General features: G+C 71.0%; 51 protein-coding genes (1 of these 51 cut by a window edge). 25 read left to right on the top strand and 26 right to left on the bottom strand.

Translation table 11 applies throughout. The annotated features are described in order from the left end of the window. The 3 genes from ACZ69M_RS45440 to ACZ69M_RS45450 form a co-directional block, all read right to left on the bottom strand. Window positions 1–91 carry the beginning of a carbonic anhydrase gene (locus ACZ69M_RS45440; protein WP_470059549.1) on the bottom strand. 575 nt of this gene lie to the left of the window's left edge, so only the first 91 of its 666 coding nucleotides appear in the window; the start codon lies at window positions 89–91; its stop codon lies beyond the left edge, outside the window. A 131-nt stretch (window positions 92–222) separates the two neighbouring features. Next, complete coding sequence (locus ACZ69M_RS45445) at window positions 223–759, bottom strand: cysteine dioxygenase (RefSeq protein WP_470059550.1); 537 nt, start codon at window positions 757–759, stop codon at window positions 223–225. Then, complete coding sequence (locus ACZ69M_RS45450; RefSeq protein WP_470059552.1) at window positions 756–1,655, bottom strand: amidohydrolase family protein; 900 nt, start codon at window positions 1,653–1,655, stop codon at window positions 756–758. The genes ACZ69M_RS45445 and ACZ69M_RS45450 overlap by 4 nt, the downstream gene beginning before the upstream one ends. 236 nt (window positions 1,656–1,891) lie before the next feature. On the opposite strand from ACZ69M_RS45450, the gene ACZ69M_RS45455 reads away from it, so the two are divergent. After that, complete coding sequence (locus ACZ69M_RS45455; protein ID WP_054231407.1) at window positions 1,892–2,896, top strand: LacI family DNA-binding transcriptional regulator; 1,005 nt, start codon at window positions 1,892–1,894, stop codon at window positions 2,894–2,896. 404 nt (window positions 2,897–3,300) lie between these two features. Here ACZ69M_RS45455 and ACZ69M_RS45460 read toward each other — a convergent pair whose 3' ends face one another. Genes ACZ69M_RS45460 through ACZ69M_RS45475 form a run of 4 tightly spaced genes read right to left on the bottom strand, consistent with a single transcriptional unit; the run spans window position 3,301 to window position 6,608 of the window. Next, window positions 3,301–4,233 (bottom strand): ABC transporter substrate-binding protein, encoded by a 933-nt coding sequence (locus tag ACZ69M_RS45460; RefSeq protein WP_470059553.1) that lies wholly within the window; start codon window positions 4,231–4,233, stop codon window positions 3,301–3,303. 14 nt (window positions 4,234–4,247) lie between these two features. Next, window positions 4,248–4,919: an ABC transporter permease gene (locus ACZ69M_RS45465; RefSeq protein ID WP_075027332.1), complete on the bottom strand. Its 672-nt coding sequence runs from the start codon at window positions 4,917–4,919 to the stop codon at window positions 4,248–4,250. A 1-nt stretch (window position 4,920) separates the two neighbouring features. After that, window positions 4,921–5,562: an ABC transporter permease gene (locus ACZ69M_RS45470; protein WP_099922288.1), complete on the bottom strand. Its 642-nt coding sequence runs from the start codon at window positions 5,560–5,562 to the stop codon at window positions 4,921–4,923. After that, complete coding sequence (locus tag ACZ69M_RS45475) at window positions 5,559–6,608, bottom strand: ABC transporter ATP-binding protein (RefSeq protein ID WP_470059556.1); 1,050 nt, start codon at window positions 6,606–6,608, stop codon at window positions 5,559–5,561. The genes ACZ69M_RS45470 and ACZ69M_RS45475 overlap by 4 nt, the downstream gene beginning before the upstream one ends. Window positions 6,609–6,750: 142 nt before the next feature. Here ACZ69M_RS45475 and ACZ69M_RS45480 point away from each other — a divergent pair, with 142 nt between their 5' ends. From ACZ69M_RS45480 to ACZ69M_RS45490, 3 genes are all read left to right on the top strand, one after another. Beyond that, on the top strand, window positions 6,751–8,391 hold the full coding sequence (locus tag ACZ69M_RS45480) for an aromatic amino acid ammonia-lyase (RefSeq protein ID WP_470059558.1): 1,641 nt from the start codon (window positions 6,751–6,753) through the stop codon (window positions 8,389–8,391). 92 nt (window positions 8,392–8,483) lie between these two features. After that, window positions 8,484–9,350 (top strand): MurR/RpiR family transcriptional regulator, encoded by an 867-nt coding sequence (locus ACZ69M_RS45485; protein WP_470059640.1) that lies wholly within the window; start codon window positions 8,484–8,486, stop codon window positions 9,348–9,350. A 105-nt stretch (window positions 9,351–9,455) separates the two neighbouring features. After that, window positions 9,456–10,025, top strand: a complete 570-nt coding sequence (locus ACZ69M_RS45490; RefSeq protein WP_470059560.1) for a hypothetical protein — start codon at window positions 9,456–9,458, stop codon at window positions 10,023–10,025. A 23-nt stretch (window positions 10,026–10,048) separates the two neighbouring features. Here ACZ69M_RS45490 and ACZ69M_RS45495 read toward each other — a convergent pair whose 3' ends face one another. The 5 genes from ACZ69M_RS45495 to ACZ69M_RS45515 form a co-directional block, all read right to left on the bottom strand. Next, window positions 10,049–10,423 carry a roadblock/LC7 domain-containing protein gene (locus ACZ69M_RS45495; protein WP_054231414.1) on the bottom strand — a complete coding sequence of 125 codons (375 nt, stop codon included), beginning with the start codon at window positions 10,421–10,423 and terminating at the stop codon, window positions 10,049–10,051. Between the two features lie 79 nt (window positions 10,424–10,502). Next, on the bottom strand, window positions 10,503–11,006 hold the full coding sequence (locus ACZ69M_RS45500; protein ID WP_470059562.1) for a roadblock/LC7 domain-containing protein: 504 nt from the start codon (window positions 11,004–11,006) through the stop codon (window positions 10,503–10,505). A 38-nt stretch (window positions 11,007–11,044) separates the two neighbouring features. Further along, window positions 11,045–11,776, bottom strand: coding sequence for a transcriptional regulator (locus ACZ69M_RS45505; RefSeq protein WP_470059642.1), 732 nt, complete (start codon window positions 11,774–11,776; stop codon window positions 11,045–11,047). A 134-nt stretch (window positions 11,777–11,910) separates the two neighbouring features. Next, a complete protein-coding gene (locus ACZ69M_RS45510; RefSeq protein WP_054236907.1) occupies window positions 11,911–12,309 on the bottom strand; it encodes a hypothetical protein in 399 nt (132 codons plus the stop codon). Between the two features lie 263 nt (window positions 12,310–12,572). Continuing rightward, the gene (locus ACZ69M_RS45515) at window positions 12,573–14,057 is read right to left on the bottom strand and encodes a type III PLP-dependent enzyme domain-containing protein (protein ID WP_470059564.1); all 1,485 of its coding nucleotides are present in this window, start codon (window positions 14,055–14,057) and stop codon (window positions 12,573–12,575) included. 206 nt (window positions 14,058–14,263) lie between these two features. On the opposite strand from ACZ69M_RS45515, the gene hutU reads away from it, so the two are divergent. From hutU to hutI, 4 genes are read left to right on the top strand one after another with little or no spacing between them, the layout of a single operon-like run. Beyond that, window positions 14,264–15,937: a urocanate hydratase gene (hutU, locus tag ACZ69M_RS45520; RefSeq protein WP_470059566.1), complete on the top strand. Its 1,674-nt coding sequence runs from the start codon at window positions 14,264–14,266 to the stop codon at window positions 15,935–15,937. After that, window positions 15,934–17,163: an allantoate amidohydrolase gene (locus tag ACZ69M_RS45525; RefSeq protein WP_470059568.1), complete on the top strand. Its 1,230-nt coding sequence runs from the start codon at window positions 15,934–15,936 to the stop codon at window positions 17,161–17,163. Before hutU ends, ACZ69M_RS45525 begins: the two co-directional genes overlap by 4 nt. Beyond that, window positions 17,154–18,494, top strand: coding sequence for a formimidoylglutamate deiminase (locus ACZ69M_RS45530; protein WP_470059643.1), 1,341 nt, complete (start codon window positions 17,154–17,156; stop codon window positions 18,492–18,494). Before ACZ69M_RS45525 ends, ACZ69M_RS45530 begins: the two co-directional genes overlap by 10 nt. A gap of 35 nt (window positions 18,495–18,529) precedes the next feature. Next, window positions 18,530–19,717 carry an imidazolonepropionase gene (gene hutI, locus ACZ69M_RS45535; RefSeq protein ID WP_470059570.1) on the top strand — a complete coding sequence of 396 codons (1,188 nt, stop codon included), beginning with the start codon at window positions 18,530–18,532 and terminating at the stop codon, window positions 19,715–19,717. 59 nt (window positions 19,718–19,776) lie between these two features. Here the strand turns inward: hutI and ACZ69M_RS45540 are convergent, their stop codons facing one another. Beyond that, window positions 19,777–21,300 (bottom strand): RICIN domain-containing protein, encoded by a 1,524-nt coding sequence (locus tag ACZ69M_RS45540; RefSeq protein ID WP_470059572.1) that lies wholly within the window; start codon window positions 21,298–21,300, stop codon window positions 19,777–19,779. 216 nt (window positions 21,301–21,516) lie between these two features. Further along, window positions 21,517–22,437, bottom strand: coding sequence for an RNA polymerase sigma factor SigF (locus ACZ69M_RS45545; RefSeq protein ID WP_388399119.1), 921 nt, complete (start codon window positions 22,435–22,437; stop codon window positions 21,517–21,519). 238 nt (window positions 22,438–22,675) lie between these two features. On the opposite strand from ACZ69M_RS45545, the gene ACZ69M_RS45550 reads away from it, so the two are divergent. From ACZ69M_RS45550 to ACZ69M_RS45575, 6 genes are all read left to right on the top strand, one after another. Further along, a complete protein-coding gene (locus tag ACZ69M_RS45550) occupies window positions 22,676–23,044 on the top strand; it encodes an STAS domain-containing protein (RefSeq protein ID WP_054236877.1) in 369 nt (122 codons plus the stop codon). A 283-nt stretch (window positions 23,045–23,327) separates the two neighbouring features. Further along, window positions 23,328–23,843, top strand: a complete 516-nt coding sequence (locus ACZ69M_RS45555; RefSeq protein ID WP_470059574.1) for an ATP-binding protein — start codon at window positions 23,328–23,330, stop codon at window positions 23,841–23,843. A 180-nt stretch (window positions 23,844–24,023) separates the two neighbouring features. After that, complete coding sequence (locus ACZ69M_RS45560; RefSeq protein ID WP_470059576.1) at window positions 24,024–24,725, top strand: LPXTG cell wall anchor domain-containing protein; 702 nt, start codon at window positions 24,024–24,026, stop codon at window positions 24,723–24,725. Window positions 24,726–24,770: 45 nt separating this feature from the next. Next, window positions 24,771–25,721 (top strand): COG1470 family protein, encoded by a 951-nt coding sequence (locus ACZ69M_RS45565; RefSeq protein ID WP_470059577.1) that lies wholly within the window; start codon window positions 24,771–24,773, stop codon window positions 25,719–25,721. Window positions 25,722–25,747: 26 nt separating this feature from the next. After that, the gene (locus ACZ69M_RS45570) at window positions 25,748–26,872 is read left to right on the top strand and encodes a hypothetical protein (protein ID WP_470059645.1); all 1,125 of its coding nucleotides are present in this window, start codon (window positions 25,748–25,750) and stop codon (window positions 26,870–26,872) included. A 17-nt stretch (window positions 26,873–26,889) separates the two neighbouring features. Further along, complete coding sequence (locus ACZ69M_RS45575) at window positions 26,890–28,320, top strand: hypothetical protein (RefSeq protein WP_470059579.1); 1,431 nt, start codon at window positions 26,890–26,892, stop codon at window positions 28,318–28,320. A 106-nt stretch (window positions 28,321–28,426) separates the two neighbouring features. Here ACZ69M_RS45575 and ACZ69M_RS45580 read toward each other — a convergent pair whose 3' ends face one another. Then, window positions 28,427–29,923, bottom strand: a complete 1,497-nt coding sequence (locus tag ACZ69M_RS45580; protein ID WP_352044418.1) for an oligopeptide:H+ symporter — start codon at window positions 29,921–29,923, stop codon at window positions 28,427–28,429. Window positions 29,924–30,413: 490 nt separating this feature from the next. Here ACZ69M_RS45580 and ACZ69M_RS45585 point away from each other — a divergent pair, with 490 nt between their 5' ends. Both ACZ69M_RS45585 and ACZ69M_RS45590 read left to right on the top strand, forming a co-directional pair. Next, window positions 30,414–31,091, top strand: coding sequence for a response regulator transcription factor (locus ACZ69M_RS45585; RefSeq protein ID WP_018566970.1), 678 nt, complete (start codon window positions 30,414–30,416; stop codon window positions 31,089–31,091). A 207-nt stretch (window positions 31,092–31,298) separates the two neighbouring features. Continuing rightward, entirely contained in the window at window positions 31,299–32,579 is a 1,281-nt protein-coding gene (locus ACZ69M_RS45590) for an ATP-binding protein (protein ID WP_470059581.1), read from the top strand. Between the two features lie 24 nt (window positions 32,580–32,603). Here the strand turns inward: ACZ69M_RS45590 and ACZ69M_RS45595 are convergent, their stop codons facing one another. After that, entirely contained in the window at window positions 32,604–33,155 is a 552-nt protein-coding gene (locus ACZ69M_RS45595) for a GtrA family protein (RefSeq protein WP_403688740.1), read from the bottom strand. A 243-nt stretch (window positions 33,156–33,398) separates the two neighbouring features. Between ACZ69M_RS45595 and ACZ69M_RS45600 the strand changes: the two genes are divergently transcribed. The 3 genes from ACZ69M_RS45600 to ACZ69M_RS45610 are packed head-to-tail and all read left to right on the top strand — an operon-like array spanning window position 33,399 to window position 36,309. Next, a complete protein-coding gene (locus tag ACZ69M_RS45600) occupies window positions 33,399–34,559 on the top strand; it encodes a 5-(carboxyamino)imidazole ribonucleotide synthase (RefSeq protein WP_217573413.1) in 1,161 nt (386 codons plus the stop codon). Beyond that, on the top strand, window positions 34,556–35,086 hold the full coding sequence (purE, locus tag ACZ69M_RS45605) for a 5-(carboxyamino)imidazole ribonucleotide mutase (protein WP_075027355.1): 531 nt from the start codon (window positions 34,556–34,558) through the stop codon (window positions 35,084–35,086). The genes ACZ69M_RS45600 and purE overlap by 4 nt, the downstream gene beginning before the upstream one ends. A gap of 5 nt (window positions 35,087–35,091) precedes the next feature. Continuing rightward, window positions 35,092–36,309: a dipeptidase gene (locus tag ACZ69M_RS45610; protein ID WP_470059583.1), complete on the top strand. Its 1,218-nt coding sequence runs from the start codon at window positions 35,092–35,094 to the stop codon at window positions 36,307–36,309. 169 nt (window positions 36,310–36,478) lie between these two features. On the opposite strand, the gene ACZ69M_RS45615 is transcribed toward ACZ69M_RS45610, so the two are convergent. Then, window positions 36,479–36,847, bottom strand: coding sequence for a VOC family protein (locus ACZ69M_RS45615; protein ID WP_470059585.1), 369 nt, complete (start codon window positions 36,845–36,847; stop codon window positions 36,479–36,481). A gap of 104 nt (window positions 36,848–36,951) precedes the next feature. Here ACZ69M_RS45615 and ACZ69M_RS45620 point away from each other — a divergent pair, with 104 nt between their 5' ends. Beyond that, a complete protein-coding gene (locus tag ACZ69M_RS45620; protein ID WP_470059587.1) occupies window positions 36,952–37,449 on the top strand; it encodes a CGNR zinc finger domain-containing protein in 498 nt (165 codons plus the stop codon). A 167-nt stretch (window positions 37,450–37,616) separates the two neighbouring features. Here the strand turns inward: ACZ69M_RS45620 and ACZ69M_RS45625 are convergent, their stop codons facing one another. Then, window positions 37,617–38,960, bottom strand: a complete 1,344-nt coding sequence (locus tag ACZ69M_RS45625) for a UDP-glucose dehydrogenase family protein (RefSeq protein WP_470059589.1) — start codon at window positions 38,958–38,960, stop codon at window positions 37,617–37,619. 175 nt (window positions 38,961–39,135) lie between these two features. Between ACZ69M_RS45625 and ACZ69M_RS45630 the strand changes: the two genes are divergently transcribed. After that, complete coding sequence (locus ACZ69M_RS45630) at window positions 39,136–40,293, top strand: acyl-CoA dehydrogenase (RefSeq protein ID WP_470059591.1); 1,158 nt, start codon at window positions 39,136–39,138, stop codon at window positions 40,291–40,293. Window positions 40,294–40,396: 103 nt separating this feature from the next. On the opposite strand, the gene ACZ69M_RS45635 is transcribed toward ACZ69M_RS45630, so the two are convergent. After that, window positions 40,397–41,044 (bottom strand): HAD family hydrolase, encoded by a 648-nt coding sequence (locus ACZ69M_RS45635; RefSeq protein ID WP_470059592.1) that lies wholly within the window; start codon window positions 41,042–41,044, stop codon window positions 40,397–40,399. 103 nt (window positions 41,045–41,147) lie between these two features. Beyond that, entirely contained in the window at window positions 41,148–41,693 is a 546-nt protein-coding gene (locus ACZ69M_RS45640; RefSeq protein WP_470059594.1) for an acyl-CoA thioesterase, read from the bottom strand. A 119-nt stretch (window positions 41,694–41,812) separates the two neighbouring features. Here ACZ69M_RS45640 and ACZ69M_RS45645 point away from each other — a divergent pair, with 119 nt between their 5' ends. Then, window positions 41,813–43,099 (top strand): LCP family protein, encoded by a 1,287-nt coding sequence (locus ACZ69M_RS45645; protein WP_470059596.1) that lies wholly within the window; start codon window positions 41,813–41,815, stop codon window positions 43,097–43,099. A 74-nt stretch (window positions 43,100–43,173) separates the two neighbouring features. Here ACZ69M_RS45645 and ACZ69M_RS45650 read toward each other — a convergent pair whose 3' ends face one another. Next, window positions 43,174–44,676, bottom strand: a complete 1,503-nt coding sequence (locus ACZ69M_RS45650) for an LCP family protein (protein WP_470059598.1) — start codon at window positions 44,674–44,676, stop codon at window positions 43,174–43,176. Between the two features lie 126 nt (window positions 44,677–44,802). On the opposite strand from ACZ69M_RS45650, the gene ACZ69M_RS45655 reads away from it, so the two are divergent. Further along, window positions 44,803–45,843: a glycosyltransferase family 2 protein gene (locus tag ACZ69M_RS45655; protein ID WP_470059600.1), complete on the top strand. Its 1,041-nt coding sequence runs from the start codon at window positions 44,803–44,805 to the stop codon at window positions 45,841–45,843. An 88-nt stretch (window positions 45,844–45,931) separates the two neighbouring features. Here ACZ69M_RS45655 and ACZ69M_RS45660 read toward each other — a convergent pair whose 3' ends face one another. The 4 genes from ACZ69M_RS45660 to ACZ69M_RS45675 form a co-directional block, all read right to left on the bottom strand. Further along, window positions 45,932–47,797, bottom strand: a complete 1,866-nt coding sequence (locus ACZ69M_RS45660; RefSeq protein ID WP_470059602.1) for an LCP family protein — start codon at window positions 47,795–47,797, stop codon at window positions 45,932–45,934. 141 nt (window positions 47,798–47,938) lie between these two features. After that, window positions 47,939–49,681 carry an LCP family protein gene (locus ACZ69M_RS45665; protein ID WP_470059604.1) on the bottom strand — a complete coding sequence of 581 codons (1,743 nt, stop codon included), beginning with the start codon at window positions 49,679–49,681 and terminating at the stop codon, window positions 47,939–47,941. Window positions 49,682–49,924: 243 nt separating this feature from the next. After that, a complete protein-coding gene (locus tag ACZ69M_RS45670) occupies window positions 49,925–51,259 on the bottom strand; it encodes an LCP family glycopolymer transferase (RefSeq protein WP_470059606.1) in 1,335 nt (444 codons plus the stop codon). Between the two features lie 736 nt (window positions 51,260–51,995). Further along, window positions 51,996–52,751, bottom strand: coding sequence for a TIGR03089 family protein (locus ACZ69M_RS45675; protein WP_470059608.1), 756 nt, complete (start codon window positions 52,749–52,751; stop codon window positions 51,996–51,998). A 129-nt stretch (window positions 52,752–52,880) separates the two neighbouring features. Between ACZ69M_RS45675 and ACZ69M_RS45680 the strand changes: the two genes are divergently transcribed. Both ACZ69M_RS45680 and manB read left to right on the top strand, forming a co-directional pair. Continuing rightward, window positions 52,881–54,215: a peptidoglycan recognition protein family protein gene (locus tag ACZ69M_RS45680; protein ID WP_470059610.1), complete on the top strand. Its 1,335-nt coding sequence runs from the start codon at window positions 52,881–52,883 to the stop codon at window positions 54,213–54,215. 119 nt (window positions 54,216–54,334) lie between these two features. Next, window positions 54,335–55,417 carry a mannose-1-phosphate guanylyltransferase gene (gene manB, locus ACZ69M_RS45685; protein WP_470059612.1) on the top strand — a complete coding sequence of 361 codons (1,083 nt, stop codon included), beginning with the start codon at window positions 54,335–54,337 and terminating at the stop codon, window positions 55,415–55,417. A gap of 306 nt (window positions 55,418–55,723) precedes the next feature. On the opposite strand, the gene ACZ69M_RS45690 is transcribed toward manB, so the two are convergent. After that, window positions 55,724–56,737 carry a DNA-3-methyladenine glycosylase family protein gene (locus ACZ69M_RS45690; protein ID WP_470059614.1) on the bottom strand — a complete coding sequence of 338 codons (1,014 nt, stop codon included), beginning with the start codon at window positions 56,735–56,737 and terminating at the stop codon, window positions 55,724–55,726. Window positions 56,738–56,831 lie beyond the last annotated feature (94 nt).

Genomic DNA, 56,831 nt, shown 5'->3' on the forward strand with positions numbered 1-56,831 from the left:
ATCGGGGCGCGGCGACGGCTGGAACCGACGCGGTGGCGGAGAGTAGGGAGGCGGTGGTCGCCGCCAGAAAGGCCCTGCGGTTCGAGGGCATGACGCTCCCTCAGGAGTTGTGCCTGTAGCGCTCAATCACCGTACGCACGTAAGCATTCACCCTGAGTGTCGATTTAATGATCCTTGGTTGAACCGTCGTCGGATCATCGCTGCCGGGATACCGCCCCTTGATCAGGCGGCGGAGCTGTCCGCGGGAAGGCCCACGGGAAGGTCCAGGGGAAGGTCCAGGGGTCGCAGCTCGTCCGCGTACGAGACGGAGATCCGGCGCATCAGGCCGTCCTCGGTGATGTCGTACTGGCCCAGGCGCCACAGCGGCGGCGAGTACGCGTGGATCGACACGGCGTCGTCGGTGGCGCCGGTCAGACGGTGGATGTGTTCGGGGCCGAAGCAGAAGGACTCACCCTCGCCGACGGTGACGGACAGATGACTGCCGCCGATGCGCGGGTTGGACTCGGTCAGCGCGCCCTGCACGACGCCGACCGCGCCGGAGGAGATGTCGTGGTCGTGCCAGCCGGTGTCGTTGCGCCGGGTCCAGCACAGCAGCCAGACATCGACGTACTCGTCGCGGTACAGCGACGCGTAGTGCCGCTCCTCGTCGGAGAACGCGACCTGTTCGCGCCAGAGTTCGGGGCGGGTGGCGAGGTCGTCGACGAGGGCCTGGAGCTCGCGCTTGTCGAGCGTGCGGTCCGGCAGGGCCTCGTACGTCATGGGGTGGCTCCCTTCAGGAGGCGGGCGGGGTTGACGGTGCGCAGGGCGTGGACGGCGGCGGCCGCGCCGAGGTCGGGGACGGTGGGCGAGGCGTAGGGGCGGTCGCTGCCGCTGACGACCACGTCGATGCCGACGGTCCGCACGAGCGCGTCCACGGCGCGCGTCCCGTACGACGAGGTCTCGTAGAAGGCGTCGAAGTCGACCTCGCCGCGCCCGCCGCCGCGCGCCGCGAACCGCTCGCCGTGCAGTGGGGCGAGTCCCGCGAGGGCGGCGAAGCAGACGCGCAGGCGGGGGTGGCGGGCGCGGCCGAAGGCGCGGAAGGCGAACCAGGACGCGTGCATCTGGTGGACGTACGGGACCAGCGCGGGCCACCAGGGCGGGGTGCCGGGGGTGGGCGGGGCCGTGCCAGGGTGGACGAACAGCGGCTTGTCGTGGCGGGTGAGGACGTCGAGGAGGGGTGCGCAGAAGTCCCAGCCGGCCGCGTCCAGCAGGGCGGTGGCGGGGAGTTGGAGGCCTGCGCAGCCCCGGCGGAGTTCGCGCTCGACCGCGTCCGGGGCCGTTTCCGGCTCCGACAGGCAGGGCGAGGCCCAGACGCCGAAGGGGGCCGGGAGCGCGAGGGCGCCGTCGTGGAAGGCGGCGAGCAGCGGGGCGGCCTCTGCGGGCGGCAGGTGTTCGATGCCGAGCGGGCTGGAGAGGGAGACCAGGGCCAGGTCCAGGCCGTCGGCGTGGGCGAGTGCGGTGCGGGCCGCGATGTCGTGGGCGGCCGGGTCGACCTCGTACGGCGGCTCGCCCGCCAGGTGCAGGGTCCAGCCGTCGAGGTACGGCGGTGCGGTGCGGGCGCGCAGTAGCTCGACGAAGGCGGGCGGCCAGATGTGCTGGTGGACGTCGGTGGGCACGCGGCGGTCCTCGCTGGGTGGACTGAGGTTAAGCGCTTCAGTGATGCGATTAACTTAAGCGGTTAACAAGGGGGCGTCAAGCGGGCGGGCGGGCCGGACGGGAGCGGGGTGCGGAAGGGGTGGGGGCGGGGTGCGGGTGGGGGTGGGGGGTCGGCCGGAGGATCGGCTGGAGATCGGCCAGGGGTCGGCCGGGCCTTGCGCTCACAATGTGGACGTGTCCCGGTAGGCTTCCCGGCATGGCCAGGCCCAATAAGCGCACCACCCTCCGGGAGGTGGCCGAGGCCACTGGTCTCTCCACCGCCGCCGTCTCCTACGCCCTGCGTGGCAAGCACGTCTCGAAGGAGACCGAGGAACGGGTGCGCAAGGCCGCCGCCGAGCTCGGCTACGAGGCCGATCCCATCGCCCGCGCCCTCGCCAGCGGGCGCACCAGCATGGTCGGTGTCCTCGCGGGCGACCTTCAGGACCTCTGGCAGCAGCAGCTGATGGCCGCCATCGGCCGGGAGCTGCTTGCCGGCGACCGCTACGCGCTGATCCTCGACGCGGGCGGTGACCCCGACCGTGAGCTGAAGCTCGCCAAGCAGCTGCGCGACCAGCGTGTCGACGCGTTGCTGGTGTCGCCGGTGAACCCCTCGGCCGAGGAGTGGGCGGCGATCGCCGACGCGTTGCCGGTGGTGGCCGTCGGGGACTCGCTCAGTACGGCCCGTACCGCCGGGCAGGTCATCTTCGACAACCGGGCCGGCATCGACTCCGTCCTGGAATATCTGTATGGGCTCGGCCACCGCCGGGTGACCGTGCTGACGCCGACCCGGCCGAGCACGCCCGACCGGCCCGCCGACGTGTACGTCCGCGAGGCCGCCGAGCGGCTCGGGCTGCGTGCCGAACTGGTTCCGTGTCCGCAGGAGTTGGGCGAGGCCACGGTTGTCGCCCGCCGTCTTCTGGACGGGCCCCGGCCCGCGACCGCCGTCTTCTGCTTCTCCGACTCGCTGGCGTACGGGGTGTACGCCGCCGCGGCCGAGGCGTCGCTGTCCGTCGGCCGGGACGTCTCGGTGGTCGGCTTCGACGACCACCCCGTGTCCCGGGTTCTCACCCCGCCGCTGACCACGGTGGACTGGGGGCTGCCGGAGATCGCCGCGGAGGCCGCACGCTTGACGGTCGCGGCGATCGAGGGGAAGCGGGTCCGTAAGAAGCGGATCCTTTGTGCGCCGAGGATGAGTGAGCGGGGCTCAGCGGTCCGGGTGTAGCCCACGGCTTCCTCGCCCCCGCCGCCCCTACCCGTCCCATCCCCAGGGGCTCCGCCCCTTCGACCCCACCGGGGGCTCCGCGCGCCGACCCTCGCGGGGCTGTCGCCCCTGCACTCCACCGGGGGCTCCGCGCGCCGTCCCTCGCGGGGCTGTCGCCCCTGCACCTCACCGGGGGCTCCGCGCGCCGACCCCCGCGGGGCTCCGCCCCCTGGACCCCCATGGGGCTCCGCCCCCTGACCCCCCGCATCGGCCTGAACGGCCTCGTCCTCCAACGTCGGACGGGCTGAAAGATGCGCGCCAGCGCCCTCAAGGGGCGCGGGGAACTGCGCGCCCAGCCCCCACCCGCCCGCAGCCGAACCAAACGGGCAGACGGGCGATGCGGGGCGCCGCCCCGAGGGAGGGGTTCAGGTCAGTTTCTGGGCTTTCAGCCAGGCGTTGGCGACCGCGTCCGGGTCCTTCTTCTCCTTGTCCACCAGGCGGTTGAGCTTGGTCAGCTCCTCGGAGGTGAGGACGTTGCCGAGGGTGGCCAGCGCCTTGCGGACCTTCGCGTCGGCCTTGCGGGAGGCGATGAGGGGGACGATGTGCTGGGAAGGGATCAGGTTGAGGGGGTCGGTGAGGACGACCCAGCCGTTCTCGATGACGTCCACGTCCGTGGTGAAGACGTTGGCGACGTCGATGTCGCCCTTCTTCAGGGCGCCCTTGACCAACGGGCCCGAGGAGTCGAGGGACTTGAACTCCTTGAACTCCACCCCGTAGCGGTCCTTGAGGCCCACGACACCGACGACCCGCTTCTTCATCTCGGCGGCGGCACCCAGGACCAGTCTGCCGTTGGCCTTGCGCAGGTCGGCGAGGGAGGTCAGACCGTACTTGGCCGCCGTCTCCTTGGTGACGGCGAAGCTGTCGCGGTCCTCGGCCGCCGCGTAGGGGAGGACCTCGAGGCCGCCGGGGAGCACCGTCGTCAGCGTGTTCTGCATCGCGCCGGCCTCGGTGTCCGTGGCCTTGTCGTCCAGGTACAGGAGCAGGCTGCCCTGGTATTCGGGGAGGAGGTCGATGTCGCCGCCCTCCAGCGCGGGCACGACGATCTCGCGTGAGCCGAGGTTGGGGCGGACCTTCGTCTTGATGCCCGCGGCGTCCAGCACACCCGCGTACAGGTAGCCGAGGATCTGGTTCTCGGTGAAGTTGGCGGTGCCGATGGTCACACCGCCGGCGCTGGATCCGGAGCCGCCGCCGCTGCCGCCGCCGGAACTGTCCAGGGAGGTGATGCCGCTGCTGCAGGCGGCCAGGGCGGGGACGGTGGCCGCGGCGAAGAGGCCGCCGAGCAGAGTCCTACGGTTCATGGTTCTTCGGCTCCTCAGTGGGCGGCGGTACGGCGGTGACGGAACAGGTAGCGCTGGAGTCCGGCCAGCGCGAGGTCGAGCACGACGGCGACGATCGCGACCAGCGCCGCCCCGCCGAGAACCTGGACGAGATCGCGCTGCGCCAGGCCGTCGAAGACGTACCGGCCGAGGCCGCCGAAGCTGACGTACGCGGCGATCGTGGCGGTGGACACCACCTGGATGAGGGAGAGGCGCAGGCCCGTCATGATCAGGGGGAGGGCCAGCGGGATCTCGACCTGGAACAGGACCTGGTGGCCGCGCATGCCCTGGCCCCGCGCCGCGTCCTTCACCTCCGGGTCGACGGCGCTCATGCCGGCGTAGGTGTTGGTGACGATGGCAGGTACCGCGAGGACGACGAGGGCCACGTACACCGACCACAGCGACAGTCCGCTGACGAGGAAGACCAGGACGACCAGGCCCACGGTCGGCAGCGCCCGGCCGAAGGAGGACAGGTTGATGGCGAGGAAGGCGCCCTTGCCGGTGTGCCCGATCAGCAGGCCGAGCGGGAGCGCGATCGCGGCCGCGATGAGGGTGGCGAAGAGCGAGTACTCCAGGTGCTCGGCGATCCGGTGCGCGATGCCGTCGGTGCCGGCCCACTGATCGCCGCTGACCAGCCACTTGGCGAGGTTCTTGAAGAGTTCGTACATGTCAGGCTCGCCGCCTCGTCCACGGAGTGAGTACGTACTGGATCGCGACCAGCAGCGCGTCCGCGACCAGCGCGAGCAGCAGGGTCAGGACCACGCCGACGATCACCGGCGTCGGGAAGTTGCGCTGGAAACCGTCCGTGAAGAGCTGGCCGAGTCCGCCGTCGCCGATGTAGGTGGCGACGGAGACCAGGGAGATCGACATGACCGTCGCGATCCGCACGCCCGCCATGATCACGGGGAGGGCGAGCGGGAGTTCGACGGTGAGCAGGGTCCGCAGCGGGCGGGTGCCCATCGCCTTGGCGGCTTCCTTGGTCTTCACGGGGACCGAGTCGAGGCCCTCGACCGTGTTCCGGAGCAGGACGACCAGGGTGTAGACCGTCAGGCCGATGACCGTGGTGGTGCGGGTCAGGCCGCTCACCGGGAGCAGGAGGACGAAGATCGCGATCGACGGGATCGTGAAGAGGACGTTCGAGAGGCCGAGGAGCACGCCGCGCAGGGCGCGCACCCGGTGGGCCACGACGGCCAGCGGGAGGGAGATCAGCAGGCCGAAGAAGACGGCCAGCAGCGCGGCCTGGAGGTGGGAGAGGGCGAGGGAGGTGAGGTCGTGGGTGTGGTCGCCTATCCAGGACCAGTCGACGGTCATATCGCCACGCTCGCGGTGTCGTGGGTGCCGTGCGCCTTGCTCGCGTGCTCGTGGATGTCGTCGCGGGAGGTGACGCCGGTGAGCACGCCGTCGGCGTCCACACGCGCCACCAGTCCGGTGGGCGAGGCGATGGACTCGTTGAGCGCCGCCAGCAGGGAGTCGGTGTCCCTGAGCGGTCGTACGGGGAGTTCGGCGCCGTCCGCCGTCGCCCGCCAGTGCCGCGGCTTGCGGGCCTCGTCGAGGACGAGGGTCCAGGCGCCGCCCTCGGGGGCCGGGCCCTGCGGTACGTCGGTGAGGTGCTGGAGCGAGAGGAGCTTGAGGCCCCGCTCGGCGCCGAGGAAGTCGGCGACGAAGTCGTCCGCGGGGCGGGCGAGCAGGTCGGCCGGGGTCGCGCACTGCACCAGATGGCCGCCGGTGCGGAAGATCGCGATCTGGTCGCCGAGCCGCACGGCCTCGTCGATGTCGTGGGTGACGAAGACGATGGTCTTGCTGAGCTCCTTCTGGAGGCGGAGCAGTTCGTCCTGGAGCTGGGTGCGGACGACCGGGTCGACCGCGCCGAAGGGCTCGTCCATGAGCAGGACGGGCGGGTCGGCGGCGAGCGCGCGGGCCACGCCGACGCGCTGCTGCTGGCCGCCGGAGAGCTGGTGCGGGTAGCGCTTGCCCGCGTCGGCGGCGAGGCCGACGGTCTCCAGGAGCTCGGCCGCCCGCGCCCTGGCCTTCTTGCGGCCCCAGCCCAGCAGCAGCGGCACGGTGGCGATGTTGTCGAGCACCGTGCGGTGCGGGAAGAGGCCGGCCTGCTGGATGACGTACCCGATGGAGCGGCGCAGTTCGGCCGCGTCCTGCTCGAGGACGTCCTTGCCGCCGACGCGGATGGTGCCGGAGGTCGGATCGACCATCCGGTTGATCATCCGGAGGGTGGTGGTCTTACCGCAACCGGAAGATCCGACGAGGACGGTCACGCCGCCTTCCGGCATCTCCAGAGAGAGGTCGTGGACTGCGGTGGTGCCGTTGGGGAAGCGCTTGTGGACCGTGTCGAACTGGATCATGAGGTGTCCCTTGCCCGGTCTGCATATCGTCATGCAGAGTTCTCTGTACCTGAATAGGTTGTCAACGGTCCGGTGTTAATCGCTGGTTACTTATGGCCACCAGGCAAGATCCAATGTCCGGATTGAGGGGAGTTTTTGCTCTATGTCGTCTCGGAATGCGGACACGTCGCGTGTGGTGGTGGCCGGTCTCACCGCCGGTCTCGTGGTGCTCGACGGGTGCAGCACCGGTGTCGCCGACATCGTGCGGCTCGCCGACGGGGCCGCGCGGCCCGTTCCCGGCACCGAGGCGATGAAGCGTGTCGAGCAGTCCTGGGACGCCGCCCGGCAGATCGCCGCCACCGGTCGCGTCTACGGCCGCTCCACCGGCGTCGGCGCCAACCGGAACGAGGACGTGCCGACCGAGGCCGCCGCCGAGCACGGGCTGCGGCTGCTGCGCAGCCATGCCGGTGCCATCGGCGAGGAGCTCCCCGCCCGCCAGGTCCGGGCCATGCTCGCCGTCCGCGCCAACCAGCTCCTGGCGGGCGGAGCGGGCCTGCGGCCCACCGTCGTCACGGCGCTGTGCGAGGCCCTGGAGACCGGCGCGTACCCGGTCGTGAACGAGTTCGGGTCGGTGGGTACGGGGGACATCGCGGCGCTGGCCCAGGTGGGGCTGGCGCTGGTGGGGGAGCATCCCTGGCGGGGGCCGGAGCAGGGCGCGCCGCCCCGGGTACAGGCTCCGTCGGTCCAGGCCCAGGGGCCGTCGCCGCTCGGTCTCGGGGAGAGGGTGACGTCCTTCGGGGAGGAGGTGTCGTCCGTCGGACAGGGCCGGCCTCCCGCACCCCAGCCCCTCGACAACAACGACGCCCTCGCCCTCATCAGCAGCAACGCCCTCACCCTCGGACAGTCCGCGCTCGCCCTGGACGAGCTGCGGAGGCTGATCGAGGCCACCCAGGTCGTCGCCGCGCTGTCCCTGCTGGCCGTCGACGGATCGCACGAGGCGTACGCGGCGCCCGTGCACGCCGCGCGACCGCACAAGGGCTCGGTCGAAGTCGCGCGCCGGATGCGGGAGTTGATCGGGGCGGCGGACCGGCCCACCCCGCCGCTCGGGCGGATCCAGGACCCGTACGGCTTCCGGTGCGTCCCGCAGATCCACGGGCCCGCGCAGGACGCCGCGGACGCCCTCGAAGAGGTCCTGGCCGTCGAGATCAACGCCGCCGCCGAGAACCCCCTCATCTCGCCCGAGGACATGGCCGCGTACCACCACGGCGGCTTCTACCAGGCCCAACTGGCCCTCGCCCTCGACCACTTCAGGCTCGCCGTCACACAGGTGGCGCGGCTGTCGACCTCCCGGCTCTCCACCCTCAACGAACCCGCCTACACCCGCCTGCGCCCCTTCCTCGCCGACCAGGAGCCCGCGTCCTCCGGCGTGATGATCCTGGAGTACGCCGCCGCGGCCGCCCTCGGCGACCTGCGCGCCTTCTCCGCGCCCGCCTCGCTCGGCCACGCTGTACTCTCCCGGGGCGTCGAGGAACAGGCGAGCTTCGCCTCGCTCGCCGCACGGCAGACACTGCGGGCGTGCGGTGCCTACCGTCTCGTCGTGGGCTGCGAACTGGTCTCCGCCGTACGGGCGCTGCGCCAGCGCGATCTGCGGCCCGACCCGGAGCTGCCGGTCGGACGGGCGATGGAACTGGCCGAGTCCGTGCTCGGCCTGGACCAGGCCGACCGGCCGCTGACGGACGACGTGACGGCCGCCGCCGCGCTGCTCGACCGGTTCACGGACATCTGGAGGGGGAGCGAGTCATGAGCGTGGACAGGAGCACGGACGTGAGCGCGAACGTGAGCGCGGAGGCGAAAGCCGGCGTGAAGGCCGGCATGAAGGCAGACGTGAATGCCGGCATGAAGGCCGGCCTGCATGCCGACAAGAGCGTGATGGACAGTCCCGCCGGGCGCCTGCAGGCGCTCTTCGAGGGGCACCGGCTGACGCCCACCCAACGGCGCATCGCGCACAGCATGGTGCGCAGCGCCGCCGACGTGCCGTTCCTCTCCAGCGTCGAACTCGCCGAACTCGCCGGGGTCAGCCAGCCCTCCGTCACCCGCTTCGCGGTCGCGCTCGGCTTCGACGGCTACCCGGCGCTGCGCAAGCACCTGCGCGAGGTCGCGCCCACCGAACAGACGACGGCCCCGGGCTCGTACAACGAGTACCAGCAGGCCGTCGAGGCCGAGATCGAGAACCTGAAGCACCTCGCCGAGGTGCTCGCCGACCCGCGCCCGGTGCAGCGCGCGGGACGGCTGCTCGCCGCCTCCCGTCCGCTCCCGGTGCTCGGACTGCGCGCCGCCGCCTCCCAGGCGTACGGCTTCGCGTACTTCGCCGCCAAGGTCCACCCGGACGTACGGCTGCTGCACGAGGGCGGCACCATGCTGCACGACCGCATCGACGCGGCCGTCCACGCCGGAGCCACCGCCCTGCTCTGCTTCGCGCTGCCCCGCCACCCGCGCGAGGTCGTGGACTCGCTCGCCTACGCCAAGGAGGCCGGGCTGACGGTGGTGACGGTCGCGGACTCCGCGTTCGCGCCGGTCGCCAAGGTCTCGGACCTCCTCCTGCCCGCCGCCGTCGGCACCGGGCTCGCCTTCGACACGGCCTGCTCCCCGATGCTCCTGGGGCGCGTCCTGCTGGAGGCGATGTGCGACGACATCCCGGACGCCCAGACGCGGCTGGAGGAGTTCGACGCGCGGGCGGCGGCCAGGGGCCTGTTCGTGGAGTAGTCACGGTTCGGTGGAGTGGCCCCGCTTCTCAGACTCGTCTCACCTTCGCTCGTTAGCGTGCGCGCCCAAAGACGCTGAAGACGCAGGGCACGGGAGGCGGAGAACGTGGCGCGCGGAGGGCAGGGGCGCGCTCGGGTGGCCGTCGTGGTGAGAGCCGGGGCGGCACCGCTGTGGTGGTTCGGGGTGTTCGCGGCCGGTATCGGGGTGCTGATGCCGGGGCTGACCGGACGCAGGATCGGGGTCATGGCCGGCGCCGCGCTGTTCATCCTCGCGGCCGTCGTGGTGGCGTACACCCGCAGGAAGCGGTACGCCGCGCTCGTCCGCTCGGCCGCACGCGCGAGCAAGCAGGACGTGCTCCAGGACCGGGCCGTGACGGTACGCAACTGGCGCCGGGGCCATCGCTGGTGGCTGCTGCTCGCCTTCGTGGCCGCGCTCGGCAGCTCCTTCGCGGTGCCGGCCGCGGGCGGCATGCTGCTCGCCGGTGCGGGCGCCGGGCTGTGGCTCAAGGCCGGCTGGCTCGGACGCCGGGAACGCGCCGAGGAGGCGCTGATCTGGGTGCGCGTCGACTGGCTCGGCCGACGCGCCGGGGCTCCCGCCGGAAAGCCGGTCAAGGCCTGCCGGGCCACCGGAGTGGCGGCCGGCGACGCCGCGCCCGGCGGAGCGCGACGCCGCTGACCCGAGGCGGCGACAGGGGGTCGCTACACCTCGAGGTCCGCCTCGATCCTCTTCAGCTGGTGCCGGGCCATCGCCAGGTTGGACCGCTTGGCGTCGAGCACCAGGTACAGGAAGAGCCCGTTGCCGCCGCGCCCCTTGATCAGCCGGATCAGGTGGTACTGGTCGGACAGTGTGATCAGGATGTCCTCGATCTCGCCCTTCAGTCCGAGGTGCTCCATGGTGCGGATCTTGGCGCGGACGACGTCGGTGTTGCCCGCCGCCGCCACGGTGAGGTCGAAGCCCTTGCTGCCACCGATCGTGCCCAGCGCCATTCCGCTGGTGTAGTCGACGAGGGCGGCTCCGGTCGCGCCCTCGATCGAGGCGAGTGCTTCCTTCAGCGCGGTTTCGGTGTTGGTCATCGTGTGGTTCTTCCTTTCGGCTTGTCGGTCCGACTTTTCGGCCCGACTCTTCGGCCCGTCCTTCGGTCCGACTTTTCGGTCAGCTTTCCGATGCGGTGGGGGTGTTGGGGGTGGGGGGCGTGCGGGGAGTGCCGCGCGCCGTACGGGTGCGCGTCGGCATGGAGGCGGCCCGCGTGGGAGCCCGCGCCGGGGCGACCGGTTCGCCGCGTGCCGTCGCGGCCTCCACGAGCTCGCCGATCCGGGTGCCGGAACGGCGCCCCTCCAGATGCAGCCGGCCGACGTTGACCCGGTCCTGGGCCAGCAGTGTCAGCACGGCGGAGCCGCCCGCCGCGTACGTCGCCACATAGCCGTCGACGCCGCGCACCAGCAGCTCGCGGAACTCGCCCTGCCCGGTGGCGTCCGCCATCCGCACGGCCACCCCCAGTGCGGCCGCGGTGAGCGCGGCCACGCCCTCGGGCTCCACTCCGGGTGTGTCGTGGGCGAGTACGAGTCCGTCGACGCTGGCCGCCAGAGCACCGGTCAGCTGGGGCACGCGGGCCCTCAACCGGTGCAGCTCGTCGAGGACTTCGGGTTCCGCCGCCATCAGCAGTCTCCTCTCGGCACGCTGTCGCAGCGCGCGGATCACAGGGCCTCCAGCGCGTCTCGGAGCCGGCGCAACAACGCGACGTCGGGATCGGCGGAAGACTGGGTGAGCACCTTGGGCAACGGCGCACGCTCCGGTGCGTTCGCCGCCGTGACGAGCCCGGCCGCGGCCAGCCGGCGGACGTCGACGAGGGTGTGGAACGCGGGCCGCCCCAGGGCGAGCGAGATGTCCGACGCCGTCCGCAGACCGTCCACCCGGCCGAGCACGGACCACTGGCGCAGGGGGACCGACGGCTCGGCGGCGCGCCGGGCGCGTGCCAACGGGGCGGTGTCCGTCGCCGGGTCGGGCCAGACCCGGTGCAGCAGCTGGCGACGGCGCAGCGTCTCACGCTCCACCGCGGCCACGGGCACGGGACGCACGGGACCGAGCCAGTGCGCGGCCCCGTACCGGAACCGGGCCGGAGTGCTGCTCGGCCCCAGCGCGAAGTACGCCGCGTCGTACAGCGCCCCGAGATGGCACAGCTCCAGCGCGCCCTCGGCGATCCGCCCGCGCTCGACCAGGAACCGCCCGACCCGCCGCCGCGCCCCGGCCTCGGCGACCGCCTCCCGCCAGGACTCGGCCGCCAGCACTCCGCGCGCGGTGAGCAGCACGTCGAGCGAGGGGGTGGCGGGGCTCTCGGCATGCACGACCTCTCCGTCACAGAGATAGAGCACCCCGCGCTCGCGCACCAGGACGCCGGTGGCCCGCTCGGCGGCGAGTCGGCTGAGCATGGGCGAGAGGCCGACGGGCACCGCCGCCCTGTCGTTGTTGTTGGTGTTGTTGTTCTTGTCGTTGTTGCGGTCGTGGTCCTGGCCGCTGTCCTTGTGCACGGCGAGTTCGAGTGCGGGCGGTGTTCTGACCGTCGTCATCCCAGTACCAGCCGTCCGGCCATCTCACCGAGCCGGATCCGGGCCAGCGCGAGATTGCCGTCCGCCCGGTCCAGCCACAGATGCAGGAACACGCTGCTGTCGAACGTGGTCCTGACGAACCGCAGCAGGTGGTAGCTGTCACGGTTGCTGACGATCAGGTCCTCGACCGGGGTCTCCTGCTCGGACCAGTCGGACCCGTCGGACGGGGCGAACGCCTTGTGCTCCGCGGCGAGCCGGGCGAGCTCGGCCGCCTCCGCCGCGGTCGTCTCGTGGTCACCGCCCGGGGCGTCCCCGACCGTGCCCAGGGCCAGCCCGCTGGTCCAGTCGACCACCGCGGCGCCCCGGGCACCGGGCAGTCGCATGGCTTCCAGTAGGCACTCGTCGATTCCGGGCACCACGTATCCCCTCCCGCCAAAGGGTTCGGCCGAGTGACGCCGAAGTTACGCAACGTGTGCGCGACGGGTGAGCGATCTGGCATTTTCCTGTGGAACATGCGCGCGGTGACTAAGGTGGGTCAACTGACCATATTTTCAGTCCTCTTGAGGCTGTTCGGATGCCGGTCAGCGCGTTGTGAAGGCGCGCCAGGGGGGCGCTCGCAGGTCCGCGGGGGTGCGCGGCGAGGCCATGCACGCCGTGTTCTCTTTCGGGGCGCCCGGGGCTACAGCGCCGTGAGTGCCGTCGGCCGCGCGCCGCCCGACTCCGCGACGATCTCCTCGACGCCCTGCGGTTCCCGTACGACCGCGAACCGCACGTCCCTACCCCCTTTGCCGTTGCCGCCCTCGACCGACGCGAAGCCGTAAACGCCCGGCCGGGCCAGGGAGTTGTACGCGTAATGGTGGGCGAAGTAGTAGGCGCCCGTGTCCAACGCCGCCGCGTAGTCGCCCTGTTCGAGCAGCGGGAGAGCGCGCCCCTCGGCGAGCAGGTCGCCCGCGAAACAGGCGGGCCCCGCGATGTCCTGGACGACGTCCGGCCCCGCCTTGGGGCGCCCCAACGCGTCGTACGCGGCGATCCGCAGCGGCCAGGACCCGGGCGCGTACACCGTGCGGGTCGCGATCTGCACCCCGGCGTGCGTCACCGCGACCGGCCGGCCTCCGGCGGACTTCGCGTACTCGACCCGCGCGACCACGGTCCCGTGCTTGGCCAGCAGCGACCGCCCGAACTCGGTGACCAGCCCGTACCGCCCGTCGAAGAGCCCAGGCACCGCCTCGGCGAGCAGCCGTGCGTACTGCGCGTACGTCGGCGTCGTGACGTCGGAGTCGAAGTTGACCGGCAGTCCGCCGCCGATGTCGAGCGTGTCGATCTGCTGCCGTCCGACACGCCGGTTGATCTCCTCGGCGAGTGCGTACGTCTCCGCGATCCCCCGCGCCATCAGCGAGAGCGGGATGCCCTGCGATCCGGTGTGCGCGTGCAGCCGGGTCAGCCACGGACGGTCGGCGTACGCCTGGACGATCCACTCCCGGGCACCCTCGTCGCGCAGCGCGACCCCGAACTTCGAGGTCGCCGTCGCCGTGGACAACGCCTCGATGGAACCCCCGCCGACCTGCGGGTTCACCCGGATTCCGATGGGGGAGCGGGGGTGCGGGGATCCCGTGGGACCGCCGTTTTGCCCGTGGGGCAGGTCCCTCACCAGGCCGTCGATGCGGTCCAGCTCCTGCGGATTGTCCGCGTTGACGGCGATGCCCAGCGCCAGCGCCTCGCGCAGCTCGGCGATCGTCTTGGCGGGTGAGTCGAGCACGGTCTCGGCGGGTGGCACTCCGGCCGCCCGTGCGAGGGCGAGCTCGCCGGGGCTCGCGACCTCCGCGCCGATGCCCTGCTCGTGCAGCAGCCGCAGTACGGGCACCAGCGGGGTCGCCTTCACCGCGAAGGCGTGCAGCGCGGGTGTGCCCGGCGCCGTCACCGCGTCGAAGGCGGCCCGCAGCTCCGCCACCGAGGCCTTGATGCCGGGAACGTCGAGGAGGGCGATGATGGGGGCCTCGGGCCCCAGCAGTCCATGCTCCACGGCGGCCCGGACGGCGTCGTCGCGCCGCGCCACGCGATCGGAGCCGGACTCGCCCCCGCCCGCCGAAGGCGCCTCACCCGAAGACGCCCCGTCCGCCGGAGCCTCACCCGAAGCCTCACTCGAAGGCGCCGCCGCTGAAGACATCCCGGTCGACGGCGTCCCCGCCGAAGACACCCTGGTTCCTGCCGCCCCATCGGTCACTGAATCCTCCGTCGTGTCCCTGTCTGTGCCCATACATCCCAGCCAAACACCCGCGCCACGCCCCCGCTGGCCCACTCATCTATTGACTAGCTCTATTCAAGAAGCCAGGATGTGAATATCTACTGCAACAGTCCGCTAGGAGGCAGACCATGTCAGGACCCCGCCCCGTCCGAGCGCCGCGCGGTACGGAACTGAGTGCCCTGGGATGGCAGCAGGAAGCCGCCCTGCGGATGCTGCAGAACAACCTCGACCCCGAGGTCGCCGAGCACCCCGACAAGCTCGTCGTCTACGGCGGCACCGGCAAGGCCGCCCGTGACTGGCGCTCCTTCGACGCCATGGTCCGCACGCTGCGGACCCTCAAGCAGGACGAGACGATGCTCGTCCAGTCCGGCCGCCCCGTCGGCGTCATGCAGACCCACGAGTGGGCCCCGCGCGTCCTCATCGCCAACTCCAACCTGGTCGGCGACTGGGCCAACTGGGAGGAGTTCCGCCGTCTGGAGGCCCTCGGCCTCACCATGTACGGCCAGATGACCGCCGGCTCCTGGATCTACATCGGCACCCAGGGCATCCTCCAGGGCACCTACGAGACCTTCGCCGCCGTCGCCGCCAAGAAGTTCAACGGCACGCTCGCGGGCACCATCACCCTGACCGCGGGCCTCGGCGGCATGGGCGGCGCCCAGCCGCTCGCCGTGACGATGAACGACGGCGTCGCGATCTGTATCGACGTCGACCCGCGCGCCATCGAGCGCCGCATCGAGCACCGCTACCTGGACGTGCGGGCCGACTCCCTGGAGCACGCCCTCCAGCTCGCCGTCGAGGCCCGCGACCAGCGCAAGCCGCTCTCCATCGGCCTCCTGGGCAACGCCGCCGAGCTGCTGCCCCGCATGCTCGCCGAGAGCGCCCCCATCGACATCGTGACCGACCAGACCTCGGCCCACGACCCGCTGGCCTACCTCCCCATCGGCATCGACTTCGACGACATGGCCGACGCGGCCGCCAAGGACCCGGCGGGCTTCACCACCCGCGCCCGTGAGTCCATGGCCAAGCACGTCGAGGCGATGGTCGGCTTCATGGACGCCGGCGCCGAGGTCTTCGACTACGGCAACTCGATCCGCGGCGAGGCCCAGCTCGCCGGGTACGACCGGGCGTTCGCCTTCCCCGGGTTTGTGCCCGCTTACATCCGCCCCCTCTTCTCCGAGGGCAAGGGGCCTTTCCGCTGGGCGGCCCTCTCCGGCGAGGCGTCCGACATCGCCAAGACCGACAAGGCGATCCTCGACCTCTTCCCGGAGAACGAGTCCCTGCACCGCTGGATCAAGCTGGCCGGCGAGCGCGTCCACTTCCAGGGCCTGCCCGCCCGTATCTGCTGGCTCGGCTACGGCGAGCGCGACAAGGCCGGCGAGCGCTTCAACGACATGGTGGCGTCCGGCGAGCTCGCCGCGCCCCTGGCCATCGGCCGCGACCACCTCGACTGCGGCTCCGTCGCCTCCCCGTACCGCGAGACCGAGGCCATGCTCGACGGCTCCGACGCGATCGCCGACTGGCCGCTGCTCAACGCCATGGTGAACGTCGCCTCCGGCGCCTCCTGGGTCTCCATCCACCACGGCGGCGGCGTCGGCATGGGCCGCTCCATCCACGCCGGACAGGTGTCCGTCGCCGACGGCACCAAGCTGGCCGGCGAGAAGATCCGCCGCGTGCTCACCAACGACCCCGGCATGGGCGTCATCCGCCACGTCGACGCCGGGTACGACATCGCCGAGTCCGTCGCCCAGGAGCGCGGCGTGCGCATCCCGATGCGCGAAGGCGACGAGGGCGGCGTCGCGTGACCTTCCACAGCATGTGGGCGGAGCTGCTGCCGATCGGCCGCAGCTCCGCCTCCGGCGGCTACCGCCGCTTCGCCTGGACCGGGGCCGACGCCGACTGCCGGGCCTGGTTCCGGGCCCAGGCCGAGTCCCGCGGGCTGCGCTACGAGCTGGACCGCAACGGCAACCAGTGGGCCTGGCTCGGCGACCCCGCCGAGGGTGACGCCGTCGTCACCGGGTCCCACCTGGACTCCGTGCCCGACGGCGGGGCCTTCGACGGGCCCCTCGGCGTCGTGTCGTCCTTCGCCGCGCTGGACGAACTGCGCGCGAGGAAGGCCGAGTTCACCCGTCCCCTCGCCATCGTCAACTTCGGCGACGAGGAGGGCGCCCGCTTCGGACTCGCCTGCGTCGGCTCCCGGCTGGCCGCCGGACAGCTCACCGTCGAGCAGGCGCACCGGCTGACCGACGGCGACGGCATCACGCTCCCGCAGGCCATGGAGCGCGCCGGATACGACCCCGACACCATCGGGCCCGACCCCGAGCGCCTCGCCCGCATCGGCGCCTTCGTCGAACTGCACGTCGAGCAGGGCCGGGCCCTCGACCTCAGCGGCGACCAGGTCGGCATCGCCAGCGCCATCTGGCCGCACGGCCGCTGGCGCTTCGACTTCCGGGGCGAGGCCAACCACGCGGGCACCACCCGGCTCGTCGACCGCCGCGACCCGATGCTGTCGTACGCCGAGACCGTGCTCGCCGCCCGCCGGGAGGCCCAGCTCGCCGGTGCCGTCGCCACCTTCGGCAAGATCTCCGTCGAGCCGAACGGAGTGAATGCCATCCCCTCCCTCGTGCGCGGCTGGCTCGACTCCCGCGCCGCCGACCAGGCGACCCTCGACACGGTCGTCACCGGCGTCGAGAAGGCCGCCCGCGAGTACGCGGAGGCCCACGGAGTCGAACTCGACGTCGTCCGCGAGTCGTTCACCCCCGTCGTCGAGTTCGAGCACGCCCTGCGCGACGAGCTCGCCCGCATCCTGGGCAAGGACGGGGAAGAGGCCGCGGGACTCACGGTTCCCGTCCTGGGCACGGGCGCCGGACACGACGCCGGAATTCTCTCCGGGACCGTCCCGACCGCCATGCTGTTCGTACGCAACCCCACGGGTGTCTCGCACTCCCCGGCCGAATACGCCGCCGAGGACGACTGCGTGGCCGGGGTGACCGCACTCGCCGACGTACTCGAAGGGCTGGCCTGCAGGTGACGCAGACGTACTGGCTTGAACACGCCTGGCTCGACACCCACGTCGAGCCGGGCGTGGCCCTGGACGTGACGGACGGGCGGATCACCGCCGTCCGCGAGAACACCGCCACCCCGCCCCCTGGCGCCGAGATCCTCCGCGGACTCACCCTCCCCGGCCTCGCCAACGCCCACTCGCACGCCTTCCACCGCGCCCTGCGCGGCACCGTCCAGGTCGGCTCCGGCACCTTCTGGACCTGGCGCGAGATCATGTACTCCTTCGCGGACAGGCTGACCCCGGACACCTACCACGCGCTCGCCCGCACCGTGTACGCGGAGATGGCGCTCGCGGGCGTCACGGCCGTCGGCGAGTTCCACTACGTGCACCACGCCCCCGGCGGCACCCCGTACGCCGACCCGAACGCGATGGGCGAGGCGCTCCTCGCGGCCGCGGACGAGGCCGGCATCCGGATCACCCTCCTCGACACGGCCTACGTGTCCTCCGGCTTCGGACAGCCGCCCAACCACCACCAGCTCCGCTTCTCCGACGGCAGCGCGGAGGCCTGGGCGGAACGCTCTTCACTTCTCAAGGACCGTGATCACGCACGGATCGGTGCCGCCATCCACTCCGTACGGGCCGTGCCCGCCGGACAGCTGGCGACGGTCGCGCGCTGGGCCGAGGAGCGGCAGGCCCCGCTGCACGTGCATCTGTCGGAGCAGACGGCGGAGAACGACGCCTGCCAGGCCGCCCACGGGTGCACCCCGACGCGGCTCCTCGCCGACCACGGCGTGCTCGGCCCCCGCACGACCGGCGTCCACAACACGCACCTCACGGACGAGGACATCGCGCTGCTGGGCGACTCCCGGACGGGCACGTGCATGTGCCCGACGACGGAACGGGACCTGGCGGACGGCATCGGCCCCGCCGTCGCCCTCCAGCGAGCCGGCTCGCCCCTCTCCCTCGGCTCCGACAGCCACGCCGTCATCGACCTCCTCGAAGAGGCCCGCGCGATGGAGCTGAACGAGCGCCTGCGCACCCGCACCCGCGGTCACTGGACGGCGGCCGCCCTGCTGCGCGCCGCCTCCGCCGACGGCCACGCGGCCCTCGGCTGGCAGGACGCGGGCAGCCTCGAGACGGGCGCGCTCGCCGACTTCACGACGATCGCCCTCGACTCGGTCAGAACAGCGGGACCGGTGCCGCGCCTGGGCGCCGAGACGGCCGTATTCGCGGCGACGGCGGCCGACGTACGGCACACGGTCGTGGGCGGCCGGCACGTCGTACGCGACGGGGCGCACACCCTTGTTCCCGATGTGCCGCAGGCCCTCGCGCAGGCAGTCGAAGCCCTGCGCGCCTAGAGACGACCGCCGAACTCCGCCCCCGCGAGGACGCCATGAGCAGCACCACCGGCACGACCACCGTCATCACCAACATCGCCAGTCTGGTCACCAACGATCCCTCCCTCGGCGACGGATCTCTCCTCGGTCTGATCCAGGACGCGGCCGTCGTCATCGAAGGCGACCGCATCGCGTGGACCGGTGATTCAAGAGAAGCACCCGCCACTGACAACCGGGTCGACGCCGGTGGCCGGGCCGTGATTCCGGGCTTCGTGGACTCCCACTCGCACCTCGTCTTCGCGGGCGACCGCACCCAGGAGTTCAACGCCCGCATGTCGGGCCGCGGCTACACGGCGGGCGGCATCCGCACCACCGTCGCCGCCACCCGCGCCGCCAGTGACGAGGACCTGGAGCGCAACCTCACGCACTACCTCCACGAGGCCCTGCGCCAGGGCACCACCACCTTCGAGACCAAGTCGGGCTACGGCCTCACCGTCGAGGACGAGGCCCGCGCGCTGCGCATCGCGGCGGCGCACACCGACGAGGTCACCTACCTCGGCGCGCACATCGTCTCCCCGGACTACGCCGACGACCCGGCCGCGTACGTGGCTCTGGTGACCGGCGAGATGCTCGACGCCTGTGCCCCGTACGCCCGTTGGATCGACGTCTTCTGCGAGAAGGGCGCCTTCGACGGCGACCAGGCCCGCGCGATCCTCACCGCAGGCAAGGCGAAGGGCCTGCACCCGCGGGTCCACGCCAACCAGCTCTCGTACGGCCCCGGCGTCCAGCTCGCCGTCGAACTCGACGCGGCGAGCGCCGACCACTGCACCCACCTCACGGACGCGGACGTCGAGGCCCTGGCGAACGGGCGCACGGTCGCGACCCTGCTCCCCGGCGCCGAGTTCTCCACCCGCGCCGAGTGGCCGGACGCCCGCCGCCTCCTGGACGCGGGCGTGACCGTCGCCCTCTCCACCGACTGCAACCCGGGCTCGTCCTTCACCTCCTCCGTCCCGTTCTGCATCGCGCTGGCGGTACGGGACATGGGGATGACCCCGGACGAGGCGGTCTGGTCGGCCACGGCGGGCGGCGCGGCGGCCCTGCGCCGCACGGACATCGGCCGTCTCACCGTCGGCGCCCGCGCCGACCTCACCCTCCTGGACGCGCCCAGCCACGTCCACCTCGCCTACCGGCCGGGTGTACCGCTGGTCACCGGCGTCTGGCGGCGCGGCGCACGCGAGGTCTGACACCGGGGTCACGAGTCCGAGACCGCGAGTCCGAGCGGCCGGGGGTCACGGCGCCTGGGTCATGAGGCCCCCGCCCGCCACCGCTGACCCGTGCCCCCGTCGAGCGGCAGCAGGGTCAGGCCGTCGCCGCCGCTCGGGGTGACCGCGGTCTCGACGGCGATGGACGGGCGGATCACGCCGTCGTCGTCCACGGTGAACCTCAGGTTCTGGCCGTGGCTTCCGTCGATCGAGCCGCAGTCCCAGATCCCGACGCCGTTGTCGACCGAGCCGCGGCTGTCCAGACAGAGGCCGGAGTCGGCGTACGACTGCAGGACCCCGCGGCCGGAGTCGACCCGCCACCGCTGGGTGCGGGCCGAGGTGCAGGGCGCCGTGACGACGTCCGTGCCCTGCGTCAGATCGCCGTCGCGGATGTCCAGGCACAGGCCCGAGGCGAGGTTCACGACCTGGGCGTAGCTGCTGCCCGGCGGGTAGTCCGGGGTGGGCGTGGGGGACGGCGTCGGACTGGCCGATCTCGAGGGGGAGGGGCTCGGGCTCCGCGTCGGGGAAGGGGACTTGCTGGTCGCGGAGGGCAGCGGGGCCGGGGGCGAGGGGGTCGCCGAGACGGTCGCCGTCACCGTCACCTGCGGCACGCTCGACGGGGTGGTGACCGAGCCCGCCGTGTTCTGGGACGGCGAGCCGCCCGACGACAGCACGACGAACAGCAGCGGCACCAGGGCGACGCCGAGGGCCGCCGCCGAGGTGAGGACGAAGCGGCGGGACGGCGGCCAGGGCCCCGACGAGGCGGGGACGCCGGGCCGGGGTTCGCCCGCCTCGCTCATGACGTACGCCGTGCCCGCCCACGGCAGCAGCCCCTCGGCCAGCGCGGTGCGCGGATGGTCGCGCAGGGCGGACAGCTCCTCGTACGCCGTCGTGCAGTGCGCGCAGTGCGCCATGTGGGCGTGCAGATCGGGGCTGGAACGGGGGTTGTCCGGCCGTAGCGACTCCTCGATCAGCCGCCGGAAGTCCCCGCAGCGCGGGTCGTCGGAGGCGGCGAGCCGGAACTTCAGACAGGCCTGGGCCAGGGCGTGCAGCGCGGGCTGCGCGCCGTACGTCACGTCCTCACGGGTGAGGCCGAGCAGGACGGCCGCCCGGTCGGCGGGTTCCTCTTCCACGACCCCGTACCAGAGCAGGCCCTGGGTGCGGGACGGGAGGGACTGGAACGGGGCGAGCATGGGCGGCACGGGGCCGCCGGGGCCGGCCGCGCTCAGCACGAGGAGCAGACCGGGGTCGAGGCCTGCGGCCCGTTCGTCCCTCGCCCACGAGGCGGCCACCTGCCCCGCCAGCAGCAGGAGCCGGTGGCGCCAGGGGACGCTCGGGTTCGAGCCGCGCGCCGTCTCCTGGGCCGCCAGGGTGAACGCCTGTGCCGCGAGCTGTCCCGCGGCCGACTCGCTGCGGGTGCACAGGCGGGCGTAGGCGAGGACGGACGGGCGGTGCCGCTCGCGGAGTTCCTGGAGGGCCGGATACGCGCTGGGGGTGTCGGCGCTCAGCAGTTCGGTGAGCCGCGTGTCGGACGCGCCCGCGTGGACCCCGCTGCCTTCGCTCATCACTCGTCCTCGTCCTGACGTACCAGCCAGTTTGGAGTGACCATCGTGACGAGAGTGGCCCTTTGAGGAAAGAGGTTTGAGGAAAGAGGGGGAGAGAGGGGAGAGGTTTCTTCGGGTAACAGTTCGATATGTCGACGGTCGACGGACCATGCGGCCCGGCGCCGATGGCGCCGGACCGCATTCAGTGGAGGGGGCGGGGAGCGTCGCTCCCCGTCGTCACTCCTCGACCGTCAGTCCCTTCCGCAGTCGCACCAGCGTCCGCGACAGCAGCCGCGACACATGCATCTGCGAGATCCCGAGCTCGTCACCGATCTCGGACTGGGTCATGTTGGCGACGAAGCGGAGCGAGAGGATCTGCCGGTCGCGCGAGGGGAGCTCGGCGATCAGGGGCTTGAGGGACTCCACGTACTCGATGCCCTCGAGGCCGTGGTCCTCGTAGCCGATGCGGTCCGCGAGCGCGCCTTCGGAGTCGTCCTCCTCGGGCTGGGCGTCCAGCGAACTGGCCGTGTAGGCGTTCGAGGCGGCCATGCCCTCGACGACCTCGTCGTTGGTGATGCCCAGGCGCTCCGCCAACTCGCCCACCGTGGGCGCCCGGTCGAGCTGCTGGGCGAGTTCGTCGCCCGCCTTGGCCAGGTCGAGACGGAGTTCCTGCAGTCGGCGCGGTACGCGCACGGACCAGGAGGTGTCGCGGAAGAAGCGCTTGATCTCGCCGATGATGGTCGGCATCGCGAACGTGGGGAACTCGACGCCGCGGCTCAGTTCGAAGCGGTCGATCGCCTTGATCAGGCCGATCGTGCCGACCTGGATGATGTCCTCCATCGGCTCGCTGCGGGAGCGGAAGCGGGAGGCGGCGAACTTGACCAGCGCGAGGTTGAGCTCGACCAGCGTGTTGCGCACGTACGAGTAGTCGTGGGTGCCTTCTTCGAGGGACTCCAGCCGCTCGAAGAGGGTCTTGGACAGGGCCCGTGCGTCCACCGGTCCCACCTCGTCGTACGGGGGGATCTCGGGAAGTCCGTCGAGTCCGTCGAGTCCGCTGGTTCCGGTTTCGTCGAGACGCTCCGGGCGTTCCAGAGAAGGTGTCGACGTCGCCGTCTGGGTCTGCGATGCGTCGAGCCGGGGTGACATGGTGTCCTCCATCGTTCTCGGCATATGGCCGCCGATGCCAATGCGTGCACTGCGGTGTGCGGCGCCTCCGAAGCCGGCCGTGTCGAATAGGTGTCGTTACTAGCCCTACCCGCTTTCGCGCGTCGCCCGCAAGTGCGTTGCACGATGAAATGTCCATTTTCAGGGGGTTGTTCGGGTGTCGGGGATCGTAAGGAAGGCGTAGTGTTCGAGTGCGTACATCAGCAGTCGCGACGCTCGGGAGAGAGACGGCATGGACCGCCAGACGGTCGGCAGCGCACAGTCGGGCCGGCTTCTAGTCGAGGTGCGGGAAGAGGGCTCAAGCGCCGTCGTGACCCCCGCGGGTGAGTTGGATCACCACACGGCTGAATTGTTGCGTGAGCCACTCGAGGACTGCCTCGACAAGGGGCACTCGCGCCTGGTCGTGGACTGCTCGCGACTGGAGTTCTGCGACTCCACCGGGCTGAACGTGCTGCTCGGCGCCCGGCTGAAGGCCGAGGCCGCGGGGGGTGGGGTCCACCTGGCGGGGATGTTGCCGGTGGTGGCCCGGGTCTTCGAGATCACCGGGGCCGAGGCCGTCTTCACCGTCCACGAGACGCTCGATGCGGCCCTGGCCGACTAGCCGGGGCGGTCGGGGCCCCGCCTCGGCATGCTCCGGAGCGCCCCCTGCGATCGCGGCATCGCCCGCGTCACACGATCCCCGTCGCACAAAGGGGGTGTTCCGACGGATCGGTCGGGCAGGAGACATCCTGACTATGTCGGCAACAATCGGTGGGAACGTCGTAGGTGATCGTCGTAGATATTCGTCCGGAACGCCCTGAGTGCGGAAGCACCCGCGGCGCGTACCACATGCTGAGTACTGAGTCTTGAATCGTGAACTGGTGAATCGGTGAGGTGAAGCGCTGATGAGCACCACCCGGCCTTACTCGCCGGGCGACCGCGGCCCGGAGTCGGGCGACGGCGGCGCTTCCGGGGCGCCTGGGGGCGGCGGCCTGGCCGTCCCGTCCGGGGGGCGTCAGGCCCGCAGACTGAGCTTCGAAGGCGAGAGCGGCGTCGTCCCGCTGGCCCGCGACTTCGCCCGCCAGGCGCTGCACGCGTGGGGCTGGCTGCCCGCCGCGAGCGCCGACCAGCGGGCCGCCGCCGAGGACGTCCTGCTGGTCGTCTCCGAACTCGTCACCAACGCCTGTTTGCATGCCGAGGGCCCGGACGAGCTCCGGATCGCCTGCGACAACAAGGTGCTGCGCGTCGAGGTCTCCGACCGTGGCGCGGGCCAGCCCGCCCCGCGCACCCCGCACCGCGCCGGCCGCCCCGGCGGTCACGGCATGTTCATCGTGCAGCGGCTGTGTCTGGACTGGGGAGTCGTACGCACTCCGGGGGTCACGGGCAAGACGGTGTGGGCGGAACTCGGGGCGCCCGCGTAGCCCGCCCGATCCCGGGTGCGACTCCCACCTTGGGTTACCCGCGGTTCGAACCCTTCTTCGTACGTTGGCGAACGCGCGCCGGATCTCCTCGGATCCGGCGCGCACTTTGTCTTCCCTCCACAAGGGACCGGGCGTACCTTGACGGCCGATCTGATGTTCCGTCAGGAATGAGGCCCCGAGGTGTCGTACCGGACGTACCAGAAACGAACCGCCGCGCTCGCGTTCGCCGCGGCCCTGGCCGGCTCGGCGGTGCTGATGGCCGCCCCCGTCGCCGAGGCCAGCGTGGTGAACGTCAACTACCAGTGCAAGACGCCGATCGGCGACAAAAGCGCCGTCTCACCCATCGACATCAAGAGCGTCAAGAGCGGCAGCGCCTACAAGCTCACCATGTCCTGGCAGAAGGGCGTCTCCTCCAGCCCGGTGGAGCTCGGCAAGGGCGCGATGAGCCCGAGCGCCGTGATCAAGGTGGGCGGCGCGGACAGCGGCACGGTGGCCGTGAGCGGCCCCGCCAACGCGGCCGCGATCCCCGCCAACACCCCCATCAAAATCAGTGACTTGTCGGGTACGTACACGCCGGAGAAGACCGGCAAGGTCACCTTCACCGCGGGCGTGCTCACGATCAAGGCGCTCGGCACGACGACCACCTGCACCCCCACGAACAACCCCGGGCCGTCGCTGACTCTCGACGTCACGGCGGCGGGCGGCGGTTCGGGAAGCGGCGGTTCGACCGGCTCGACCGGCACCGACTCCGGCGGCCAGCTCCCGCAGACCGGCCCCGCCGACTCGGCGATCGCCCTCGGCACGTTCGGCGGCACGGTGCTGCTCGCGGGCGCGGCGGGCACGCTGTGGCTGACCCGCAGGCACCAGACGACCCGCCGCTGAGGGCGCCGCGCCCCCGTACGACCGTACGACCAGCAGGAGCCGCCGATGCCGTACGCCCCCGTCCTCCGCTGTGCCGTCGCCCTGCTGCTGTCGGCCGCCGCCGCCCCGGTGGCCGCGGCCGACGACGGCTGGTCCCTCGCGCCGTCCGCGAGCGCGCCGGGCGGGCGGCCGTACGTCTACGCGGAGGGCGCGCCCGGCACGGTGCTGCAGGACTCCGTGTCCGTGCTCAACCCGGGCGCACGGCCCGTGACCGTGCGGCTGCGCGGCGCGGACGCCGACAACACCACGGAGGGCGACCTCACCGTGCGCGCCGCCGGGAAGTCCACGGACACGGGCGCGTGGATCGCCTTCGCGGGAGACCGGGGCGGCCGCCGGGTCCCGGTGCGCACGCTCTCGCTGCGGGTGCCCGCGCACACCCGGGCCGACGTGCCGTTCACCGTGAGCGTCCCGGCGGGCGCGACGCCCGGCGACCACCCCGGCGCGGTCGTGGCGGGCGCCGGCGGCCGGTCCTCGGCGGTCCGGGTCCAGCTGCGGGTCGGCGGTCCCGCGGTGTCGGCGCTCACCGTCGAGCACGTCACCGTGCACGGCGGGCGCATCTCGTACGAGCTGGTCAACCGCGGCAACACCGTGCTCACCCCGAAACTCGCGGTACGCGCCGACGGCGTCCTCGGCCGGGCCCTGGACCGTGCCCCGCGCACCCTGCCCCTCGACCTCCTGCCCGGCCGCCGCGTCACGCTCACCGAGCCCTGGCGCGACCCCCCGGCGCTGGACGCGGTCGACCTACGGCTGACGGTGACGGCGGCGGGCGGGGCGCGCGCCACGGCGTCCGCTTCGGTGCGGTTCGTGCCGTGGGGGGCGCTCGCGGCCACCACCGGGACGGCGCTCGCGGCGCTGGGTGCGTGGTGGGGCGTACGGCGTCACAGGCGTCGTACGACGGGCGGCGGGACGAGTGAACGGCCGCGTACGGAAGTCGAGTGGACGGGAGCGGTGTCGTGAGCGGAGTCCTGAGCGGCAAGGCGCGGATGTCGGCGCTGGTGGCGGCGCTCGCGCTCGTCCTGGCCCCGCTGGCGGGACCGGTGTCCCCGGCGTCCGCGGCCGGGAAACCCGGCGTGAGCCTGTCCAAGTCCGAGGCGGGGACGGGCGGTTCGATCACCGTGACCGGCAACGGATGGCGCCCGAGGACCCTGTTGATGATGCTGATCTGCGGGCAGGCCGTACCGTCCCGGGGAGTGATCGGCGGCACCAACTCCTGCGCCAACGCCGGCGGCCGGGCCGTCACCACCGACGCACAGGGCCACTTCAGCAAGGAACTGCCGGTCACCGAGCCGCCCGAACCGTGTCCGTGCGTGGTGCACGTCGCCACGGTCACGGGGGAGAAGGCGGAGGCCGACGCGATCTTCATGGTCGCCGGGCACTCGGTCGAACCACTGCCGAAGGAGGTGGGCGGGGGGCGGCTCTCGGTGCTCACCGACACCCGCCTCGACGGGTCGAGCGGGCTGCTGACCTGGTTCGGCGCGCCGCCCTCCCGCCAACTCGTCTTCACCGTCGGCAACATCGGCACCGCCGCCGTCAAGAACCCCGTGTTCCAGATCGGCACCTCCCACGGCGTGTTCGCGCCGCAGTGGGAGGAACAGGACTGGGGCGGCACGATCGCACCCGGCAAGAAGGCGCAGATCAAGCTGCCGGTCGAGCTCGCGGCCGGGGCGCACGGCGACTACACGGTCTCGCTGCGCTACGGCGGCAAGGTCCTCGCCGAGCAGCCCTGGGGGGTGGGCCGTCCCTGGGGGGTGACCCTCTTCTGGATCCTGCTCGCCGTGGTGGTGCCGGCCGCGGTCTTCCGGGTCGGGATGGCCGTGGTGGACCGGGTGCGCCCGCGCAGGTCGGCGGGGCGGGCAGGGCGCCATCGGAGCCTGCACCTGCCCGAACTCGCCTCCCGGGTGCCGAGGCCGGCCCCGTTCCGCATGGCCAAGGCGAGCCCGTCCCGGGTGCCCGGAGCGAGCGCGTCCGCGGCCACATCCGTGCCACCCGGCACCGCTACGAACCCGACCCTGCCGTGGTTCACGCCGGACAGCGTTCCGGGGACCGCGGCGAACGGTCAGCTCTCCGCACCGCAAGACACCAGTCCGACGACGAAGGGGAACACGTGAGCAGGCGAGGGAGAGTCATGACCGGAGGCCGCAGAATGAGCGCGGCCGGGGTCGCGCTGATGCTCGGCGGCGCGGGCATTCTGTTGGGAGTGGCCGCGGTCCCGGCGCAGGCCGCCGAGGTGTCGTACAAGACGGAGTGCATACCGCCCGCGGCCTCCGGCCTGGGTCCTGTCGAGGGCACCACCAAGGTGGAGATCACCGCACCGGCGACGGCGAAGGTGGGTGACGAGATCGAGGTCGTGTGGAAGTTCGTCCAGGCGGCGTCCAAGAATCCGGACCTCATCGTCCTGCCGAAGGACTCGGTCAAGCCCACGGGAACTCTCAAGGCGTCCGGTGCGCAGACCGCGGACATCGCGATGGAGGGGCCGCAGAAGAACCCGGAGATTCCCAAGGGCGGCGACATGGTGCTGTCCGACATGACGGGCAAGGTCAAGCTGACGACGGCGGGTGACGTCACGTTGACCCCGGACGCGTACACCATCACCGCCTACTCGACGGACACCAAGTGCACGCCCCAGGAGGCGGTGCCGGCCGCGGCCACCATCAAGGTGACGGCCGCCGAGGGCGGTTCGACGACCTCCGGCGGGACGACGACCTCGGGCGGGACGACCACCTCCGGTGGGACGACCACCTCCGGTGGGACGACCACCTCTGGTGGGACGACCACCTCTGGTGGGACGACCACCTCTGGTGGGACGACTTCGGGTGGATCCACGACCGGCGGTGGCACGACGTCCGGTGGCACGACGTCCGGCGGGTCGACGTCCGGCGGCGATGACGGGCAGACCGACTTCGCCGGCAAGACCGTGACCACGTCCTTCGCCTGCACCTCGCCAGGCCCCGCCAAGATCGACTCTTCGGCGACGATCAACGCCAAGAAGAACGGCGGGAGTTACGACCTCACGGTGAAGACCGCCAAGGGCGTGATGGACAGCCCCGCCCCGCTGCCCGCCGGCGCGCTGAAGCCCTCCATGGTGATCACGGTCGGCGGCGACGACAGCGGCTCGCTCAAGGTCGAGGGCCCTGCCAACAAGGACGCCCTCAACACGGGCGACCCGGTCTCGCTCGACGACATGACGGGCACGTACAAGCCCGGAGCAAACGGCAAGGCCACGCTCAGCCCAGGTGATCTGACGATCGTCGTGACGCTGAGTGCCGGATCCGACCCGATCACGATTCCCTGCAAGGCGACGAAGACCGCTGTCTCACTGGAACTTGACGTCCAGAAGCAGGCGGGCGGCGTCTCCGGCGCGACGACGTCGGGCTCCGGGTCGTCCTCCGGGTCGTCCTCCGGATCGTCCTCGTCCTCGTCCTCGTCCGGCGGAGGCCTGGCCGCGACCGGCGCGAACGACCACGGCGTGCTTCGGGCACTCGGCCTGATCGCGGGGACGGTGATCCTGCTGGGCGGAGCGATCTTCACGTTCATGCCGCACCGCCGCACACGCTGAGCCGTCGGACGCGGCGGCGACGAGCCCTTCGTCCGTACCCGTGAACGCCGGAGGGCCGCCGCACCCCAAAGGATGCGGCGGCCCTCCGGCAAGCCCTGGACGTACGTCAGTGAACGTCGCCCATGAGGACCTTGACCTTCTTGCGGTACATCCACACCGCGACACCGGCGATCACGGCGAGCGTGGCCTCCAGGGCGACGATGCCCGTCTTGTTGAGGTCGACGTTGGCGATGGACAGCAGACCCGTCGTGGCGTCACCGGCGGTGACGGCCAGGAACCAGACACCCATCATCTGGGAGGCGTACTTCGCGGGAGCCATCTTCGTGGTGACGGAGAGGCCGACCGGCGAGAGCGTCAGCTCACCGACGGTCTGCACGAAGTAGATCGCGACCAGCCACATCGCGGCCGCCTTGTGACCGCCCTCGGCGATCGTCAGCGGAGCCAGGAACAGGAAGAACGAGGCACCGATCAGGATCAGACCCGACGCGAACTTGGTGGCCGTGCTCGGCTCCTTGCCGCGCTTGTTCAGCGCCAGCCACGCCCAGGCGAACACCGGCGCGAGCGCCATGATCATGACCGGGTTGACGGACTGGTACCAGGAGACCGGGAACTCCCAGCCGAAGATCGTGTTCTCGGCGGAGGAGTCGGCGAAGATCGACATGGTCGAGCCGCCCTGGTCGTAGATCATCCAGAAGACGGCCGCGGCGACGAAGAACCAGATGTACGCGGACATCTTCGACTGCTCGGCGCGGTCGAGGTCCTTGTCCCGCTTGATCCGGGCGATGACCAGGACCGGGATGACCAGACCGGCGATGGTGATCGGGACCAGCAGCCAGTTCAGGGTGTAGTGACCCGAGAAGCCGACGACGCAGTAGAAGACCACCGCGACGGCCGCCCACAGCGCGGACTTGCGCAGCGTCGCGGCCTTCTCCTGGGCCGACAGCGGCGTGGGGACCTCGTGCGAGCGCGGGTTCAGGTGACGGCCGCCGAGCAGGTACTGGGCCAGACCCAGCGCCATGCCGAGCGCGGCGAGCGCGAAGCCCAGGTGCCAGTTGACGTTCTCGCCGACGGTGCCGATGACCAGCGGAGCGGCGAAGGCGCCGACGTTGATGCCGATGTAGAAGAGCGTGAAGCCACCGTCACGGCGCGGGTCGTCCGGACCGTTGTAGAGGTGACCGACCATCGTGGAGATGTTGGCCTTCAGCAGACCGGAACCGATCGCGACGAGCCCGAGGCCGCCGTAGAACGTGCCGGACGACGGAAGGGCCAGCGTGAGGTGGCCCAGCATGATGATGACGCCCGCGACGGCGACCGTCTTGCGGGGGCCGAGGACACGGTCGGCGAACCAGCCACCCGGCAGGGCGAGCAGGTACACCAGCGACAGGTACACCGAGTAGATCGCGGTCGCGGTGGCCGCGCTCAGGTGCAGGCCGCCCGGTGCCACCAGGTACAGCGGGAGCAGAGCCTTCATGCCGTAGTAGGAGAATCGCTCCCACATCTCGGTCATGAAGAGAGTGGCCAGTCCGCGGGGGTGGCCGAAGAAGGTCCTCTCGGAACCGGGGGTGCCCGGAGTCACCGAGTCCTTCGTCAGGCTGGACGCCATGGTCGTTCCTTGCTGGTCGGGACGCGCTGCTTGAGCGTTACGCGCCCGGTGGGGGCGGCCGGCACCGGCGGGATTCGACCGTCCTTCCCCACGCCCACGGGGAGTCCGCTCCGGATCGCGAAGCGGAGGACGGCGACCACCGGGATCCACGCCCATCGCGCATTGATGCGCTGGGGCCCGGCCACAGGTCATTCCTTTCAAGGCTGGCGAACACCAGCCCGCACATGAAAGAGACCTTCAGCGGCAAGTACGCGCCAAAGGTCCCCTACTGGTGCTACAGGCGTCTGGTCACCATACGACATCTCAATGTGGCATATGGAAGGACTTGAGACATGGATCACAGGTAATAATGGAACCACGGACGCCTATTCGAAGGCGCCGGACAAGATCGCTTCCCACAGCCGCAGGCAGGAAACCGTACAGCCCCAGGTAAGAATTACGGTTGGCGATCACACCACAGGCGCTGTCCGCGGCGGACTACCATCACCCCATGACCCGTGTACTGCTCGCCGAGGACGACGCGTCCATCTCGGAGCCATTGGCCCGCGCCCTGCGCCGGGAGGGTTACGAGGTCGAAGTGCGCGAGGACGGACCCACCGCGCTCGACGCCGGAATGCAGGGCGGCGTCGACCTGGTCGTCCTGGACCTGGGCCTGCCCGGTATGGACGGCCTCGAAGTGGCCCGCCGACTCCGTGCCGAAGGCCACACCGTCCCCATCCTCATCCTGACCGCGCGCGCCGACGAGGTGGACACCGTCGTCGGTCTCGACGCGGGCGCCGACGACTACGTCACCAAGCCCTTCCGCCTTGCCGAACTGCTCGCCCGTGTCCGGGCCCTCCTGCGGCGCGGCGCCGCGGAGCCGCAGCAGCCGCCCGCCACGCACGGGGTGCGCATCGACGTCGAGTCGCACCGGGCCTGGATGGGCGACGAGGAACTCCAGCTCACGGCCAAGGAGTTCGACCTGCTGCGGGTCCTCGTTCGCGATGCCGGCCGGGTCGTCACGCGTGACCAGCTGATGCGCGAGGTCTGGGACACCACGTGGTGGTCGTCCACCAAGACCCTCGACATGCACATCTCCTGGCTCCGCAAGAAGCTCGGCGACGACGCGGCGAACCCCCGCTACATCGCGACGGTACGAGGAGTCGGCTTCCGCTTCGAAAAGAGCTGAGGTCCGGGGGCGGGCGCCGGAAGGCGGAGGCGTTTTTGAGTGATCGGGGCGAAGCCCCGCCTTCAGGGGCGCGGGGAACCGCGCGCCCAGCCCCCACCGGCCCGCGGTCAAAGAACCCCGGCGACACCTGAACGCTCGCCCCCGTCCCGGCCCGGCGCAGCGTCAAGGCACACTGGTCCACGTACAGCCACCCGCCCGGAGGACCCCGTGCGTCGCCGTCTCATCCAGTCCACGCTCGCCGTCGTGCTCGTCGTGATCGCCGTCTTCGGCGTGTCCCTCGTGATCGTCGAGACCCGCACGATCAGCAACAGCGCCCAGGAACGCGTGGACTCCGAGGCCCTGCGCCTGGCCAGCATCGTCGACAGCCGCATCCTCGGCGACGAGCACATCAACGCGGAGATCCTCAAGAACCAGGTCGCGGAAGACCGGTACGCCGTGATCCGCATCCCCGGCCAGGCCCCCGTCGAGCTCGGCCTCCAGCCCAGCGGTGACGTCATCCACTCCACAGCCAAGGGCGAGGAGGGCGAGACGGTCACCGTCCAGGAGCCCCGCTCGGCCGTGACGCGCGAGGTCGGCCGCACCCTCCTGATCATCGCCGCGGTCGCGCTGCTCGCGATCGTCGCCGCGGTCCTGCTGGCCGTACGGCAGGCCAACCGTCTCGCCTCCCCGCTCACCGACCTCGCGGAGACCGCGGAGCGGCTCGGCTCCGGCGACCCCCGCCCGCGCCACAAGCGCTACGGCGTCCCGGAGCTGGACCGGGTCGCCGACGTCCTGGACGGCAGCGCGGAGCGGATCGCGCGGATGCTCACCGCCGAGCGCCGCCTCGCCGCGGACGCCTCCCACCAGCTCCGTACGCCGCTGACGGCCCTCTCCATGCGTCTGGAGGAAATCACCCTCACGGATGACCCGGACAACGTGAAGGAGGAGGCGACGATCGCCCTGACCCAGGTCGAGCGTCTCACCGACGTGGTGGAGCGGCTGCTCACCAACGCCCGCGACCCCCGTACCGGCTCCGCCGTCACCTTCGACCTCGACGAGGTCATCAAGCAGCAGCTGGAGGAGTGGCGCCCGGCCTACCGCAGCGCGGGCCGCGCCATCGTCAGCTCGGGCAAGCGGCATCTGCAGGCCGTCGGCACCCCGGGCGCGGTCGCCCAGGTACTGGCCGCGCTCATCGAGAACTCGCTCATGCACGGGGGTGGCACGGTCGCCCTGCGCACCCGTGTCACGGGCAACCAGGCCGTCGTGGAGGTCACGGACGAGGGCCCCGGTGTCCCCACCGACCTGGGCGCCCGCATCTTCGAGCGCACGATCAGCGGGCGCAACTCCACGGGCATCGGCCTCGCGGTCGCCCGCGACCTCGCGGAGGCGGACGGCGGCCGTCTGGAGATGCTCCAGGCACAGCCGCCGGTGTTCGGCCTGTTCCTCTCCCGCACCCCGCTGAAGAGACCACCACTGGTGGACGAGGACGAGCAACGAACGGTCAGATAGCCCCGTGGGCAGCCCCCGGGGGGCTCAGTTCGCCCGGGCCCGTGCCCGGGACCGCCGGGGCGCCGGCTCCTCGTCGAGGATCGCCTCCGCGCTCTCCAGGACCTCACGCGCCTCGTCCGGGACCGTACGGAACACCCACGTGCGGTACGACCAGAACCGGAACAGCGTCGCGATGCCGATGCCGAGGAACTTGAAGATGTTGCTCTGCAGCGGGCTGTCCCAGCCGAACCCGTACGTCGCCACGTACAGCACACCGTTCTCGATGACCAGCCCCACCGCGCTGAACAGCACGAAGAGGCCCATCTCCTTGGTGCGGCCGCCACTGTCGCGGTCCCGGTACGTGAAGTAGCGGAACCCGATGTAGTTGAAGACGATTGCGACGATCGTGGCGATGACACTCGCCCGTACGACCTGCAGTCCGGTCGCGCTGCGCACCAGGTTGAAGGTCACCAGGTTGACGAGGAGCCCCGCTCCGCCGACCGCCCCGAACTTCGCGATCTCCCGGAACAGCTGGTCGAAGCGGCGGCGAACCGCGCTGCGGGGCCGTACGTGAAGCCCCGAAGACTTACTGCCCATGGTGTCGCCAGCCCCCGTAGATCGGACATCGGTCGAAAAATTCAACCCAGCCACTCTAACCAGCGGGCCGCTCTCGCGCCTGTGCGCGGTCTCACGGGACCGGAAAGAGCGGGTCACAGCGAGGGAAAACCCCGGCCTCGGCCGGGATCTCGGCCGGGATCACAGCCGGGGCCACGCCGGGATCGCAGCCGGACCGCAGGCGGCGGAAACCGGCCCCCATGGCGCGACCGATACCCTTGCAGCGTGACGTTTCCGGTAGTCGGCATGGTCGGCGGGGGCCAGCTCGCTCGTATGACACACGAGGCGGGCATCCCGCTCGGCATCAAGTTCAAGCTCCTCAGTGACACCCCTCAGGATTCCGCGGCGCAGGTCGTCGGCGATGTCGTCATCGGCGACTACCGCGACCTCGACACGCTGCGTGAGTTCGCGCGGGGCTGCGATGTGATCACCTTCGATCACGAACACGTACCCACCGAGCATCTGCGCGCCCTGGAGGCGGACGGCATCCCCGTCCGCCCGGGCCCTGACGCCCTCGTGCACGCCCAGGACAAGGGCGTGATGCGCGCGAAGCTCGACGAGATCGGCGTGCCGTGCCCACGGCACCGGATCGTGACCGACGTCGAGGACGTGGCCGCGTTCGCGGCGGAAGGCCTCGCCGAAGGGGCCGGGGGTGACGGATTCCCGATCATCCTCAAGACGGTCCGCGGCGGCTACGACGGCAAGGGCGTCTGGTTCGTCCGGTCGATCGAGGAGGCCGCCGAGCCCTTCCGGGCCGGCGTGCCCGTCCTCGCCGAGGAGAAGGTCGACTTCGTACGGGAACTCGCGGCGAACGTCGTCCGCTCCCCGCACGGCCAGGCGGTCGCGTACCCCGTGGTCGAGTCCCAGCAGGTCAACGGCGTCTGCGACACGGTGATCGCCCCCGCGCCCGGCATACCGGACGAGCTGGCCCTCCAGGCCGAGGAGCTCGCGCTGCGCATCGCCAAGGAACTCGGTGTCGTCGGTCATCTGGCCGTCGAGCTCTTCGAGACCCCCGACGGCCGCATCCTGGTCAACGAGCTGGCCATGCGCCCCCACAACTCGGGCCACTGGACCCAGGACGGCGCGATCACCTCCCAGTTCGCCAACCACGTCCGCGCGGTCCTGGACCTCCCCCTCGGCGACCCGCGCCCGCGCGCCAAGTGGACGGTCATGGTCAATGTCCTGGGCGGCGACTACCCGGACATGTACTCCGCGTACCTGCACTGCATGGCCCGCGACCCTCAGCTGAAGATCCACATGTACGGCAAGGACGTGAAGCCCGGCCGCAAGGTCGGCCACGTCAACACCTACGGCGAGGACCTGGACGACGTCCTCGAGCGCGCCCGCCACGCAGCCGGTTACCTGAGAGGCACGATCACCGAATGAGCCCCGTCGTAGGCATTGTCATGGGGTCGGACTCCGACTGGCCCGTCATGGAAGCGGCCGCGCAGGCGCTTGACGAGTTCGAGATCCCCTACGAGGTGGATGTCGTCTCCGCGCACCGCATGCCGCACGAGATGATCACGTACGGCGAGCAGGCCGCGGAGCGCGGGCTCAAGGCGATCATCGCGGGCGCGGGCGGGGCGGCCCATCTGCCCGGCATGCTCGCGTCCGTGACCCCGCTGCCCGTCATCGGCGTGCCCGTGCCGCTGAAGTACCTCGACGGCATGGACTCGCTGCTGTCGATCGTGCAGATGCCGGCCGGCGTCCCGGTCGCGACCGTCTCCGTCGGCGGCGCGCGCAACGCGGGCCTGCTGGCCGCCCGGATGCTCGCCGCGCACGACGAGGAACTCCTCACCCGCATGCGGGAGTTCCAGCAGGAGCTGAACGACCAGGCCACCGAGAAGGGCAAGCGGCTGCGCGCCAAGGTCGAGGGCGCGGGCGGCGGCTTCGGCTTCGGCTCCGGGAAGTGACGCCCATGACCTCCTCCACGTCGTCCGTCACGTCCACGGCATCCCTCGACGAGGCCCGCGCCCTCCTCGCCGACTTCCCCGTCGTCGACGGCCACAACGACCTTCCCTGGGCGCTGCGCGAACAGGTCCGCTACGACCTCGGTGCCCGCGACATCGCCGCCGACCAGAGCGCGCACCTGCACACCGACCTGGCCCGGCTGCGCGCGGGCGGCGTCGGCGCGCAGTTCTGGTCGGTGTATGTCCGCTCGGACCTGCCGGGCGCGGTCACCGCGACACTGGAACAGATCGACTGCGTACGGCGGTTGATCGACCGTCACCCCTCCGACCTGCGGGCCGCGCTGACCGCCGCCGACATGGAGGCGGCGCGCGCCGAGGGCCGTATCGCCTCGCTGATGGGCGCGGAGGGCGGCCACTCCATCGACAACTCCCTCGCCGTGCTGCGGGGGTTGTACGCGCTGGGCGTGCGCTACATGACCCTCACCCACAACGACAACATCGCGTGGGCGGACTCGGCGACCGACGTGCCCACCGTCGGCGGTCTGTCGGCCTTCGGCCGTGAGGTCGTGCGGGAGATGAACCGCGAGGGCATGCTGGTCGACCTCTCGCACGTCGCGGCGACGACCATGCGGGACGCGCTCGACACGAGCTCCGCGCCGGTGATCTTCTCCCACTCCTCCTCGCGCGCGGTGTGCGACCACCCGCGCAACATCCCGGACGACGTCCTGGAGCGGCTGCCCGCCAACGGGGGAGTGGCGATGGTGACGTTCGTACCGAAGTTCGTCCTCCAGGCGGCGGTCGACTGGACGGCCGCGGCCGACGAGAACATGCGCGCGAACGGCTTCCACCACCTCGACACCACCGCCGACGGCATGAGGGTCCACCGTGCCTTCGAGGAGTCCTACCCGCGCCCCGTGGCCACGGTGTCGACGGTGGCGGACCACCTCGACCACATGCGTGAGGTCGCCGGTGTCGACCACCTCGGCATAGGCGGTGACTACGACGGCACGGCGTTCACCCCGGACGGCCTCAACGACGTCTCCGGCTACCCGAACCTGATCGCCGAGCTGCTGGACCGCGGCTGGTCGAAGACCGACCTCGCCAAGCTGACCTGGCAGAACGCGGTACGGGTGCTGGGGGCCGCGGAAGACGTGGCGCGCGGTCTTCAGGCCACCCGCGGTCCGTCCGTGGCGACGATCGAGTCCGTCGACGGCGACGGGGCCTGAGCGTCCAGGGCGGGGTGGCCGGCGTAGCCGTCCGCCCCGCCCACGTACATCAGGAACCGGTCCCGGGTGCCGCCGGGAACCCACGACCATGAGGATCGCCGAACCGGACGGCCAGGTCTCCCTTGGCCTCGGTCTCGGTCTTGCCCGTGTCCGCCTCCCCCGCTCGCCCTCAGCAGGCGCAGAGACAGAAGGGGTGCCCCGCCGGGTCGGCGTAGACCCGCCAGGTGCGCGAGCGGTCCTCGGTGTCCAGCGGCTTGGCGCCCAGCGTCAGCACCTCCTTCTCGGCCGCGTCCAGATCCTCCACCACCAGGTCCAGGTGGAACTGCTGCGAGCCGTCCGGCGCGGGCCACCGCGGTGGAACGAAGCCGGGCGCCTGCTGGAAGGCGAGCGCCTGACCGCCCGGCACCTTCAGGTCCACCCACGAGCTGTCCCCGGAGTCCTCCTCCACGCTGCCGCCGAGCACCTGCGCGTAGAACCCGGCGAGCGCGCGCGGGTCGGAACAGTCCAGGACGACGACACCCAGCTTGGCGAGAGCCATGACTTCCTCCGAGGGGTTACCAACGACATCGACGAGTTACCGCCAGACCTCATCAAGAGGTAACGGTTACTGCATGCTCTCGCATAGGAGGTAACGTCGCAACCATGAATGACCGTGCGCCCGCACCCGGCGGTCTGGCGCTCATCCAGTCGCTGGTGAACACCCTGGACATCGAGTCGGGCGCGGACTCGCTGGACACCGCCGAGGGCCGATCGCCCTTCGGCCTCGCGGAGGGCGAGGCGGAGGCGGCCCGTGAGCTGCGCGAGTCGTTGCGCGCGGCCTGCCTGGCGCACGCGGGCCACCCGGCGCACCGCGCGGTGACCCCTCTCGGCGAGCTGCTGGCCCGGGCCCCGCTGCACGTGACGGTCGACGAGCACGACGGTGCGGCACGGCTCGTCCCCGCGGGCGCCTCACTCGCGTCGCGCGTCGCGGCGGCCCTCGCGGACGCGCTCGTCGAGGGCACCTGGCCGCGGCTGAAGGCCTGCGAGGCACCGACCTGCCACTGGGCGTACTACGACCGGTCCCCGGCGGGCCGCGGCCGGTGGTGCTCGATGTCGGTCTGCGGGGCCCGCGCGAAGATGCGTCGGTACCGCGCGAAGTAGGCCGTCCGTTAATACAAAGTGGAACAACTGGCCACGCCGGTCGCCCGGAGCGTGGAGAATGTGCGATGACGGCGGTCCGGCCGACTGAGCCTCGGCCGGACCGCCGTCACCTGTGAAGAGCTGTCAGGTCGCCCACGAAGCGCTGCCAGGCCACCTGTGAAGCGTCATCAGGCGGTCGGGCGGCCCATCGCCCGGTACGTCCATCCGGCCCGGCGCCACGCCTCGGGGTCGAGCGCGTTGCGGCCGTCCAGAAGCACGCGGGCCGAGGCGGCCTCGCCCAGCACCGCCGGGTCCAGCTCGCGGAACTCCTGCCACTCGGTCAGGTGCAGGACGACGTCGGCGCCGCGCACGGCCTCGACCGCGGAGTCGGCGTACCCGAGCGTCGGGAAGAGCCGCTTGGCGTTCGCGATGCCCTTCGGGTCGTAGACGGTGACCTGGCCGCCCTGGAGGTGGATCTGCCCGGCGACGTTCAGTGCGGGCGAGTCCCGGACGTCGTCCGAGTCGGGCTTGAAGGTCGCGCCGAGCACGGCGACCCGCTTGCCGAGGAAGGATCCGCCGCCCAGCGCCTCCCGGGCCATCTCCACCATCTGGCCGCGACGGCGCATGTTGATGGAGTCGATCTCGCGCAGGAAGGTCAGCGCCTGGTCCGCGCCGAGCTCACCGGCCCGGGCCATGAAGGCACGGATGTCCTTCGGCAGACAGCCGCCGCCGAATCCGATCCCCGCCCGAAGGAACTTGCGTCCGATCCGCTCGTCGTGCCCGATGGCCTCGGCCAGCAGGGCGACATCGCCGCCGGCGGCCTCGCAGACCTCGGCCATGGCGTTGATGAAGGAGATCTTGGTCGCGAGGAAGGAGTTCGCGGAGGTCTTCACCAGCTCGGCGGTCGGGAAGTCGGTGACGACGAAGGGCGAGCCCTCGGAGACGGGCGTCGCGTACACCTCGCGCAGGATCTTCTCGGCCCGCTCGCTGCGCACGCCGGCCACGAGACGGTCGGGGTGCAGCGTGTCCTGGACGGCGAAGCCCTCGCGCAGGAACTCCGGGTTCCAGGCGAGCTCGGCGTCCTCACCGGCGGGGGAGAGCTCGGCGAGCGTGCGCGCCAGCCGCTCCGCGGAGCCCACCGGCACGGTGGACTTGCCGACGACGAGGGCGGGGCCCTTCAGGTGCGGGGCGAGCGTCTCGAAGGCGGCGTCGACGTACGACATGTCGCACGCGTACTCCCCGTGCTTCTGCGGCGTGTTCACGCAGACGAAGTGGACGTCGCCGAACTCCCCCACCTCGGCCCAGTCCATGGTGAAGCGCAGCCGGCCGGTGGATCCCTCGATGCCCGCCACATGCTTGCGCAGCAGCTCCTCGAGCCCCGGCTCGTACATCGGGACCTCGCCCCGCTGCAGCATCTCGATCTTCTCGGGGACGACATCGAGTCCCAGTACCTCGAACCCGAGCTCGGCCATGGCCGCGGCGTGGGTGGCGCCGAGATAGCCGGTGCCGATCACGGTGATCTTGAGGGCCATGGGTGCTCCTGGGATGAATGGGCTCGGTGCGCTGCCCGAGCATAGTCGGGGCATGTTCGGGCCCCTCATCGGGCAGGTTCCCCCCTGTCGCCAAGCTCACGTATCCCTCCCGTGGGCGGACCCCTAAAATTTGGGTTACTTAACGGTAATTAGCGTCTTTGGAGCGTGAGAGACCTTGGCCGGATCGGCTGATTTCGACCTGTACCGCCCGTCCGAGGAGCACGACATGCTCCGTGACGCGATCCGCTCGCTGGCCGAGGCGAAGATCGCGCCGTACGCGGCCGTGGTGGACGAGGAAGCCCGTTTTCCGCAGGAGGCCCTGGATGCCCTGGTCTCCTCCGACCTGCACGCCGTGCACGTGCCGGAGTCGTACGGCGGCGCGGGCGCCGACGCGCTCGCCACGGTGATCGTGATCGAGGAGGTGGCGCGTGTCTGTGCCAGCTCCTCCCTGATCCCGGCCGTGAACAAGCTGGGCTCGCTCCCGGTGATCCTTTCCGGTTCCGAGGCCCTCAAGCAGAAGTACCTGACCCCGCTCGCCAAGGGCGACGGGATGTTCTCGTACTGCCTCTCGGAGCCGGACGCGGGCTCGGACGCCGCGGGCATGAAGACGAAGGCGGTCCGTGACGGCGACGACTTCGTCCTCAACGGTGTGAAGCGCTGGATCACCAACGCGGGCGTCTCCGAGTACTACACGGTGATGGCGGTCACCGACCCCACCAAGCGCTCGAAGGGCATCTCGGCCTTCGTCGTCGAGAAGTCGGACGAGGGTGTCTCCTTCGGCGCCCCCGAGAAGAAGCTCGGCATCAAGGGCTCCCCGACGCGCGAGGTCTACTTCGACAACGTCCGCATCCCGGCCGACCGCATGATCGGCGAGGAGGGCACCGGCTTCGCCACGGCCATGAAGACCCTGGACCACACCCGCATCACGATCGCCGCGCAGGCGCTCGGCATCGCGCAGGGTGCCCTCGACTACGCCAAGGGCTATGTCCAGGAGCGCAAGCAGTTCGGCAAGCCGATCGCCGACTTCCAGGGCATCCAGTTCATGCTCGCCGACATGGCCATGAAGATCGAGGCGGCCCGGCAGCTGACGTACGCGGCCGCTGCGAAGTCGGAGCGCGGCGACAAGGACCTCACCTTCCAGGGCGCCGCGGCGAAGTGCTTCGCCTCCGACGTCGCCATGGAGGTCACCACGGACGCCGTGCAGCTCCTCGGCGGCTACGGCTACACCCGCGACTACCCGGTCGAGCGCATGATGCGCGACGCCAAGATCACCCAGATCTACGAGGGCACGAACCAGGTCCAGCGCATCGTGATGGCCCGCAACCTGCCGTAACCCACCCCCGCACCACGAACATGAGGGGCACCCCGCCGGGGTGCCCCTCGTCTTGTCCGGGTCGGCCTCACGGGCCGTTCGGGGTCTTGTCCCGGTCTCGGCCTCACAGGCCGTTCAGCGCGTTCCGCAGATCCTCCGGCGCGCGGTAGTGGACGGTCCGCATACCGAGTGCGGCCGCCGCCTCCACGTTCTCCAGGGTGTCGTCCACGAACAGGCAGCGCCCGGCCGGGACGCCGGCCCGCTCGACGGCGATGTCGTAGATGCGCCGGTCGGGCTTGGCGATGCCCACCCGCGCGCTGCTGACCACGTGGTCGGCGAGGTCCGTCAGGCCCAGGGACTCCAGGTCCTCCTCCAGCTGGACCGAGGTGTTGGTGACGAGGACCAGGGGCATGTGGGTACGGGCCCGGCGCAGCAGCGCCACCACCGTCTCGTCGGCGTGGAACGGCGAGCGGACGAGCGCCGTGCTCAGCTCCACCGCCGTCCCGTCGGCCACCAGCCCGCTCAGGCCCCGCAGGATCGACTCCGCCCACCCGTCCGGGGTGATCCGGCCCAGCACCAGCGGAAGCACCGTCTCCGGTGCGAAGGCCACCTTCATGGTGGTGCCCTCGGCCAGCCCGGCGGCGCGCTCCAGCGCGTACAGGTGGGCCGGTTCGTAGACGCGGATCACGTTGTCGACGTCACAGAGCACCGCGTCGAAGGGGCGTCCGCCGGAAGGCGACGGGCCGGACGGGGTGCCGGGGGAGAGGGTCATGGCGTCACCCTGACATCCGTCCGGAAGCCGCCCTCGGCCAGGGCCACCGGCCGGGATGACTTCGCGGCCCGGCTCTCGGGCGTCCAGCACCGCCGAACCCCGGCTAGTCCAGCCCCTCCGCCGCCCGCTTCTCCCGCAGTTCCATGATCGCCCGACGGCGTGCCAGCCGGTGGGTGCGCCGGATCTGGGCCTCCTGGTAGCGCCGCTCGTCGCGCTCGGTCTCCGGGAGGACGGGCGGCACGCGCCGCGGCTTGCCGTCGGCGTCGACCGCGGCGAAGACGAGATAGGCCGAACCGACCTGCTGGGGCGGCGTCGACTCGTTCCAGCGCTCGGCCAGCACGCGCACGCCGACCTCCATGGACGTCCGCCCCGTCCAGTTCACCTGGGCCTTCACATGGACGAGGTCACCGACGCGGACCGGCTCCAGGAAGACCATCTCGTCCATGGAGGCGGTGACGGCGGGCCCGCCAGAGTGCCGCCCGGCCACCGCGCCCGCCGCGTCGTCCACGAGCTTCATGATCACTCCGCCGTGCACCGTGCCCAGAAGGTTGGTGTCGTTGTGGGTCATGATGTGGCTGAGGGTGGTCCGGGACGCGTGGGTCGGCTTGCCCGGTATTTCGGATTCCGGGTTGGGCGCCAGGTCTGTCATGCCGTCCACCCTATGCGGGGGCGTGCGAGGGTTGCTTTGCATCAGCTCTGCAACAGGCGTGACCCAGATCTCCCCGGTCTCTTGTTAGGCACACCGTGCGGACCTGCACACTGGTCCGCATGAACGATTGGCCCGACGGGTGGTCCGACAGCAACCGCAGCGACCGTTACGGACGCGGCAGCGCAGGCGCTCAGCCTGAGGGCGCCCGTGTCATGCGGCAGGTTCAGCGTGGCCCGGGAGCACCCGGTCCGCGCCCGTCCGCCCCGCCGTACGGCGGGGTGCCCCAGCAGCCGACGTACGACGATGGCCAGGGGTACGACAACGGGTACGACTCCGGTTACAACACCGGGCAGGTCTACGGTTCGCCGGGCGGCCCCGGTGGTCCGCAGGGTCCCGGCGGCCAGGGCGGCCGTGGCCCGCGCCCGGCGCCGAACTGGCGCCGGCGGATCAAGTGGATAGCCATCACGCTGGTCACGCTGCTGGTCGTGGTCTCCGTGGGCACCTACTTCTGGGCCGACTCCAAGCTCCACCGTGACGTGGATCTCTCGAAGGTCATCGACCGGCCCGACGGGGGCAAGGGCACGAACTACCTGATCGTCGGCTCCGACAGCCGCGCCGGCATGTCGGCCGAGGAGAAGAAGAAGCTGCACACCGGGTCCGCCGAGGGCAAGCGCACGGACTCGATGATGATCCTGCACGTCGGGGACAACGGCGACACCCTGATCTCCCTCCCCCGCGACTCGAACGTGACGATCCCGACGTACAAGGGATCCGCGTCCGGCAAGACCTTCCCCGGCACGGGCCGCCAGGTGAAGCTCAACGCGGCGTACGCGGAGGACGGGCCGACGCTGCTGGTCCGCACCATCGAGTCCAACACCGGCCTGCACATCGACCACTACGTGGAGATCGGTTTCGCCGGGTTCGCGAACATCGTCGACGCGGTCGGCGGTGTGGAGATGACCCTCGACCAGGGCTTCAAGGACAAGTACTCCGGCGCCGACTTCAAGGCGGGCAAGCAGACCCTCAACGGTGAGCAGGCCCTCGCCTTCGTCCGTACCCGCCACGCCTTCGCGGCCTCGGACCTCCAGCGCACCAAGAACCAGCAGAAGTTCCTGTCCGCCCTGGCCCACCAGGTCGCGACCCCCGGGACCATCCTGAACCCCTTCAAGCTCTACCCGACCATGGGCTCCGGCCTCGACAGCCTCACCGTCGACAAGGACATGAGCCTGTGGGACCTCGGCAGCATGTTCTGGGCGATGAAGGGCGTCACCGGCGGCAGCGGCAAGTCCATGAACATGCCGATCTCCGGTTCCACGGGCGGCAATCTGGTCTGGGACAAGGCCAAGGTCAAGACGCTGGTGGACGAGCTGAAGAATGACCAGACGGTGACGGTGTCGAGCAACTGACCCGCACTACGACGAAGGGCCCCGCCGGACGATACGGCGGGGCCCTTCGCGTGTCCCGTGGACGCGCGCGTCGCCTACGTACACACCACCTGATCCCCCGTCACCACCCGGGTCTCCCCCTGGTAGGGATCCTGCACCCGGACCCGTGCGACCTCCTTGAAGTCCGCCCCGGCGATCACCTTCAGCAGCGGCCCCCGCCCTTTGACCTCGCGCAGCTCGCTGCCCGGGAGCGCGGCGGCGAGGGACTTCGCGGAGCGGTCCCAGCGCGGGTCGTAGACGATGACGCTGTGCTGGGCGCCGCGGTCCTGGGCGTTGACGGGGTGGCCCGTCGTGCGGAACCCGGTGGCGGCCAGGGCGCTGTCCATGCGTTTGCCGAGGCCGTCCGTGGGCGTCCCGTTCTCCACCTGGACCTGGATCTGCTGCGGGTCCACCTCGACACGCACGGTCCTGGCGTGCACGGCCTTGTGCGGGGGAGCGAGCGGCTTGTCGTCGCGCAGTGACTGGAAGAGCGCGGTGGCCTTGGCGTCGTCCCACTTCAGTGTGGAGCCGATGCCCTTGACGACGTAGGCCATCTGCCCGATCGGCACGGTCGTGAACTCGGAGGAGGAAGGGGAGAAGTTCCGCATCGCCCGGCCGAGGTCCAGCAGCTCGTCCGTGCCGAACCCCTGGTCCGCGCGGACCGAACCGAGCACGGCCCGGGTGACATCACGGAACTTCATCGGGTTCAGCAGCACCCCCGACGACGTGGCCCGCTCGATCAGCGCCGCCAGGAACCGCTGCTGGCGCTGCATCCGGCCGATGTCGGCGGCGCCGTCGACATGCCGGGACCGTACGTACTGGAGTGCCTGCCCGCCGCTCAGTGTGTGCGTCCCGGCGGGCAGGTCGAGTCCGGTGTACGAGTCCTTGAGGGGCTGTGCGGTGCAGATGCTCACGCCGCCGAGCACGTCCACCGTCCGCATGAAGCTGGTGAAATCGACCTCCAAGTAGTGGTCGATCTTCACATGGGTCATGTTCTCGACGGTGCGCACGGTCAGCTGCGGGCCCCCCTCCGCGTACGCCGCGTTGAGCTTGATCGGGTGGGGGCCGTGCTCGGCGCCGGTGGTCTGGTCGGTGTGCGCGGGCACCTCGGCGTACGAGTCGCGCGGCAGGCTCACGACGCTGGCCCGCTCCCGGTCGGCGGCGATGTGCACGATCATCATCGTGTCGGTGCAGTGGCAGGGGGCACCGCCCAGACGGTACTTCCGCCGCTCCTCCTCCGTGATCTTGTCGCGGCCGTCGGTGCCGACCAGCAGCACGTTCATGCCGTGGCCCCCTGCGGGGCGGTTCTTCATGTCCTTGAAGGGGTCGACCCGGGCGATGTTCTCGCCCAGGCTGGTGACCACCGCGTGCCCGATGCCCGCAGAGGCGAGGACCACCACCGAGATCGTGGTGACCACCCGCATGGCCCAGCGCGGCTTCTTCCTCCGTACGGGGGGCCGTACGGTGGACCGCTCCGCAGGCCGCCGGGAGCGGGGCGGCTGCGGGCGGTTCTGGGGGCGGGGCTGCGGGCGTGCGGGGGAGCGGGGCGGCGTGGGCAAGGGGGACACCTCCGCGGGGGTGAACGTGGGGATCCGTGAGCACCGTAGGCCCATACGATCTGCTGCCCGGCCCGTGGACAGGGCGGCGCGCGCCCGTGTCCCCCGTTCGCGGTAACGTGACGTCCGATGAGCGAGAAGTCTGACGTGCGGCCCCCCGCCGTTTCTGTGATCATGCCCGTCCTCAACGAGGAGCGGCATCTGCGCGGGGCCGTCCAAGCGATCCTGGCGCAGGAGTACGACGGCGAGATGGAGGTGGTGATCGCCATCGGTCCGTCCTCGGACCGTACGGACGAGATCGCCGCCCAGCTCGTACGCGAAGACCCGCGTGTCCACACCGTCCCGAACCCCACCGGGCGCACCCCGGCCGCGCTGAACGCGGCGATCAAGGCGTCCCGGCATCCCGTCGTCGTCCGCGTCGACGGGCACGGCATGCTCTCCCCGAACTACATCGCGACCGCCGTGCGCCTCCTTGAGGAGACCGGCGCGCAGAACGTCGGCGGCATCATGCACGCCGAGGGCGAGAACGACTGGGAGCACGCGGTCGCCGCCGCGATGACCTCGAAGATCGGGGTCGGGAACGCCGCCTTCCACACGGGGGGTGAGGCAGCTCCCGCCGAGACCGTGTACCTCGGTGTCTTCCGGCGCGAGGCCCTGGAGCGCCAGGGCGGCTACAACGAGGAGTTCATCCGCGCCCAGGACTGGGAGCTGAACTTCCGGATCCGGGAGGCGGGCGGCCTCATCTGGTTCTCGCCCGAGCTGCGGGTCTCCTACCGGCCCCGGCCCTCGGTCAAGGCGCTCGCCAAGCAGTACAAGGACTACGGGCGCTGGCGCCATGTCGTCGCCCGCTACCACGAGGGCTCCATCAACCTGCGCTACCTCGCTCCGCCGACCGCCGTGTGCGCGGTCGCCGCGGGCGTCGTGGTGGGCGTGGCGCTGACGCCCTGGGGCTTCGTGATCCCCGGCGGCTATCTCGCGGCGATAGTGGCGGGCTCGCTGCCCGCGGGCAAGGGGCTGCCGCTGAAGGCCCGCCTGCAGATCCCCGTCGCCCTCGCGACCATGCACATGTCGTGGGGCTTCGGCTTCCTCACCAGCCCGAAGGCGCTGGCGAAGAAGGTCATCGCCTCCCGCCGCCCGGCGGTACTCGGCTCCACGGAGCCCGCCAACTGAGCACCATTCATGAGCAGTGGGGCCCCTCTCGACCTCGAGAGGGGCCCCACTGCTTTCTGCCGACCGGTCTACGGCCAGGTGCGGTCTCCTACGACCAGGTGTAGTCCTTGTTGACGTGCATACAGGCGTCGGTCTTGGCGCCGTTGAGCACGTCCGCGGACTCCGGCGTCGTGTTGTCCTGCGCCTTCGCCTTGTACGCCGTGCCCTCGCGCCAGTCGGCGCCGACCACGAGCGTGACGCCCGAGACGTCCGTCGACTTCTTCACCGCGCTCAGCGGGACCCCGAGCGCCTTGGCGACCGCCTGGGCGTCGCCCTGTAGGTCGGCGCTCGGGTAGCGGATCACCGTCGTCTCCTCGGTGGTCGCCGGCGAGGTGTCCGCCTCGGCCTTGGTGAAGCCCTTGCCGACGAGCAGCTGGGACACCGTGCGCGCGCGTCCGCCGACCGGGCCCAGCGCGGCCGTGCGGGTGCCGTTCTGCACGGTCACACCGATCTGGTCGTCCGCGGCGGCCGGGTCCGTGGAGGCCTTCACCGCGGTCGCCGTCTTCTTCTTGTCCTTGCCGTCGAGCGCGATGTCCTCACGGACGAGACGGAACAGCTGCTCGGCCTCGACCGGCTTGGGCTCCACGCGGTTGCTGTCCGACACGGCCCACTGCCAGGGCATCGTGGTCATCGTGATGCGCTTCGGCTCGACCTTCTTGAGCTCGTTGCCGAGGTCGTAGAGCTTCAGCACGCTGCCCAGGCCCTTGTCGACGGTCAGCGCCTTGGTAGCCGTCTCCGCGAGGCTGCGCAGCTTGCCGGGGTTGCTGATCGTGGCGTTCTCGCGCAGCTGGCGGACCATCGAGTTCATGTACTGGTGCTGGGCCTTGGTCCGGCCGATGTCCGTGTTGTCCTCGAAGCCGTACCGCGTCCGCAGCCACGCCAGGGCCTGCGTGCCCTTGACGGGGGTCGTGCCCTTCTTCAGCTTCAGCCCGGAGCCGTGGCCCTGGCTGTCCTTGGAGTAGACGTTGGCGTCCACGCAGACCGGTACACCGCCGATCGCGTCCGCCATCGACACCACACCCGAGAAGTCGATCTTCATGAAGTGGTCGATGTGGATCTTGGTGAGCTTCTCCCAGGTGGCCACCGTGCAGCCCGGACCGCCGCGCCCGAGCGAGGTGTTGGTCATCACCAGCCCGACGGTCGCCGGGTAGACCTTCTTGGTGTCCGGGTCCGTGCACTTGGGCATCTTCAGCAGCGTGTCGCGCGGCATGCTGATCACCGACATGTTGCTGCGGTCGGCGGAGAGGTGCAGCAGCATCTGGACGTCCGCGAGCGGGGTACCGCCGAAGGTCTCCTTGGCGCCGCCGAGGGACTGGTTCTCCTTGGTGTCCCGGGCGTCCGAGCCGATCAGAAGGATGTTCAGGGGGGTCTGCCCGGCCGCGTTCGCCTTGCTCTTGGCCGCCCGGTCCTTCTCGTCGCCGAGGTTCAGGTCGTCCTTCTTGATGTTGCTGTTCAGGTGCTGGTAGTAGAGGTAACCCGCGCCCGCGGTGCCAAGTATCAGAAGCGCGAGGACCGACGCCGACCAGCGCAGTATGCGGCGTCTGCGCCGTGGGTGCCCGCTGTCGCCGCCCCCGCGCCGACGCCCGCCGCCACCGCCGTGCCGGCCCTGCCCGAGCGGTTCGGCCGACGCGTCGGCGCCGTCCTTGTCGACCGGACGCCCGTCGCGCCCGGCCGCTGGGCCGTCGGCGTGGGCCGAATCGCCGCCTTTGCCGGTGGCTCCACTGCCTTTGCCGGTGGAGCCGTTGCCTCTACCGGTCGCATCTTTGCCGCTGGCATCGCCACCTGTGCCGCCGGAAGCTCCGCCTCCGTCGGTGGGATCGCCGTTCTCGTCGTACAGGCTGTCGTCCCAGCCCAGATCGTCGGCCTGCCGGACACGTGGTCGAGCCCCCTCCCCACGCACACCGCTTCGCGCCATCTCCCTGCCCCTCCCCACCCTGCGCCTGACAAACGGGTCCGTCCCGCGCCCGATCGGACGCGTACGTCTGGCCGGACACCCCTTGCGTCCGGCCCGGACGCCCCCGCGCCCTGTTAGACGTCTGACAGACCCGTTAGGTCATCAACTGGCGCACACTGTCTTGTCCGCCGTGGACTTGTCGACCTCGGGCGCCTTGGTCGGAGTGGTCAACGACACCCCTGCGCCCTTGAAGTCCTTGCCCAGGGTCAGCACGATCGCGGGCAGACCCTGTGAGTTCTTCTCGCTCTTGCCAGGCTTCAACGCCGAAGCGGACAGCCCCATGAGGTCCGCCAGTTTGCGCGCCTGATCGGCCTGGTCGGGAGAGTACTCCAGGGTCGTCTTGCTCAGTGTTGCGTCGGCGTTACCGAGCTGGCTGGACTTGAGCACGCCCTCAGTATTCTGCAGCCAGTTAAGAGTCTCCTGTGCGCTGCCGGCGGGGGCGCCGCCGTTGTAGATGTCGACGCGGATGTCGGCGGCGGCGGAACGGGTGCCCTTGAGGCGGGCGGCGACCTCGGCCTTCTCCTTCTTCTCCTTCTGCTTCACGGCGGTGAAGGAGACGTCGTTCTTGATCGCGTCGAAGACCGCGGGGGCCTGCGACTGGTTGACGATGACGGTCGCCTTGACCTTCTCGGCGGGGTTGTCGAGCACCGGCACCGTGGTGAAGGTGATGTTCTTCGTAGGCACCTTCTTCAGCTCCAGTGCCACGTCCTTGAGGGTGCTGACCTTTCCTATGCCCGTGTCCACGGTGAGCGCCTTGGTGGCCGCCTCGGCCAGGCTGATCAGCTTGGCCGGGTTGGTGAGGGTGTCGCTGGAGGCCATCTTGCGCATCAGCGAGCCCAGGAACTGCTGCTGCACCTTGATGCGGTCGAGGTCGCCCTGGTTGCCGAAGCTGTGCCGGGTCCGTACGAACGCGAGAGCCTGCTCGCCCTCGACCTTGGACTTGCCCGCGGGCAGCTTGAGGTGCGACTCCTTGTCGTTGACCGCGTGCGCCACGCACACCTCGACGCCGTCGACCGCGCTGGTCAGCGTCTTGACCGCGTTGAAGTCGGCCATCATGAAGTGGTCCACCGGGATCCCGGTGACCTCCTTGACCGTGCGCATGGTGCAGCCCGGGTCGCGGCCGTCCTGGCCGAGGCTCGTGTTGAAGCGGACGTTCTGCGTGCCCGGGATGTCCTTCTCGGTGCCGTCCGACTGCTTGGTCGGGCAGTCCGGCACATTGACGATCAGGTCACGCGGGATGCTCAACGCGGTCGCGTTCGTACGGTCCTTGGAGACGTGCAGCAGGATGTTGGTGTCGGCGTGGCCGACGCTGCCCTTGTCGCCGTAGCCCTCGTTGCCCGCGCCGGTGCGCTTGTCGGTGCCGATGATCAGGATGTTGAAGGCCTCGTCCTTGCTGAAGCCCTTCTTGCCCGCGCTGCCGACGTCCGTCGTACTGACGTTGCCCTCAAGGTGCTTGAGGTAGAGGTACCCCGCGGCGGACACGGCGACCAGCACGAAGGCCATCGAGCCGCCGGTCCACAGCAGTATCTTCTTCGCCTTCGACTTCTTCGGCTTCGTGCGTCCCTTGCGACGGCCCGGCGGTGGCTCGGCCGGCGCGCCACGGCGCCGCCGCGGCCCGGGCACATCGGGTCCTGGCGTCGGCGGACTCTCCCGTTCCGGCGCCCGGCGCGCGCGTGTCCCCGCTCCCGCTCCCGCGTTCGCGGGGCTGCCCCGACGCGGTCTCGGGACTCCCGACTGCGGAGCGGAAGGGGTCAGTCGCAGTTCGTATTCACCGGTGTTCGGGTTGAGTACCCACTGGTCTGCGGGGTCGATGTTGTCCGCCCGCCCACGGCCTTGCGCGTCCACGGTTGTCTGAATCCTCCGTCGGGGCCACGCGGCGCCCTTCCCCCTCAAAGAGCGCTCGGGTCTCGGTCAGCAGTGCGCGACCCCCAGGACAGACCTCGTGGCCGGGTGCACCGGATCGCTCACACTATCCGGCCGGTTCAGGGTCAAGCGACGGTGGTGACAAATTCCACCTTCCTACAACTGGGCAATCCGCCCTATTTCTCAGAGACTTCTCAGCTCCGCAGTCCCGCCTTGGCGCACGCTTTACCCGCAGGCGTCCTCGGCCGCCGTGTTACCGCGAAAAGTCGGCGCGGATGTGGGAGCGTCGGGCCGCTTTCCCCCCGACTTCCCGTTGCCGCGCGACTCCTCTTCGTAGTCGAATGCCGAGTCGTACGTACCTTCGCGACCGCCCTCGTACGAGTTCTTGCGTTTCGCAGGGGAATCCGTCGGATGGTCCGTCGGAAGACTCGTCGGAAGGCTCCTCGGAGGGCCGCTCGGTGGGTCCGTCGGAAGGACGCTCGGCGGGTCCGTCGGAAGGTCCTTGGCGACCGCCACCGGAGCGTCCGTGCGCAGCAGGGCGAAGAGTTTGTCGGCCGCGGGTTTCACGAGCTGGTCGCGATTGGCGTTGTAGACGTACGACGTTCGGGGCACCGTCAGGAATTGGACACGTTCCGTAGGGATATTGCGCATGCCGCGGACCAGGTCGTACAGCCCGCGCAGGCTCGCCAGATCCGGGTCCGTGGTGAGCGAGGAAGTGGCCGCGTCGAGCATGGGATAGAGCCGTGCCGGATTGAGCAGGACGTCGTTGCTCTGCACCTTGTTGACGAGCGCGCCGAGGAACCGCTGCTGGCGCTCCATCCGGTCGGTGTCGCTGCCGTCGCCGATGCTCTTGCGGGCGCGGACGTAGCCGAGGGCCTGTTCGCCGTCGAGCACGACCTTGCCCGCGGGCAGCTTCAGCTTGGCCGCCTTGTCGTCGATGGGCTCCTTCAGGCACACCTCCACGCCGTCCACGGCGTCGACCATGTCCTTGAACCCGTGGAAGTCGACGACCACGTGATGGTCGACACGGATGTTCGTGAGCTTCTCGAGGGTCCGGATCGTGCACGCCGAACCGCCCACCTCGAAGGCGGAGTTGAACATCGCGAACATGGGCTGGGTGCGGGTGCCGTCCGGGCGCCGGCAGCTCGGCACGTCCACCATCAGGTCGCGGGGCAGGGAGACGGCGGTGGCACTGCGCCGGTTCGCGGACAGGTGCAGCAGGATCGTGGTGTCGGAGCGCTCGGTCCCGGAGTCCCGGCCGTACTCCTTGTTCCCGTTCCCCGACCGCGAGTCCGACCCGATCAGCAGGATGTTCTGCGCGTCGCGCACCAGCGCGGTGGGCCGCTCCTTCTCGTAGCGGGCGAGCTCGGCGGCGGCTTCCTCGTCGGCCGTGATGTTCCGGCTCAGCTTCTCGTACGCGACCAGGCCGACGCCGACGGCACCGAGGACCACGACGGCGACACCGAGCGCCGAGTACTGCACCCAGCGTCGCCGTCGCCGTCGCGCGAGCCCGGCACCGGTGGGCGAAGCCCCCGCTCCCGGCCCTGTCCTGTCGGTCACGTCGGAGTCCACCCCTCATGGCGTGCGGAGCGTGCGATGCTCCTACGACCATGGCTCGGAGGCCCGGCGACGGCGGCAGATAAGGGGCCGAACGGGTGACGCCATCCGTCACGGGTGCGGGGCCCCGGCAGGTACGGATCCGCGGCGGAACGGCGGCCGCGATACGGCGGGCGCGACCGGCCCCCAGGGGCCCGCCCCGACAGGCGACGGGCCCCTCGGGGGCCGGCTCGGACGGTGACCGATTCCATGGGCTGGCTTGGACGGTGCCCTGTCCCGCGGGCTGGCTCGGACGTCGACCGGTCTCATGGGTCGGCTTGGACGTCGACCGGTCTCATGGGCTGGCTTGGACGCCGACTGGTCCCGCGGGCTGGCTTGGACGGTGACCGGTTCCATGGGCTGGCTTGGACGCCGACCGGTCCCGTGGGCTGGCTTGGACGGTGCCCGGTCCCGCAGGCTGGCTCGGACGTCGACCGGTCTCATGGGTCGGCTTGGACGTCGACCGGTCTCATGGGTCGGCTTGGACGTCGACCGGTCTCATGGGTCGGCTTGGACGTCGACCGGTCTCATGGGTCGGCTTGGACGCCGACCGGTCTCATGGGCTGGCTTGGACGCCGACCGGTCCCGCGGGCTGGCTCGGACGGTGACAGGCCCCGCGGGCCGGCTCGGACGTCGACCGGTCCCACGGACCGGCTCGGACGGTGACCGGTTCCATGGACCGGCCGAACGGTGACCGGTGCTACCGAACCGTCGAAGTCACCCGCTCACTCTCGATCCGCTTGGCCACCGCGTCCTCGCCCAGTCGCTCCAGATGACGACAGAGCACCACGGACCCCCCGGAGGCGAGCGGCGCGTACAACCCCGCGCTCAGCCCCTCCCAGGTGTCGTACGGCAGCGCGGACAGGATCCGCGACCCGGGGCCCGTCAGATCCAGCGAGGCCGCCTCCGCCCGGGCCCGCTCGACGACCTCGGCACCCGTGTGCTCGGCCCCGGCGACGATCAGCGCGGCCTCCTCCGGGTCCACCGGCGCGTACGGCTGGAAGCGGTCGCCCTGACTCGGCACCTCGACGGCGTAGTCGGCGTACCCGGCGGGCGGTGCCGGGAAGCGGCGCCCCAGCGGCGCGAGCGAGAGGGCGACGCGCTCACCGGAGCAGGCGAGCCCGGCCTCGAGCGCGTCGGGCCCCGCGACGACGAGGTCGGCGGCACCGGGGTCGCCCCCGACATCCGCGACGACCCCCACCGAGGAACACGCGAGCAGCCACACCGCCGTCTGCCAGTGCGCGGGCAGCAGCAGCGCCACCCGGTCGCCGGGCTCGGCGGACAACTCGCCCTGGAGGAGGTTGGCGGTCTTGGCCACCCAATTGGCGAAGGTCGCGACGGACAATTCGACACGTTCGCCCGTGGCGTCGTCGTAGAAGGTCACCAGGGGGCGCGCGGGGTCCGCGGCGAGCGCGGATCGCAGCAGGTCGGCAGGGGTGCGGTCGGTGGCGTTCACGCGCGCAAGCGTACGCGGGGGCGCCCGGCGGGACACGGCATCCGCGCCACCGGTTCGGCCGAGCGCGACCCGACGGTCCGTCAAATCCGCAATGGACAGATATGTATGGCTATGTTCACGATCGGGGGCATGCATGGAATCATTGCTTCCTCGGTCGGCGTCACCTGCGCGGCCGCACTCACCCTTCCGCTGGCCCTGTCCGCACCGGCACAGGCCCGACCCCAGGCGGCGAGGACCGAGTCCGCCGCGCCGGGCAGCACCCAGTCCCTCCCCCTGGTCCCGCTCTCCGGCTACCGCTCGCTCGGACCCGACGCACCCGAACAGGGCCTCGGCAGACGGAGCGTACGGACGTTCTCGCTGGTCGGGGTCGTCTGGGACGACCCCGACACCGAACTGCGCGGTCGCGTCCAGGTCCGTACCCGCGCCACCGGAGCCCACCGCTGGTCCGGCTGGCAGGACATCGAGACCCACAACCACGAGCACGCGGCCGACCCGGACACCGCCGAGGGCGGCTCGGGCCGGGTGCGCGGCTCCACGGCGCCCCTGTGGGTGGGCGACTCGGACGGGGTCGAGGTCCGCGTCCAGGCGCAGGTGGACGAAAGAGCCACGGCAGCCGGTGAGTCGCCGCTCCCCAGAGGCATGCACATCGAACTCGTCGACCCCGGCGCGGAACCCGAGCCCCGGGGCGCGCTGACGGGAGAGGGGAGCGCGGGCGCGGAGAGCGCCGAGACGTACGCCACCTTCGCCACCAACGCCGGGCTCGCCCCGTTCGGCGCGACGCAGATCCCGGCACTGTCCAGGGCAGAGACCGAGCGCGAGGCCCCGGCCCTTCGCGACGGCGTCCCGCTCGTGAAGCCGTACATCGGTGAACGCCCGCGCATCGTCACCCGGCGCGGCTGGGGCGCGAACGAGAGCCTGCGCGAGCGCGGTTTCGTGTACACCAAAAAGGTGAAGGCCGCCTTCGTGCACCACACGGCCTCGGGCAACAACTACCGCTGCTCACAGGCGCCTTCGGTCATCCGCAGTATCTACCGCTACCACGTAGTGAGCAGCGGCTGGCGCGACATCGGCTACAACTTCCTCGTCGACAAGTGCGGAAACATCTACGAAGGCCGCGCCGGGGGTGTGGCGAAGCCGGTCATGGGCGCCCATACCCGCGGTTTCAACAACGACAGCATGGGGATCGCGGTCCTCGGCAGCTTCGGCAACACCAAGCCGTCCGCGGCCGCGGTGACCGCCATCGCCCGGCTCACGGCATGGAAGCTCGGTCTCTCCGGAGCCGATCCGCGCGGCAAGACATACCTGAAGTCCGGCGGTGGCAATCTCTACCGAAAAGGTAAGAACGTACGACTGAACGTGATCTCCGGCCATCGGGACGGGTTCGCCACGGAGTGCCCGGGGAGGCTTCTGTACGGCAAACTCGGCTCGGCCAGAACGGCCGCGGCCCGCTACCAGGGCCGCTGAGGTCTGCGCGGAGCCATCGAGGACACCCCACTGCCGTCGAAGGCCTCTTACTACGGACTGCATACACTGGCCGGCCGAACCATCCTTCGGCCGGTCCCGGCAGGAAGCAGAGACGACAGGTGACAGAAGCGATCCTCCTGGTCGGGGGCAAAGGCACCCGACTGCGCCCGCTCACGGTGAACACCCCCAAGCCGATGGTTCCGGCGGCCGGTGTCCCGTTCCTCACGCACCAGCTGGCGCGGGCGAGGGCGGCGGGCGTCGAGCACATCGTCCTGGCGACCTCCTACCTGGCCGAGGTCTTCGAGCCGTACTTCGGTGACGGTTCCGGGCTGGGCCTCCACATCGAGTACGTCACCGAGGAGGAGCCCCTCGGCACGGGCGGCGCGATCCGCAACGTCGCTGCGCGCCTGCGCTCCGGCCCCGACGACCCGGTCCTGATCTTCAACGGCGACATCCTGACGGGCCTGGACATCAGGGCCCTGGTGGCGACCCACGAGACGACCGGCGCGGACGTCTCCCTCCACCTCACCCGTGTCGAGGACCCGCGGGCGTTCGGCCTGGTCCCCACGGACGCGACAGGCCGCGTGACGGCCTTCCTGGAGAAGCCCCAGACCCCCGAGGAGATCGTCACCGACCAGATCAACGCCGGGGCGTACGTGTTCCGTCGCTCGGTCATCGACACGATCCCCGCCGGCCGCCCGGTCTCGGTGGAACGCGAGACCTTCCCCGACCTCCTGGCCACCGGAGCCCATCTCCAGGGCATGGTCGACTCCACGTACTGGCTCGACCTGGGTACCCCGCAGGCCTTCGTACGCGGCTCCGCGGACCTCGTCCTGGGCCGCGCGCCCTCCCCGGCGGTCCCGGGCCGCTGCGGGGACCGTCTCGTGCTGCCCACGGCCAGGGTCGCCCCCGACGCCAAGCTGACCGGCGGCACGGTCGTCGGCGACGGCGCGCGCATCGGTGAAGGCGCCCGCATCACGGGCAGCACGATCCTGTCCGGCGCCGTCGTCGAACCCGGCGCCGTCATCACCGACTCCCTCATCGGCGCCCGCGCCCACATCGGCGAACGCACCATCCTCTCCGGAGCGGTCATCGGCGACGGCGCGGTGGTCGGCCCCGACAACGAACTCCGCGAGGGCGTAAGAGTCTGGTGTGAGGCCAAGATCCCAGCGGGGGCGCTCCGCTTCTCGTCGGACCAGTAGACCGGCCGGACCGGCTGCGGGGTGGGTGGGGGCTGGGCGCGCAGTTCCCCGCGCCCCTAAAAGCCTCGGCTCTCCCGGTGTTCAAGGACCCGGCTGAAACCCGAACCCCACCCACCCCTGGTCCCCCCCCACCCACCCCGGCCCGTATCTTTCAGCCCGTCCGGCGTTTGAGGACGAGGCCGTTCAGGCCGTGCGGGGGTCCAGGGGGCGCAGCGCCCCTGGCGGGGTGGAAGGGGCGGAGCCCCTGGGGATGGGTCGGGTAGGGGCGGCGGGGGCGAAGAGACTCCCGGCCCGCACCCGGGGCGACTACAGCCGCCCGATATCCCCCCGCGGCATCCGCGGAACCCGCCGCGCAGGCACCCGCCCCGACAACAGAATCAACCGAGCCGCCCGATGCCGCTGCCCGGCATACGGCTCCAACAGCGAAAGCATCACGGAGTCGTCCGCATCCCGATCCCCCGCCAGCGCGTACCCCACGATCCCCGGCAGATGAAGATCCCCCACGGTCACCGAATCCGCCGCGCCATGACTCCGCTGCACGGTCTCCGCCGAGGTCCACGGCCCGATCCCGGACACCAGCTCCAACCGAGCCTGCGCAGCCCCCGGCTCCATCCCCACCGCCTCCTCGAGCCGCCCCGCCACCCGGACGGCCCGCAGAATCGTCGACGCCCGCTTGTTGTCGACCCCGGCCCGATGCCACTCCCAGGAGGGAATCAGCGCCCACGTCCGCGGCTCCGGCATGACGGACATCCGCTCCGGCGCGGGCCCCGGCGCAGGCTCCCCGAACTTCCGTACGAGCAACCGCCACGCCCGATACGCCTCGTCCGTCGTGACCTTCTGCTCCAGAACGGACGGAATGAGCGACTCCAGCACCAGCCCGGTACGCGTCAGCCGCAACCCCGGCCGCCGATGCCGCGTGACGGCGACCAGCCGATGACGAGGCTCGAAGGCATCGGGATCGTCGGCCGCGCCGAGCATCTCGGGGAGCTGTTCGAGCAGCCATTCGCTCCCCGGCCCCCATGCCTCGCCCCGCACCGCCCCACCCCGCGCAGAGACCCGCAGCGTCCCGGCCCCGGCGGGCGTCCGGGTGGTCCGCCACACGGCCCCGTCCGGCGTCGCACGGAAGGTCGGATCGCCGGGTCCACGACGCAGCGGCCCGAGCACGAGCCCGAGATCGACCGGCCAGGGCGGCGTCCAGGTGCGCGTACGCCCGGGTGCGACGGCCTGCCGAGGCACTCCGCCGGAGGCATCCGCGGGCACGGCGACATGCCCGCCGCGCACCGTCGTACGCGTCGGCCGAGGAGTGAAACGTCCAGCCACGAAGGGGTCCTAGGAAACTCGGGGTGCCCTACGAGAGTAGGCGCTCACCCTCTCCGAACACCCGACTCTCGACACACACCACACTCACCACACC

This window comes from Streptomyces sp. NPDC107454 (genome assembly GCF_055582885.1).

Excerpts from the sequence above, each read along its gene's own strand:
- hutI (WP_470059570.1), top strand. The coding sequence starts at position 18,530 with ATGAGCAGCACCACCGGCACGACCACCGTCATCACCAACATCGCCAGT.
- ACZ69M_RS45625 (WP_470059589.1), bottom strand. The coding sequence starts at position 38,960 with ATGGCCCTCAAGATCACCGTGATCGGCACCGGCTATCTCGGCGCCACC.
- ACZ69M_RS45610 (WP_470059583.1), top strand. The coding sequence starts at position 35,092 with ATGACCTCCTCCACGTCGTCCGTCACGTCCACGGCATCCCTCGACGAG.
- ACZ69M_RS45505 (WP_470059642.1), bottom strand. The coding sequence starts at position 11,776 with ATGCTCAGCCGACTCGCCGCCGAGCGGGCCACCGGCGTCCTGGTGCGC.
- ACZ69M_RS45565 (WP_470059577.1), top strand. The coding sequence starts at position 24,771 with ATGCCGTACGCCCCCGTCCTCCGCTGTGCCGTCGCCCTGCTGCTGTCG.
- ACZ69M_RS45640 (WP_470059594.1), bottom strand. The coding sequence starts at position 41,693 with ATGACAGACCTGGCGCCCAACCCGGAATCCGAAATACCGGGCAAGCCG.
- ACZ69M_RS45475 (WP_470059556.1), bottom strand. The coding sequence starts at position 6,608 with ATGATCCAGTTCGACACGGTCCACAAGCGCTTCCCCAACGGCACCACC.
- ACZ69M_RS45460 (WP_470059553.1), bottom strand. The coding sequence starts at position 4,233 with ATGAACCGTAGGACTCTGCTCGGCGGCCTCTTCGCCGCGGCCACCGTC.
- ACZ69M_RS45595 (WP_403688740.1), bottom strand. The coding sequence starts at position 33,155 with ATGGGCAGTAAGTCTTCGGGGCTTCACGTACGGCCCCGCAGCGCGGTT.
- ACZ69M_RS45455 (WP_054231407.1), top strand. The coding sequence starts at position 1,892 with ATGGCCAGGCCCAATAAGCGCACCACCCTCCGGGAGGTGGCCGAGGCC.
- ACZ69M_RS45465 (WP_075027332.1), bottom strand. The coding sequence starts at position 4,919 with ATGTACGAACTCTTCAAGAACCTCGCCAAGTGGCTGGTCAGCGGCGAT.
- ACZ69M_RS45470 (WP_099922288.1), bottom strand. The coding sequence starts at position 5,562 with ATGACCGTCGACTGGTCCTGGATAGGCGACCACACCCACGACCTCACC.
- ACZ69M_RS45580 (WP_352044418.1), bottom strand. The coding sequence starts at position 29,923 with ATGGCGTCCAGCCTGACGAAGGACTCGGTGACTCCGGGCACCCCCGGT.
- hutU (WP_470059566.1), top strand. The coding sequence starts at position 14,264 with ATGTCAGGACCCCGCCCCGTCCGAGCGCCGCGCGGTACGGAACTGAGT.
- ACZ69M_RS45570 (WP_470059645.1), top strand. The coding sequence starts at position 25,748 with ATGTCGGCGCTGGTGGCGGCGCTCGCGCTCGTCCTGGCCCCGCTGGCG.
- ACZ69M_RS45575 (WP_470059579.1), top strand. The coding sequence starts at position 26,890 with ATGACCGGAGGCCGCAGAATGAGCGCGGCCGGGGTCGCGCTGATGCTC.
- ACZ69M_RS45615 (WP_470059585.1), bottom strand. The coding sequence starts at position 36,847 with ATGGCTCTCGCCAAGCTGGGTGTCGTCGTCCTGGACTGTTCCGACCCG.
- ACZ69M_RS45585 (WP_018566970.1), top strand. The coding sequence starts at position 30,414 with ATGACCCGTGTACTGCTCGCCGAGGACGACGCGTCCATCTCGGAGCCA.
- ACZ69M_RS45550 (WP_054236877.1), top strand. The coding sequence starts at position 22,676 with ATGGACCGCCAGACGGTCGGCAGCGCACAGTCGGGCCGGCTTCTAGTC.
- ACZ69M_RS45620 (WP_470059587.1), top strand. The coding sequence starts at position 36,952 with ATGAATGACCGTGCGCCCGCACCCGGCGGTCTGGCGCTCATCCAGTCG.
- ACZ69M_RS45655 (WP_470059600.1), top strand. The coding sequence starts at position 44,803 with ATGAGCGAGAAGTCTGACGTGCGGCCCCCCGCCGTTTCTGTGATCATG.
- ACZ69M_RS45495 (WP_054231414.1), bottom strand. The coding sequence starts at position 10,423 with ATGACCAACACCGAAACCGCGCTGAAGGAAGCACTCGCCTCGATCGAG.
- ACZ69M_RS45515 (WP_470059564.1), bottom strand. The coding sequence starts at position 14,057 with ATGTCTTCAGCGGCGGCGCCTTCGAGTGAGGCTTCGGGTGAGGCTCCG.
- ACZ69M_RS45680 (WP_470059610.1), top strand. The coding sequence starts at position 52,881 with ATGCATGGAATCATTGCTTCCTCGGTCGGCGTCACCTGCGCGGCCGCA.
- ACZ69M_RS45540 (WP_470059572.1), bottom strand. The coding sequence starts at position 21,300 with ATGAGCGAAGGCAGCGGGGTCCACGCGGGCGCGTCCGACACGCGGCTC.
- ACZ69M_RS45635 (WP_470059592.1), bottom strand. The coding sequence starts at position 41,044 with ATGACCCTCTCCCCCGGCACCCCGTCCGGCCCGTCGCCTTCCGGCGGA.
- ACZ69M_RS45660 (WP_470059602.1), bottom strand. The coding sequence starts at position 47,797 with ATGGCGCGAAGCGGTGTGCGTGGGGAGGGGGCTCGACCACGTGTCCGG.
- ACZ69M_RS45445 (WP_470059550.1), bottom strand. The coding sequence starts at position 759 with ATGACGTACGAGGCCCTGCCGGACCGCACGCTCGACAAGCGCGAGCTC.
- ACZ69M_RS45485 (WP_470059640.1), top strand. The coding sequence starts at position 8,484 with ATGAAGGCCGGCCTGCATGCCGACAAGAGCGTGATGGACAGTCCCGCC.
- purE (WP_075027355.1), top strand. The coding sequence starts at position 34,556 with ATGAGCCCCGTCGTAGGCATTGTCATGGGGTCGGACTCCGACTGGCCC.
- ACZ69M_RS45545 (WP_388399119.1), bottom strand. The coding sequence starts at position 22,437 with ATGGAGGACACCATGTCACCCCGGCTCGACGCATCGCAGACCCAGACG.
- ACZ69M_RS45555 (WP_470059574.1), top strand. The coding sequence starts at position 23,328 with ATGAGCACCACCCGGCCTTACTCGCCGGGCGACCGCGGCCCGGAGTCG.
- ACZ69M_RS45645 (WP_470059596.1), top strand. The coding sequence starts at position 41,813 with ATGAACGATTGGCCCGACGGGTGGTCCGACAGCAACCGCAGCGACCGT.
- ACZ69M_RS45480 (WP_470059558.1), top strand. The coding sequence starts at position 6,751 with ATGTCGTCTCGGAATGCGGACACGTCGCGTGTGGTGGTGGCCGGTCTC.
- ACZ69M_RS45500 (WP_470059562.1), bottom strand. The coding sequence starts at position 11,006 with ATGGCGGCGGAACCCGAAGTCCTCGACGAGCTGCACCGGTTGAGGGCC.